This is a genomic window from Devosia sp. ZB163, assembly GCF_028613635.1.
In the GTDB taxonomy this organism is placed as follows: Bacteria; Pseudomonadota; Alphaproteobacteria; order Rhizobiales; family Devosiaceae; genus Devosia_A.
Window position 1 is genome coordinate 114,654 of sequence record NZ_JAQRMY010000003.1, and the last position, 57,071, is coordinate 171,724.

A 57,071-nucleotide genomic window follows, 5' to 3' on the forward strand; every position below is an offset into this window, starting at 1 on the left:
CTCCCACCGAAGCCGGCGCGATGGGCGTCGTCGGCGCCATCCTCCTCGCCTGGTTCAACGGCCGGCTGAGCTGGGAGCTGATGTGGGCGGGCATGAACTCGACCATGCGGCTCACCGCCATGGTGGTGTTCATCCTGCTCGGCGCCCGCGTCTTCAGCCTCGTCTTCCAGGGCGTCGGCGGCGGGCACTGGATCGAGCACATGCTCTCTCATCTGCCGGGCGGCGTCGTCGGCTTCCTGATCTTCGTCAACATCTTCATCTTCGTGTTGGCGTTCTTCCTCGATTTCTTCGAGATCGCCTTCATCGTCATCCCGCTGCTGGCGCCCGTCGCCGAAGCCATGGGCATCAACCTCGTGTGGTTCGGGGTGATGATCTGCGCCAACATGCAGACCAGCTTCATGCACCCGCCCTTCGGCTTCGCATTGTTCTACCTGCGCGGCATCGTGCCCCGCGACAAGGTGAAGACGCGCGACATCTACATGGGCGCGATCCCCTGGCTGGTGCTGCAGCTGATCCTCGTCGGCATCCTCATCGCCTTCCCGGAACTGGTGACGTTCTTCCTCGACAAGACCCCCGAGGTCGATCTCGACACCGTGCAGATCGTCCTGCCGCCCGCTGGCGGCGGTGCGACGCCTCTAGTGTTCGAGGCCCCGCCGCCGCCATCGTTCGGCACGCCGGCACCGACGTACGAAGCGCCGCCGCCGCCGAGCTTCAACTAGGGAGGTCCCGCCTCTTCCCCACCCTGGTCGCCAAAGGAAAAGGGCTCGGCGAACCGAGCCCCTCCACCGTCTGACGGCGGTCCCCCTCCCCCGCCAGCGGGAGAGGAGATCCGACTGCGAGCTTTACATCGTGGAAGGCTCGAGGCCCCCGGCGCGCTGCTGCGCCTGCAGGAACGCATCGAAGTTGAGCTCGGCGACCTGGTTCCACAGGTAGTGGTCCTTGCGGAACGCCTTGATCGAGTCCCAGATCTTCTTGAAGTTGGGGCTCGCCGTTTCGAACCCGGCATAGACCTCGTTGGCGGCCTTGAAGCTGGCTTCCATGATCTCCGGGCTGAACGGACGGAGCTGCGCGCCGGCCGCCACCAGCTTCTTGAGCGCGGTGGGGTTCACGTAGTCGTACTTGGCCAGCATGTCGTTGCTGGTCGCCTGGCATGCGGTCTTCAGCAGGGACTGATAGGCCGGCGGCAGTTCGTTGAACTTGTCGCGGTTCATCAGGGCATGGACGGTCGGGCCACCCTCCCACCAGCCGGGGTAGTAGTAGTAGGGCGCGACCTTCTGGAAGCCCAGCTTCTCGTCGTCATAGGGGCCGACCCACTCGGCAGCGTCGATCGTGCCCTTCTCGAGCGCGTTGAAGATCTCGCCACCGGGCAGCGTCTGCGGAATGACGCCCAGCTTGGTCATGATCGCCCCGGCGAAGCCGACGCGCATCTTGAGGCCCTGCAGGTCGGCGACCGAGTTGATCTCCTTGCGGAACCAGCCGCCCATCTGAGCCGCGGTGTTGCCGCAGGGGAAGCCGACGATGTTGTAGCTCGAGAAGAACTCGTTCGAGAGCTCGAGGCCGCCGCCATGATAGTACCAGGCGCTCATGCCGCGGGCGTTGAGCGAGAACGGAATGGCCGAGAGCGCCGCCCAGGCGACGTCCTTGCCGGAGAAGTAGTAGCCGACCGTATGGGCGAGCTCGACGGTGCCTGCCGCAACCGCGTCGACCACCTCGAACGGCGGCACGATCTCGCCGGCCGCGAACACGTCGATGGTGAAGTTCCCGTCGGTCGCCTCGCTCACATACTTCGCCAGCGTCTGGCCGCCGCCAAAGATGGTGTCGAGCCCCTTGGGGAAAGACGAAGCCAGGCGCCAGCTGATCTTGGGCTGGCTCTGCGCGAGCGCCGGTGCGGCTAGGGTTGTCGCTGCGGCGGCGCCGGCGGTGAGCGCGGTGGCCGACTTGAAGAATTCACGTCTCTTCATTCGCGTAGTCCTCCCAATGGCTTATTGCCCGGCCGTCCCATCCGGCCTTGCGGGCTAGATGAACAGGGGTCGCCGCGGCTGTCCATCTGCTGCGGCAATCAAATCCGCAAAATACTTCCGGCGCGGGGAATAAATCCGGCGGCCCGGTGTTGGTGTCGGTGAGGGCCGGCCAATGCCTGTGCCCGGAACCCTAACGGAGGGAAGTCATGAAACTCGCAGTCACGCTTGGCGCAGCCGCGCTCGCCCTGTTCGCCACCGCTGCCATCGCCGAGGACTATGCCGGCGGCGCCATCAAGTCGACCGAGATCGGCGGCAAGGAAGTGCTCGTGGGCGCCAACGACATGACGCTCTACACCTATGACAAGGACACGGCCGGCGTCTCCAACTGCTACGACAAGTGCGCCGAGAACTGGCCGCCTGCGTTCGCCGATGCCGGTGCCAAGGCCGAGGGCGCTTTCACCATCGTCGATCGCACCGACGGCACCAAGATGTGGGCCTACAAGGGCAAGCCGCTCTACTTCTGGGTCAAGGACACCAAGCCCGGCGACACTACCGGCGACATGGTCGGTGAGGTCTGGCACACTGCCTACGAAGAGTAAGCGGCCCAGCTGATCGCATGGACTTCCTGGACGAGATCGAGGCGACGGTTCCGGCGCTCAGGCGCTATGCGCGCGCCCTGACGCGCAATCCCGATCGCGCCGACGATCTCGTCCAGGACTGCATCGAGCGGGCCATCCGCAAGCGCGGCCTGTTCCTGCCCACCGGATCGCTTCAGGGCTGGCTGTTCCGCATCCTCATCAACCTCTGGCGCAACGACCTGCGGTTCGAGCGCCGGCGCGGAGACCACGTTCCCATCGACAATCTCGTTTCCGAACCTTCGGTGGCGCCGGCCCAGCCGGGGCGCATGGCGCTCGCCGAAATGTCGCGTGCCATCGACCGGCTGCCCGACGACCAGAGGGAGGCCCTGCTGCTTGTGGTGCTCGAGGGCGTGAGCTACGCCGACGCTGCCGGCATGCTCGGCATCCCGGCCGGCACGCTGATGTCTCGCCTGGCACGGGCGCGGGCGACGCTTCGCACGCTGACCGGCAGCGGCGAGGAGCCCAGACTGAGGTCGGTCAAATGACGCCATCCGTTCCGATCTCCGAGACCGACCTGCACGCCTATGCCGACGGCCAGCTGACGCCTGAGCGCGTCGCCGAGGTCGAGGCCTGGCTCGCGGCGCATCCCGACAAGGCGGCAGAGGTTGCCGGCTGGCAGCGCCAGAACGAGGCGCTCGAGGCCCTGTTCGGCGGCGCGGCGACCGAGACGGTGCCGGCGCGGCTCGACCCGCACCTCATCGCGCGCTCGGGCGGGCTGCGGCGAAGCTGGCCGCAGATGGCGGCCGCGGCCCTGGTGCTGCTGGCGCTGGGCGGCGCCATCGGCTGGGCGGCGAACGGGTACCTCCGGAGTTCCGCCAGCGACCAGCTCATCGCCTCGGCGGTGAATGCCCATGCGCTCTATGTCCGCGAGAACCGCCATGCCGTCGAAGTGGCGGCGACCGATCGCGACCACCTCGTCACGTGGCTGTCGAACCGCGTCGACCGGCCGATCAGCCCGCCCGATCTCGGGCCCGACGGGTTCGAGCTCGTCGGCGGTCGGCTGCTGCCTGGGGAGGAGAACGGGCCGGGGCCGGCGGCGCAGCTGATGTACGAGAATGCGGCCAAGGAACGGGTGACGGTCTACATCACCGCGGCGCTGGCCGACCGGCGCAGCGAGCGCGAGTTCACCAGCCGGCGCAACCTCGATGCCTTCTACTGGGCCAATGACCGCATCACCTGCACCGTGGTCGGCGACCTGCCCGAGGAGCAGATGCAGGCGGTGGCGAAGAAGGTCTACCAGCAGCTCAGCCGGCGCCCCGACGGCAGCACCGGCGAGGGCTGGCGCGGCTAAACCTCAGTAGCCCTGCCGCTTCAGCAGGTCGTTCGAGTGGATGTTGTGGGGGCCGATGTTCCGGATGTCGCGCTCGCCGAGCAGCGCCATCGTGGTGTCGGTTTCCTTGCGGATGATGTCGAAGGCCCGCGTCACTCCCGCCTCGCCCCCGGCGCCGAGGCCATAGAGCACCGGGCGGCCGATCAGCACGCCCCTGGCGCCCAGCGCCAGCGCCTTGAGCAGGTCCTGGCCCGAGCGGATGCCGCCATCCGTCAGAACTTCGGTCCTCTTGCCGACCACGTCGACGATCTCGGGCAGGACGCGGATCGAGGAGGGCGCGCCATCGAGCTGACGCCCGCCGTGGTTGGAGACGACGATGGCGTCGGCGCCGTGCGAGACCGCGAGCGCCGCATCCTCGGCATCGAGCACGCCCTTGACGATGACGGGGCCGCCGAAGCGGTCCTTGACCCAGCCAACCTCCTTCCAGTTGAGACGCGGGTCGAACTGCTGCGCGATCCAGCTCGAGAGCGAGCTCAGGTCGTCGACGTCCTTTGCGTGGCCGACGACATTGCTGAAGGTGCGTCGCTTCGCGCCCAGCATGCCGAAGGCCCAGCCGGGGCGGGTAACGATCTGGGAGATCGAGTTGAGGTTTAACCTGGGCGGCGCCGACAGGCCGTTGCGGATGTCGGCATGGCGCTGGCCGAGGATCTGGAGGTCCATCGTCATGATCAGCGCGGAGCACTTCGCCGCCTTGGCGCGATCGATCAGGCGCTCCATGAACGGCTTGTCGCGCATCATGTAGAGCTGGAACCAGAACGGCTTGCCGGTCGCCTCGGCCACGTCCTCGATGGAGCCGATGCTCATGGTGGAGAGCGAGAAGGGGATGCCGAACTTTTCGGCCGCACGGGCCGCCTTGACCTCGCCGTCGGCGACCTGGAGGCCGCATATGGCGGCAGGGCCGACGGCCATCGGCAGGCTCGCCGGCTGGCCGACGAGCGTGGTCGCCAGCGAGCGGTTTTCCATGTCGACCGCGACGCGCTGGCGGAACCGGATGTGCTCAAAGTCGCTCTCGTTGGCCCGGAAGGTGCTCCCGGTCCACGAGCCGCTCTCGGAGTAGTCGAAGAACATGCGGGGCACGCGGCCGCGCGCCCGCTGCTTCAGATCGTTGATCGTCAGTGCTGCACTCAATCCGCTCATTGCCATCCTCCTCCTCGGGGACTGAGCGGCAGAGGGTGCTCCTACCCTAGTACCCCTGCCGCTTCAGCAGTTCGTTCGAATAGATGTTGTGAAGTCCGACGTTCTTGATGTCGCGCTCGCCCAACAGGGCCATGGTGACATCCATCTCCTTGTTGATGATCTGGAGCGCACGGGTCACCCCGGCTTCACCGCCGGCGCCCAGCCCGAAGGCCATGGCGCGGCCGACGAAGGTTCCTTTCGCGCCCAGCGCGATGGCCTTGAGCACATCCTGACCCGAGCGGATGCCGGAGTCCATCATCACCTCGGTGCGGTTGCCCACCGCATCGACGATCTCAGGCAGCACCCGGATCGAGGAGGGGGCGCCATCGAGCTGGCGGCCGCCATGGTTGGAGACGATGATGCCGTCGGCGCCGTTCTCGACGGCGAGGCGCGCGTCCTCGGCATCAAGGATGCCCTTGACCACGACCGGGCCGCCGAAGCGCTTCTTGATCCAGGCGATGTCTTTCCAGTTCAGCGTCAGGTCGAACTGCGTCGCCGTCCACTGGCTGAGCGAGGCGAGGTCCACCGCCTCGGTGACGTGGCCCGCGATGTTGCGGAAAGTGCGCCGCTTGGTGCCCAGCATGCCGAAGGCCCAGGCCGGCTTGGTGGCGATCTCGAACAGGAACTTCGGCGTGATCGGCGGCGGCGCCTTCAGCCCGTTGCGGATGTCCTTGTGGCGCTGGCCGAGGATCTGGAGGTCCATGGTGAGGACCAGCACCGGGCACTTGGCGGCCTTGGCGCGATCGATCAGCCGCTCGATGAAGGGCTTGTCGCGCATGACGTAGAGCTGGAACCAGAACGGCTTGCTCGTATTCTCGGCAATGTCCTCGATCGAGCAGATGGCCATGGTCGAGAGCGTGAAGGGGATGCCGAACTTCTCGGCAGCGCGGGCTGCCTTGATCTCGCCGTCGGCCGACTGCATGCCGGTCGAGCCCACGGGCGCGATGGCGACAGGCATCGAGACGGGCTGGCCCATCATGGTGGTGGCGAGGTTCCGGTCCTCGAGGTTCACGGCCACGCGCTGGCGCAGCAGGATCTTCTCGAAATCGGTCGTGTTCTGCCGATAGGTCTGCTCGGTCCAGGAGCCGGAGTCCGCATAGTCGAAGAACATCTTGGGCACGCGCCGCCGCGCCGCCTTCATCAGGTCTTCGATGGTGAGGTACTTGTCGAGATTGGCCATGTGCGCCCCGAGGGAAATGCTGGCGCTTTCTAGTTCCGTGACATGTCAGTGGTCAATGAGACGTTGGGTGCGGCGGGGGTGCGAGGCACCCGTCGCCGGAGCGGAACCGCACCATCGCATGGGGTCCCCGGGTCAAGCCCGGGGATGACGGTGGGAGGAGTGGCGAGGGCGGTGCCACACCCTCGATGTCATCCCTGCGAAAGCAGGGACCCATTTCTCCACCGGCGCGGGCTGCGCGTTGGGTCCCTGCTTGCGCAGGGATGACAGCCAGTGGGTGGGCGCGATAGTGCCTCAGAATACCATGCGTGCTCATGCAGCCGACAGCCATGTGGCTTCGGGCACACCCCCTCCGAGCTACGCCAGGTCGCGTTGCTCCCAAGCTTTGCTTGCCTCCCCCGTCGAGGGGGAGGTGGGGCAGGTGGGTGTGGCGCGAGGGTGCCTGAGCCCCGGCCGGCACCCTCCCCTTGACGGGGAGGGTTGGGGAGGGGTGAGCGGCGGAGCGGGTGCCTGGGCGACCTACGCTTCCAGCCACTTCACCTGTTCGGGCGTCAGCTTGATGTCGAAGGCGTTCATGCTGTCGTCGAGTTCGTGGAGGGTCCGCGGGCCGATGAGCGGGATGGACGGGAAGTCCTGCGCCAGCACATAGGCGAGGGCGACGTGGATCGGGTTCTTGCCGAGCTTTCCGGCCAGCTCGATCGCGCGGTCGCGGCGGGCGAAGTTGCGGTCGTTGTACCAGACGCGGACCATCTCCTCGCTGTCGCGCTTGTCCCGGCCGGCGCGGTCGGTGAAGAAGCCGCGGGCCTGGCTCGACCAGGAGAAGTTGGGGATCTGGCGATCCTTCAGCCACTGCTTCCACTCGTCGGTCGAGGAGGTGACGCAGCCGGCCCAGATCGGGTCGAGCATCTCGGCGAGAGCGAAGTTGTTCGAGAGCGCCCCCGGCCGCTGCTTGCCGTGCTTGTCGGCATAGGCAATGGCCTCGTCGAAGCGCTCCCTGGTCCAGTTCGAGCCGCCGAACGGCCCGCGGATGCGGCCCTTCTTGACCTCGGCATCCATGGCGTCGACGAACTCGCCGACCGGGACATCGAGATTGTCGCGGTGCATGAAGTAGACGTCGACATAGTCGGTCTGCAGCCGGTCGAGCGACTGGGTGAGCTGCTTGGAAATGACGTCGGGGTAGACGAGGGGGCTATGGGCGCCCTTGCCGATCACCACGGCCTGCTCGCGCACGCCGCGCGACTTCTGCCACTCGCCGAAGAGCTTTTCGGTGTAGCCGCCGGCATAGATGAAGGCGGTGTCGAAGATGTTGCCGCCGCGCTCGAAGAAGGCATCGAGCAGGATCGCGCCCGAGGGGAAGGTGCGGAAGTCCTCGAAGCCCAGCGCCACCGAGGAGGCGGGCTTCTGCACGCCCGGGATGGTGCGCTTGGGGATCACCGTGCCGCCCGACTTCAGGGGCCGGCCGGAGAGGGTGTGGACGCGCTTGATCGACTTTTCGACCGCGTACTCGATGCCGGCGTCGGAGCGCCACTTGTCGAGCACGCGGGCATTGCCGAGGCTGTCGGCCCAGGTCATGCCCGGGGCGGTGAATTCCTGCCGGCCGGCGAGGATCGCCTCGGCCACGGCATCGGCCTCGAAGGCGTAGAGGTGGCGCTGCTTGCCGACGCTCACCGTTTCGCGGCTGCCGTCCTTCCTGATGATGTCGATCTTGCCGTCGCCGCCGGCGCGGTCGCCGTTGGCGAACCAGAAGTCCGGCACTTCGATCGTGCCTTCGGAGCCGAAGATGCGGGCGACGTTGTCGAGGTTGGCCATGATGGCGCAGCTCACCTGGGCGGTGATGCCGTTCTCGAACACCAGCACGGCGGCCGCCGTGTTGTCGGTGCCTTCGGGGTTGAGCGCAGCGGTGCCAACGACCTTGACCGGGTCGAGGAAGGGCTTGCCCGCCGCGGCGCCGGCGACGAAGCGGACGAAGGAAACGGGGTAGCCGCCGACATCGAGGATGCCGCCGCCCGCGTGCTCGGACGCGAACAGCCGGTGGTTTGCGTCAAAGCGCGACATCTGGAAGCCGAAGCTCGACGAGATGAAGCGGACCTCGCCGATGGCGCCGGAATTGATCAGTTCCCAGATCTTCTGGGTCTGGGGGTGGAGGCGGTACATGAAGGCTTCGGCGGCGAAGGTGCCGGCCTTGCAGTGCGCGTGGATGATGGCGTCGACCTCGAAGGCCGAGAGCGCCATGGGCTTTTCGATCAGCACATGCTTGCCGGCCTCGGCGGCCTTGATCGCCCATTCGGCGTGGCCCGGGTGCGGGGTCGCGATGTAGATCGCGTCGACGTCGGGGTCCCTCAGGATCGCCTCATAGCCATCGAGGATGCGGGCCTCGGGGAAATCGGTCTTGAGGCTTGCCTTGCCAGGATTGCGGGTGGCGATGGCCTCGAGCTTGCCCAGCTTGCTGTCGAGCACGCCGCGGCGGAAATCCCTGGCGATAGCGCCCGGGCCGATGATCCCCCAGCGGATTGGGGCCTTGATAGTCATGGTCGTCTCCTCGATGGTCGGAAGCCCGCGCCGAATGCGTTGCCGGTGCGGGCGAAAGGTAGGTCTACTTCACCGCGCCCAGCATGCCTTCGACGAAGCGGCGCTGGAGCAGGAAGAAGATGATGAGGGTGGGCAGGGTGGCGAGGATGGTCCCGAACAGGATCATCCCGAAGTCGGGCGTGTACGACGAGGTCAGCGACGAGATGACGAGCGTCGCCGTCTTCTGCTCGGGCTTGTTGAGGACGATCAGCGGCCAGAGATAGTTGTTCCAGTTGGCCATGAACACGATGATGATGGCCGCCGCGTAGGTCGAGCGCATCGTGGGCAGGTAGATGTAGAAGAAGATCTGCCACTCGTTGAGCCCATCGACCCGCGCCGCGTCGCGCAACTCGCCCGGGAATGCCTTCGTCGCCTGGCGGAAGTAGAAGATGATGAAGATCGAGGCAATGCCGGGCAGGACGACTGCCGCGACGGTGCCCACGAGCTTGAACTGCGAGATCATCACGAACAGCGGCACCATCAGCGCCGCGAACGGGATCGAGAGCAGCAGCAGCATGAGGCCAAAGATGCGCTCGCGGAACCGCGACCGGAACATCTCGAACCCGTAGCCGGCGAGGGACGAGATCGCGAGCGTCAGAACGGTGCCGACAAGGGCGATGAAGGCCGAGTTCCAGAAGATGCGCGGCGCGTCGACGGTGGTGAAGAAATTGGTGGCATTGACGAGCAGCTGGTCGCCGAACGTCGCCTTGCCGATACCGATGTCGACCGAGCGGTTCGTTGCGCCCACGACCATCCAGAAGAACGGGAAGATCGAGACGAACGCCGCCAGGCTCAGCAGCAGGTAGGTGATTGCGCGGCCGACGTAGTGCGGAACCTTGAACGAGCCCGTACGGGGCTCGGCACGGGATGTCGCAAGGGGAAGGGCCTGGTCGGTCATTTGCTGCGATCCCGTGCGATGACGAACTGCGCGAAGCTCAGGACGGCGACGAGCAGGACGATGACCCAGGACACCGTGGCCGAGTAGCCGAAGCTGGGCATGAACTTGAAGGTCAGGTTGTAGATGTACAGCGAGAGCGTGAGCGTCGAGTCCGACGGGCCGCCCTGGGTGATGTTGTTGACCTCGTCAAACAGCTGCAGGGTGCCGATGGTCGAAATAATGGTGGTGAACAGGATCACCGGCTTCAGCATCGGCACGGTGATGTACCAGAAGCGGTGCCAGCCGGAGGCGCCGTCGATGCGGGCGGCTTCGTAGATCGACCGGTCGACGTTCTGCAGCGCCGCCAGGTAGAAGACCATGTTGTAGCCGGTCCAGCGCCAGGTGATGGCGATGATGATGAGGATCTTGGCCCAGAACGGATCCTGCAGCCAATGGATCGGCTCCTGGATGATCCAGAGCCCCATCAGCATCTTGTTGACGATGCCATCGGTGGCGAACATCGACTTGAACAGGGTCGAATACGCGATCAGCGAGGTGACGCAGGGCAGGAAGATCGCGGTCCGAAAGAAGCCGCGGAAGCGCAGCTTGGGGTCGTTGAGCGCCACTGCCGCAAGGAGCGCGAGGCCGATCATGATCGGTACTTGCACCACGAGGAAGGTCAGCGTGTTGACCAGCGCCCGGATGAAGACCGGGTCCTTGGTCAGGCGGATAATGTTGGCGAAACCGCCGAAACTGAAGTTCATCCCCTTGCCGACCTGGAAGCTCATCCAGAGCGACCACAGGATCGGATAGAGCATGAAGATGCCGAGCAGCACGAGGGCGGGCGCGATGAACGTCCAGCCGGCTATGTGCTCGGTTCGGCCAAGTCTTGCGTTTGCCATGCCAACTCCCCCGACAGGCTACCATACAACAGCTGCCGGCCGCACTCCGGCAGGGGAGTGCGACCGCCGAACGGGAGGAGGCGGGGCGTATCGCCCAGCCTCCGGGCCCGTTACTGCATCTGCTGGCTGGCCTGGTCGTTGATGGCCTTGAGCGCTTCGTCGACGCTGCCGCCCTTGACGACGGTCGGGAGCTGGGCAACCACGGCCGAGTCAACTTCGGCGGTGTAGATGCCGTAGTCGATGGCCGGGATCTTGGCCTGCCATTCGGAGAAGTTCGCCCACACCGGCTGGCCGCCGAAGAAGTCGTCCGAAGCCTTGTAGGCCTCGCCGGCCGAAGCCGGGAGCCAGGTGCTGAACGCGCCCTGGCCGACGAGGATCTTCTGGTAGAAATCGACGTCGGTGGCCCAGACGGACTTCAGGAAGTCGACGGCGGCGTCCTTGCCGGCGCCCGACGAGAGGACGTACCAGCTCGAGCCCCCTTCGTTCGAGTAGCCGGTGGCGCCTTCGACGCCCTCGAGCTTCGGGATGGGAGCGACGCCCCACTTGCCGGCCTGGTCGGGCTGCGACTTGATGGTGCCGGTCATCCACACGCCATTGAGGGCGACAGCGGTCTCACCCGAGGTGAAGGCGCCGGTGAATTCGGTCCAGCCGGAGGCGGGCTTGACGATATCGGCCTGCCAGATCTTGGCGTAGGTCTCGAGTGCGGCCTTCAGCGGCTTGTTGTCGACGATGTTGAGGGTGCCGTCGGCGTTGAAGTACCAGGCGCCGGCCGACTGCATCATGACGCGGATCAGGCCGCTGCCGTTGAGGTCGAGGGCGATGAGGTTGTGGCCGGTCTTGGCCTTCACGTCCTTGCCGATCTGGATGAACTTGTCCCAGGTCAGGTCCTGCAGAGCGTCGGCTTCGTAACCCGCTTCCTTGAGGTAGTCGGCGCGGTAGAAGAGGCCGGTAACGCCCGAGTCGAAGGGCAGCGAGTACGACTTGCCGTCGTGCGTGGCAGCCGCGACCTTGTAGGGCGCGAACTGGGTCATATCGATCGAGTCCGACAGCGGAACGAAGGCGCCGGGGAAGGACTGCAGGTACTTCTGCGCCACGTCGTCCTGGATCAGCACGATGTCGGGCAGGCCGGTGGTGTCACCGGCGAGCAGCTGGGTCTGCAGCTTCTGGCGGATATCCTCCTGCTGCATGCTGTCGTCGATCTTGATGTTCACATCCGGATGCGACGGGGCATAGCGCGACGCGGCTTCCTTCATGGCAGCGCCGTTGAAATTGGTATCCCAGGCCCAGACGGTGACGTCGACGGCCATGGCCGCGGTCATGGTGAGCATGGAAACGCCGGCAGCGGCGGCAATGGCCAGCGCGTGGCGCCACCCCGAAGTATTGCTAGACATGAATTCCTCCCTTTTCGTTTGGCTCACCTTTGGTAAGCGTGGTTAGGATATGCGACAAAAGGGGCATGTCCGCGACAAAGGGAAACTGGACTTGGCGGAAAGTAAGGTGCCGCAGCGGCCGATCTATCACCCCGGCGCGAGCAGCGTGGAAGGTCTGCCCAATGCGCTGCAGATGTTCCACACGACCCCGCTGGTGATGATGAAGCCGCACTGGCACGCGCAGGTCGAAGTGAACTTCGTCATGTCGGGCTCGGTGCATTACCGCATGCACACCCACGAACTGACGCTGACCGCCGGGCAGATGGTGCTGTTCTGGGGCGGGCTGCCGCACCAGATGGACGACCTTTCGGACGGTGCGGTCTATGCCGGCGCGCACCTGCCGCTGATGCACTTCTTCCGGCTGCGCCTGCCCGAGGACGTACCGCACCGGCTGATGCAGGGCGCGACACTCAAGATCGACACCACCGACGATTCCGACGTTTCCAGCTTTCCGCGCTGGAACCTCTATGCCCGCTCCGGCGATCCGGTGAAGGCCCAGCACGCGGTCGACGAGCTGGTGCTGAGGCTGGAAAGGGTGCGGTTCGAGCCCTTCGAACTCATCGGCGACACGGCGACGACCGGTACCCAGCTCGAGACGGCGGAAGTGCAGTCGTCGCGCAATGTGGGGCGGATGTGCGATTTCATCGCCGCCAACTTCCTCCACGAGATCGATTCGATCGACATTGCGGCGGCGGCGGACCTTCATCCGAAATACGCCATGAGCATCTTCAAGCGCTCGACCGGCATGACGCTCAACGAGTACGTCAACCTGCTGCGGCTGAGCTATGCGCAGGCGCTGCTGCTGCGCGACGACGCCAATGTGCTGCGGGTGGCGATGGAATCGGGCTTCGGCTCGCTCAGCGCCTTCAACAAGGCTTTCCGCAAGATCGCCGGCATGTCGCCCTCCGACTTCCGGCGCGATGCCTTCATCCCCGGCGTGCTCGCGTCCTGAGCTTGAACAGGCGCGGGCGGGCATTGTAACGATGCCCGACTTTGGCGCGCGGGGGGATGCTCGATGTTCGTAGTGGGTGGCGAGAGCCTGATCGATCTGGTGCAGGAACCGGTCGGGGCCGACGGCGTCGTGCACATGACGGCGCATCAGGGCGGATCGCCCTATAACTGCGCCATCGCGCTTTCCAAACTCGGCAACGACACCGGCTATCTCTGCCCGATCAGCAAGGATGGCTTCGGCACCTACCTGCTCGGTCCGCTCGACGCGGCCGGGGTGAAGCCGCTGCTCAAGGAACGCGTGTTCGCCCCCACGACGCTGGCCGTGGTGACGCTCGATGCGCAGAAGAAGGCGCAGTACGAGTTCTATCGCGGCGCCGACCGGGCCTTCACGCAGGAAGGCATGGTCGCGACGCTCCCCGACGCGCTCGATGTCTACCAGATCGGCGGCTTCTGCCCGATCGAGCCGACGGACGCCGCGATCTGGACCGAAGTGGTGAAAGCGGCTGCCAGGAACGGCGCGACGATCTCGATCGACCCGAATGTGCGCCCGTCGCTGGTGTCCGACTTCGAGGGCTACAAGACCCGCCTCGGAGCCTTTCTCGACCTCTCGCACATCATCAAGATGTCGATCGAGGACCTCTTGGCGCTGCAGCCCGAGCTCTCGATCGAAGCGCATAGCGCGGCGCTGCTGGCGCGACCGAACTGCGAGCTGGTGGTGGTGACGCTGGGCGAAGAGGGCTCGCTGGCCTTCTCGAAGAGCGTGCGCGGCAAGGCCGGCATCTGGGCCCCGCCGGTGTTCGGCGACACGGTCGGCGCGGGCGACAGCCTGATGGCCGGCATCCTCACGTGGCTCAGAGACCACGACGCGCTGAAGCCGGGCCGGCTCGGCGCCCTGACCGGGGATCAGCTCAACGACATGCTGCGCTTCGGCGCCGTGGTGGCGGGTATCAACTGCGGCCGCAAGGGGTGCGTGCCGCCCACCCGCGCCGAGGTCGACGTGGTGCTGGGCCGGGGCTGAAGGAGCTCAACGGCTTCTGTTTGCTCCCTCATGGCCGGGACGAGCCCGGTGATGAGGGATCGCATTGGGAGCGGCGCACTTCAACCGCGAGACGCTAGGCCCCGGCGCGGATCACGAGAGCGTCGTCGAGCGTCATTTCGGTGTGGCGCAGCCATTCGGGCCGGCTCACAGGGAAATCGGTGCGATAGTGCCCGCCACGGCTTTCCTCGCGCTGTAGCGCTCCCGCCGCGACCAGTGTCGCCGAGACCGTCATGTTGAGGAACGAGCGGGTAACGCCCTGCGCCGTGGTTTCGAGCTCGGCGATGCGGCGGAGCGCCTTGCGCAAGTCGGTCGCGTTGCGCTCGACGCCGACGAGGTCGGTCATCACGCGGCGCAATTCCTGCACCGATGGGTGGTTCCTCAGCCGCTCCTCGACCGCTTCGCCCTCGGCCTCGTTCCAGCCGATGCCGGGGAAGGGGGCGAGCGGCGCGCGCAGGGGCTCGAGCCCCGAGATATCGGCGGCGATGCGGGCGCCGTAGACCACGGCTTCGAGCAGCGAGTTGGAGGCAAGCCGGTTGGCGCCGTGGAGGCCGGTCGACGAGCACTCCCCGGCGGCCCAGAGGCCGGGCAGGGAGGTGCGGCCGCGGTCGTCCACCTTCACTCCACCCATGTGGTAGTGGGCGGCCGGGGTCACCGGGATCAACTGGGTCACGGGGTCGATGCCCGCGTCGAGGCAGTACTTCGCAACCGTCGGGAAGTCGGTGAGGATGCGGGGGCCGATCGCCTGCCGCGTATCGAGGAAGACGCGGTGCCCGGCCCTGATCTGGCGGTAGTTGGCGCGGGCGACGATGTCGCGGGGGGCCAGCTCGGCATCCGGATGCACCGCGGGCATGAAGCGCTCGCCGAGTTCGTTGACGAGGATGGCGCCTTCGCCGCGCAGGGCTTCGGTGGCCAGCGGGGCCGGATCGGCGCCGGTGGCGATGGCGGTGGGGTGGAACTGCACGAACTCGGGGTCGGCGATCAGCGCTCCGGCCCGGGCCGCCATGCCCATGGCGTGGCCGCGGACACCCGGCGGGTTGGTGGTGACGGCGTAGAGGCCGCCGAGGCCGCCGGCCGCGAGCACCGTGGCGCGGGCGCGCACCAGCACCGGCTCGGCATAGCGGTCGCCGAGCTTGCGCGTGTAGACGCCGATGATGCGGCCATCGGCGCGGGCGAGGTCGACGACGGTCAGGCCCTCGACGACGCGGATCGAGGGGGTCTTGCGCACCTCGGCGATGATGGCCTGCATGATGGCGTAGCCGGCGCGATCGCCTTCGACGCGCACCACGCGGTTGCGGGAATGGGCGGCTTCCTTGCTGAGGATGTAGCGCCCCAGCTCGTCGCGGTCGAAAGGCGTGCCCCAGCGGGCGAGATCCTCGATGCGTTCGGCGGCTTCGGCGGCGACCGATATCGCTTCGGCGCTATCGACGATGCCGGCGCCGGCGATCTCGGTGTCGGTGGCGTGCGCCTGGGGCGTATCGCCTTCGCCCACGGCGGCGGCAACACCACCCTGGGCCCAGGCCGAGGATGCGCCGGAGCCGAGCGGCTTGGGGGAGATGACCGTGACGGGTCGGGGAGCGAGCTTGAGGGCGCAGAACAGCCCTGCCAGCCCGGCGCCGACGATGAGGGCACCGTCGGCGTTGAGCACGTTGTCGGTAATGGTCATCAGTCCTCCCGGGCAGGCGCCGGGGTCAGGCCTCGTCGACGACCGGTGCTGCCGCGGCACGCTTCTTAAGCGATTCGATGCAGTTCATGGCGCTCGACTTCGATTTGTAGGTCTCGGACCGCACCATCGGCTCGTTGTTGGCAGCAATGAAGCGGACGAAGGTCTGCCCGTCCTTGCTGGCGACGAGCTCGAAGCGGTAGCCCTTGCCCGTTTCCCCCTTGGTCATGTCGACGGTGCTGGCGCCGGGCGCGTTCTTCTTGAGCGAGTCGATGCAGTTCTGGGCGCTGGCCTTGCTCGTGTAGTTCTCGGACCACAGCATGATCTCGGAGTTGTAGACGAACTTGGCCGCGAACTGGCCGCCCTTGGCGGAAGTGATCTTGAAACTGTGAGGCACGACGCTTGACCCCTCGGTTGCGGGCCGGGTGAGCAGTCATGGCCCTGTTGCGCAAGGTTAGCGCGAGGAGGCGCGTGCGCAATACACAATGTCGCCTATGTGTCTGATTGGTCGATGCTTGTCCCGACGCTGCATCACGGAGGGCCGAGCGCCGTAGACGGAACTACGTACGTATCGCTAGATTGCCAGCCATCGCGGGGGCGGTGGTGGCAAAACTGGCGCTTGCAGTGGGGGAGGAGAGGCGGCTCGGCGCAGACCGGGTGAGCTTCCGCATCACCACGCGCGCCGCCCAGCTGGCTCATCGGTCATTCGGCCAGTCGGTCGTCGTCTATGGGCGCGCGGCTGATCTCGTGATGTTCCAGGGCATGGGCCGCGTGATCGGCCTCGACTTCGATGCCCCCGGGTTCGACCTCGTGCGGCTGGCCGACTACCGCGCCTTTGCCGCGCCGGTGCCGAGCGAGGCGGAGGCGGAGGTGCGCGACCCCGGCGTGCGGCGCAGCCTTTCACTGAGCGACGAGCGCTTCGAGGAAATCCTGCGGCTCGCGACGGCGACCGAGATCAACAGGCAGGCCCTGGCCGAGGCCGCGGCTGTGTTCGAGCACGACCGGCAGACGGACCTCGACAAGTACCTGACGGTGCACGACCGGGTGCTGCAGCGCTGGAGCCATCGCTGCGCCTTCACGGGCGCGCAGTTCGAGCCGAGCAAGACCCGGCCGCACCCGCTGCTGAGCGTCGTCGCTATCCGGCCGCGCGAGCTGGGCGGGCTGCTGCACGTCCGCAACTACCTGCCGATGAGCAAGGAGGTCGAGTTCGCCTGGCAGCGCGGGCACCTGACGCTGGGGCCGAGCCTGGGTTTCCAGGTCTCCGAGCGGCTCATCGATCCCGAACTGCGCGAGCGGCTGCTGCCGCTGGGGCGGCTGGAGCTGTCGGCCGAGCCGTCTCAATGGCCGGATCTCGAGGCGGTGGCGTACCACCGGCTCAACATCTTCGATCGCGATTAGTCGCGCTTCTTCGAGAAATCGATCATCCGCTGCACGGCGGCGCGAGCGGGCTCGAGCAGTTCCTCGGCGACCGTCACTTCCTCGGTCATGGTGTGGAGCGACCACAGCACGTTCTCGAGGTTGATGCGCTTCATGTGCGGGCAGATGTTGCAGCCGCGCAGGAAATCGACGCCGGTTGCTTCCGAGGCCACGTTGTCGGACATCGAGCACTCGGTGACCATCACCACGCGCGGCGGCTTCTGCGTCTTCACGTAATCGATCATCGCGGCGGTCGAGCCGGCGAAATCCACCGCGTCGATCACCTCGGGCGGGCATTCGGGGTGGGCGATGATCTTGGCCGTCGGGTAGGCATGGCGCAGTTCGGCGATGTCTGCTGCGGTGAAGGTCTCGTGCACTTCGCACGAGCCGGCCCAGGTGATGACCTTCTTTTTGGTCTTCTTGGCGGTGTTCCGCGCCAGGTACTGGTCGGGGATCATGATTACGGTGTCGCCGGGCACGCCGTTGACGATGTCGGCGGCGTTCGACGAGGTGCAGCAGACGTCCGTCACCGCCTTAACGGCGGCCGAGGTGTTGACGTAGGTCACCACCGGCACGCCCGGATACTGGGCGCGCATGGCGATGACGTCCTCGGGCGTGATCGAGGAGGCAAGCGAGCAGCCGGCGCGGCTGTCGGGGATCAGCACGGTCTTTTTGGGATTGAGGAGCTTGGACGTCTCGGCCATGAAGTGCACGCCGCACTGGACGATGATCGACTGCTTGACCTTGGTCGCCTCGATGGCGAGCTGCAGGCTGTCGCCGACGATATCGGCGACGCCGTGATAGATCTGGGGCGACTGGTAGTTGTGGGCGAGGATGACGGCATCCTTCTCCTTCTTCAGCCGGTTGATCTGCAGGATCAGCGGCGCATAGAAGGGCCATTCGATCTCGGGGATGCGGTCTTTCACCCGGTCGTAGACGCGCGCGGTGACGCGCTCGACCGCCTTGGTGAACTTGAGGTCGAAACTCTCCGCGAGGATGGCGCGAGCCTCCTCGAGCGGGGTGAGAGCGTTGATCAGCTGCACCGCGGCGTCCCTCCAAGAACGGGGGGACACTTAAGGTCGAATGCCCCATATTTCAATGCAGCGATTTGGCTTGATCGCGGCCCGGCTCTTGCCTAACCCTCACGCGCACCAAGGCCAAAGAGGATCATCATGCCGCAAGACGCCGCCGCCCTCCGTCAGACGCTCTCGCTCGCGCCGGTGATCCCGGTGATCGTGCTGGACGATGTTGCCGCGGCGCGCCCGCTGGCCGAAGCGCTGGTCGCCGGTGGCCTGCCGGTGCTGGAAGTGACGCTCAGGACCCCGCACGCGCTGCAGATCATCGAGGAAATGGCCAAGGTGCCGGGCGCGGTCGTCGGCTCCGGTACGGTGCGCTCGCCGCTGCAGATGGGCCACTCGGTCGATGCCGGCTGCCAGTTCATGGTCTCGCCCGGCGCTTCGCCGCGCCTGCTCGAGGCCGCCGAGGAGCACAATATCCCGCTGCTGCCCGGCATCGGCACGCCGACCGAGGCGATGACGGCGTCCGAGCATGGCTACTCGTTCCTCAAGTTCTTCCCGGCGGAGGCGCTGGGCGGGGTGAAGGTGCTGAAGGCCTATGCCTCGCCGCTCGCCGACATCACGTTCTGCCCGACCGGCGGCATCGACATGGCCAAAGCCAGGGAATACCTCGCGCTCCCCAACGTCATCTGCGTGGGCGGCTCGTGGATCATGCCGGCCGACGCCATCGCCAACCGCGAGTGGGGGCGGATCGAGACTCTGGCGCGCGAAGCGGCGGGGTTGAGGGGCTGATATCTGCCAGTCCGACCTTCTCCCCTTGTGGGAGAAGGCGATCACGGAGGGTGCCGTGAAGAAGAGCAGTCCGGTCGTAGGCCTCTCCCACCTGCGCATCACGCTGTCCGAGAGCTTCTATGTCGGACCCGGGCGGGCCGACCTGATGGAGCTCATCGCCGAGACCGGTTCGATCTCGCAGGCGGCCAAGCGCATGGGCATGTCCTACAAGCGCGCCTGGGAGCTGGTGCAGGCGCTCAACGAGGGCTTCGGCGCGCCGCTGGTCGAGACGGCGCGCGGCGGTAAGGAACAGGGCGCCTCGCTGACCGAGGCCGGGCGCGAGGTGCTGGAGCGCTATCGCGGCATGCAGGACGCGACGCGCCGGGCGATTGCGCGCGACGTCGACGCCCTGGCAGCGCTCCATAGCGATATTTCCAAGCGAAAATAACGCTTGAACGCAGCATCCGGCTTTGCCAGAACCATCGATATTCCCGAGTGGACATATCGAGAGCGGATCATGCTTCGGACTATCCTCCTGACAGGTGTCGCGCTTGCCACGATGAGCGTGCCGGCACTGGCGGCCGATGTCAGCGCCGCCGTGGCGGCCAACTTCACCAAGCCGGCCGAGGAACTGGGCGCGGCCTTCACCGCCAGGACCGGCGATACGGTGAGGTTCAGCTTCGGCGCCACCGGGCAGCTCTACACGCAGATCTCGCAGGGCGCTCCGTTCGAGGTGTTCCTCGCCGCCGACAACAAGCGTCCGGCCCGGGCCGTGACCGAGGGCCACGCGGTCGAGGGCACCGTGTTCACCTATGCGGTGGGCAAGGTCGTGCTCTACTCGCCGACCGTCGACGTCACCGACGGCGCCGCCGTGCTCGCGGCCAACGCCTTCCATCATCTTTCCGTCGCCGACCCGAAGACCGCGCCCTATGGCGCGGCGGGCATGGAGGTGCTGGAAAAGCTCGGGCTCACCGATGCGGTATCGTCCAAGATCGTCACCGGCGAGAACATCTCGCAGGCGCTGCAGTTCGTCGACAGCGGCAATGCCGAGCTCGGCTTCGTCGCCCTGAGCCAGGTGTCGGACAAGCCCGCGACCCAGGTCTGGCGGGTGCCGGCCGAGGACTACTCGCCGATCCTGCAGGATGCGGTCCTCACCAAGGCGGGCGAGGCCGATCCGGCGGCCAAGGCCTTCCTCGAGTTCTTGCGGAGCGACGAGGCCAAGGCCATCATCGAGAAGTACGGCTATGAGGTCGGTTCGGCCGGTTGAGGACCAAGCATGTTGAGCGCCACCGAGATTGTCCAGCCGGTCGGGCTGACGCTCACGCTGGCGCTCATCGTGACGCTGTTCCTCCTCGTCATCGGCACGCCCATTGCGTGGTGGCTGTGCCGGACGGACTCCCCGGTCAAGGCGCCGGTGGCGGCCATCGTATCGCTGCCGCTGGTGCTGCCGCCGACGGTGCTGGGTTTCTACCTGCTGCTGGCGTTCGGGCCGAACGGTCCGGGCGGCCTCATCGCTCCGCTCTGGGGCGCGCGCACCTTGGCCTTTTCCTTCGAGGGGCTGGTCATCGCCTCGGTGATCTACTCGCTGCCCTTCATGGTGCAGCCGCTCCGCACGGCGTTCGAGGCGATCGGCAGTGATACGCTGGAAGCGGCGGCGACGCTTGGATCGGGGCCGAAGAGGACGTTCTTCCGCATCGTCATCCCCGAGGCGCGTTCGGGCTATCTCACCGGCGCCATCCTCACCTTCGCCCACACGGTGGGTGAGTTCGGCGTCGTGCTGATGATCGGCGGCAACATCCCCGGCGAGACCAAGCTGGTCTCGATGGCGATCTACGACTTCGTCGAGCGGCTGGAATGGGACAAGGCGCATGTCCTTGCCGGCGGCATGGTGCTGTTCGCCTTCGTCGTCATCACCACGGTGATGCTGCTCGACCGGCGGGTTGGGCGGGTGGTGGGGTGACAGCTGGCATCGCGGCTGTGGCCACCCTCACCCTCGGTCCCTCCCCAAAAGGGGGAGGGAGGCGATAGCATTGACGCGGGTGTGAGGGTCTCCCTCCCCCTTGTGGGGAGGGATCAAGGGTGGGGGGCGGCACACACCAGATGCGCTTACGACAGGTGCAGCAGATCCACGAACCGCTTCAGGGCCTTGCTCAGGCTCTTGCGCTTCTTGTCGGTGAGGTCGGCGAAGAGCGCTTCCTCGAGCTGTTCCCAGTTCGCGGCCAGCACTTCGCGGATGCGCGCACCGCGCTCGGTGAGGGCGAGACCGGGCGCCAGTTCGGGGCCGATGGCCTGGCGGGCGATGATGTCGCGCTCGATCAGGCGCTCGAGGCGGGGCTGCAAAACGTCGGTCCCGATACCCAGTTCGGAAGCCAGCCGATCCTCGTTTGCACCCAGCTCGGCATGCAGCACGAAGATCACCGCATCGTCGCCCGGTTCCAGCCCGCGATCGAGCAACGGCACCAGCAGCGCCTTGTGCGCCAGCTGGCCGGCCTCGATCAGCCGGTAAAGCGTTGAGCGAGCTTCGGGTTTGGTCATGGGCGGATAAATAGACTGAAGGGCCGGTTCGAGCGACATGGCTCCCATCCTATCGTTAATCGCCATAGGACCAAGGGGCGGCATTGTTCACGAATCGCAGATGACTTATGCGTTGCCAACGCAGTCGCTCCCGCTGCCACCATACACAGCGCAAGGCCAGAACGCATGAGCCAGGATCTCGCCCGTATCCGCGCCTTCGTGCAGGTGTTCGACGCCGGCGGCTTTTCGTCGGCGGCCCGGCAGCACGGGCGTTCCAAGGCATTGCTGTCGAAATACGTCACCGACCTCGAGGATTATCTCGGGGTCCGGCTGATGAACCGCACGACGCGAAAGCTCAGCCTTACAGAGGCGGGAGAGGCCTACTACCGCGAGGCGAGCCAGCTCCTGCAGCAGCTCGACGACCTCGATGCGACCATCTCGGACCAGACGTCGGAGCCGCGCGGCATGGTCCGCGTCTCGGCGCCGCGCAATCTGGGCGAGACGACGCTCGCGCCCGCCATCTTCGACTTCATGGTCAAGAACCCGCTGGTCTCGGTCGATCTGAGGCTCGAGGATCGCTACGTCGATCTCGTCGAGGAGGGCGTCGACGTCGCGCTGCGCATCTCGACGCTGGCGGATTCGTCGCTGATCGCCCGCAAGATCTCCGACATGAAGCACGTGATCTGCGCTTCGCCCGGTCTCGTCGCGCGCGTGGGCGTGCCGGAATCGGGCGAGGCGCTGCGGAACCTCCCCTGCATTCTCGACACCAACATGCCGTCGCACAGCTCGTGGCGCTTCATCGAGGATGGCAAGCCGCTGAGCGTCCATGTCGCCGGCCCGGCGCGAGTGAACTCGCCGGTGGCGGCGATGCAGGCGGCCCTCGCTGGCCTCGGCTTTGCCGTATTGCCCACCTACCTCGCCGAGCCCAGGATTGCCGAAGGGCGACTGGTGAAGGTGCTGGAAGACCGGATGCCGGAAGGTCCGAGCCTCCAGGCCGTCTATCCGCACCGCCGGCATCTCGCCGGCAAGGTCCGCGCGCTGATCGACCACCTCGTCGTGTGGTTCGCGGACAATCCTGTAGGGTAACTCGGGGGCAGGGCGCCTATGGTTCGATGGATGCGCAGGGCAGCGATTGCGGCGGTGGCTCTTGTCGGGCTGGGCAGCGCCGCAGAGGCGCATCCGCATATCTTCATCGACGCCAGGGCAACCATCGTCTTCAACGACCAGGGTGAGCTCACCCAGATCCGCAATGCTTGGACGTTCGACGAGGCCTTCTCGGTCTGGCAGATCCAGGGGCTCGATACCAACGGCGACGGCATCACCTCGTCCGAGGAGATGCAGGAACTCGCCGACGAGAACGTCAAGGGGCTGGCCGAGTACAACTTCTATACCTCGGCGGGCGAGGGCACGGCGAGCCTGCCATTTGCGTCGATGGGCGACGGCAAGTTCGTGTTCGAGGACAGCCGCTCGACGCTGAGCTTCGGCATCGAGCCGCAGGAGCCGTACCGGATCAAGGGCAAGCTCGAGATCGCCGTCGCCGACCCCGAGTACTACGTCGCCATGACGATGGGCGAAGGCGACGTGACGCTCGAAAACGCACCGGCCGGCTGCAATGTCTACCTCGAGCCGGCGCGCGAGGTTTCCCCCGAGCTGCAGGCGCGGCTGTTCGACCTCGGCCCGGAGGTGACGCAGCTGCCGCGCGACCTCGAGCTCGCCTTGCGCGGCACCCAGGGCGCCATCATTCTCGACTGTTCCGGTGCGGCCCAGCCGGCGGCTCCGGCAACCGCGCTGGAGGCCGTCAACCAGGTGGCAGAGGCGAAGCCCGCGCTGCCCTTTGGCGGCCCGCCGCCCGAGCCGGGCTTCGTCCTGCCCAAGACGGGGTTCCTCGGCTGGATCAATCAGATGCAGTCCGATTTCTACCAGGTGCTCACGGGGACGCTCGGCGATCTCAAGACAGACTTCAACGCCTTGTGGGTGCTGGGCGGGCTGAGCTTCCTCTATGGCGTGTTCCACGCCGCCGGACCGGGGCACGGCAAGGTGGTGATCGGTTCGTACATGCTCGCCAACGAGCGTCAACTGAGGCGCGGCGTGGTGCTGAGCTTTGCCGCGGCGCTGATGCAGTCGGTCGTCGCAGTGGTCTTCGTGGGCGTTGCGGCAGCACTGCTCGGGCTTTCGAGTGTCGCAATGGGCGATGCCGTCGGCTGGATCGAGAAGGCGTCCTATGCGCTCGTGGCGCTGCTCGGGCTCTGGCTGATCGCCCGCAAGATCTTCGGGTGGGGGCACTCGCATGGGCATGGGCCGGTCCCCGCCAGCGGGGGGCACGACCATCTGCACAAGGGTGAGAAGCAGGCGCATGCGCTGCTTGCCGATAGGGCATCCGCCTTCACTTTCCGGCCGGCGCTGCAGACTGCCGATGGTCCGGCGGTCGACGCCCATGGCCGCGTGCCCGGCGATCCGCACTATGGCCATGACCATGATCACGAGGGGCATCACCACGACCACGACCACGATCACGCGCATGTCGTGACCGCCGACCAGACCGGCGGCGACTGGCGCGAGCAGCTGGGCGTGGTCCTCGGCGTCGGGCTCCGGCCCTGCTCGGGGGCGCTCGTCGTCCTCGTTTTCGCGCTGAGCCAGGGGATCCTGGCCGCCGGCATCGCGGCAGTGTTCCTCATGGGGCTGGGTACTGCGATCACCGTGTCGGTGCTGGCGGCGCTGGCGGTAGGAGCCAAGGGGCTCGCGACGCGCTACCTCAATCGCGACGGCAAGCTGGGCAACCGGATCGTGTGGTGGGCGGAGCTCGCGGGCGCCGTGATCGTGTTCCTCTTTGGCGCCACGCTGCTGCTCGCAACGCTCGCCTAGCGCCGCGACACCCTTTCACTTGAGTTCGAGGCGTCCCTGACTATGGTGCGCCAACAACATCGCCACCAGCAGACAGGCCACCCATGGCACCCGAACTCCCTCCCGGCCACCCCCCCATCAGGACGCCGAAAGTCGGGGTCCTGCTGCTCAACCTCGGCACGCCCGACGCGACCGATTACTGGTCGGTGCGCCGCTACCTCAGCGAGTTCCTGTCCGACCGGCGCGTCATCGAAATCAACCCGCTGTTCTGGCAGCCGCTGCTGCAGGGCATCATCCTGTCGTTCCGTCCGCAAAAGAGCGGCGCGAACTACAAGCGCATCTGGGACAACGAGGCGGGCGACAGCCCGCTGCGCGTGATCAGCCGACGGCAGGCGAGCAAGCTGCAGGAACGCCTGGGCGGCAATGTCGTGGTCGAGGTCGGGATGCGCTACGGCAATCCGTCGACCGAAGCGGGGATCAAGGCGCTGCAGGATGCCGGGTGCCAGAAGATCCTGCTCGCGCCGCTCTATCCGCAATACTCGGCGACGACGACGGGAACGGCCAACGACAAGGCGTTCGATGTGCTGAAGACGCTGCGCTGGCAGCCGGCGATCCGCACGCTGCCGGCCTATTTCGATACCCCGACCTATGTCGAGACGCTGGCGGAGAGCATCGCCGAGGGCGTCGCCAGGCTGGATTTCACGCCCGACGTCATCCTCGCCTCCTATCACGGCATGCCGGTCGAGTATCTCGAGAACGGCGACCCGTACCATTGCCAGTGCCTCAAGACGACGCGGCTGGTGCGCGAGTATCTCGGCTGGCCGGCGGACAAGCTGAAGGTCACGTTTCAGAGCCGGTTCGGGTCGGCGCAGTGGCTGCAGCCCTATACCGACGCGACGCTGGAAGCGTTGCCCGCCGAGGGCAAGAAGCGCGTGGCCGTGGTGGCTCCGGCGTTCTCGGTCGATTGCATCGAGACGCTCGAGGAACTGGCTATCACCGGGCGCGAGCAGTTCGAGCACGCCGGCGGCGAGCGCTACGCCTACATCCCCTGCCTCAACGACAGCGAACCGGGCATGGCGATGCTGGAGACGGTCGTCCGGCGCGAGCTGGCGGGCTGGATCTAGCCCGCTAGAGCTTGAGGTCCTTCAGCGGACCTGCCACGGACTCGACCATTGCCCTGGTGATCGACTGGGTCAGCTTGAAGTAGTCCGGCCAGGGGTCGGGTTCGTGCGCGCGGGCCGCGGCCGTTTCCAGCGTGAAGGCGTTGGCGGCCTTGAGCGTATCGAGCTCATCCCAGCTCACGGGCACGGCGCAGGGGATGCCCGGCCGGGCGCGCGTCGAGAACGGGGCGATGGCCGTCGCGCCGCGCTCGTTGCGGAGGTAATCGACGAACATGCGGCCCTTGCGCTCGACCTTGCGGATATTGGCGGTGAAGTGATCGGGCTCGTTGTCCTCGAGCTTCTGCGCGAAGGTGCGGCAGAACAGCTTGACCAGCGGCCACTCCGTTTCCGGCTTGAGCGGGGCGATGACGTGGATGCCCTTGCCGCCCGTGACCATCGGATAGCTCTCGAGCCCCCATTCGCGCAGCACCTCGCGGATGCGGCGGGCGGCCTCGCGCACCTCTTTGAACTCGAGCCCCTCGTCGGGGTCGATGTCGAAGATGATGCGGTCGGGGGTCTCGAGCGTGTCGATGTGGCTGCCCCAGATGTGGAACTCGAGCGTCGACATCTGCACGCCCGCCATGATGCCTTCGATGTCGGTGACGTAGAAGTGGTCTTGCTTGTCGCTTTCCTTGAGCACGATGGCGACGCGCTTCATGGCGTCGGGGAAGCCGCCGGTGTCGTGCTTCTGGAAGAAGGGCTTGCTGCCGTGCGGCACGCGCACGAGGCTCAGGGCCCGCTTCTCGATATGCGGCAGCATGCGCTCGGCCACCGCATCGTAATAGGCCATGATCTGCGCCTTGGTGACGGTCTCACCCGGCAGCACCGGGCGATCCGGGCTGGTCAGCCGCACGCGCCGGCGTTCGGCGATCTCAAGACCCATCTCGTCGGTCAGCTTCATGGCGGTGAGCTTAGCGCGGGCTTTGGGTTTTGCACCAGTGGCGGCAGGTGCGTCGGCCTGGGCTGATTTCCGCCTCGGCTTCAGGCCCTTGGCGATGCCCTCGAGATCGCGGCCGGTCTCGACGCTGGTGGTGAATTTCTCGGTCAACCCGTCCGTCTCGCGCGCATATCGGTCGCGGTGCTTGATGAGGAGCCAGTTCTCGCTTGCAGCGCCGTCACGGCGTCTGGTGTCGCGGCCCTTCATGTGGACCAGCACCCATTCGCCCTTCATGCGCTTGCCGCTGAGGCGGAACTTGAGCTCGCCTTCATCGAGGCCCTCGTGCGGATCGCCGATCGGCTCCCAGGTGCCTTCGTCCCACTGCATCACGGTGCCGCCGCCATACTCGCCTTCGGGGATGGTGCCCTCGAAGTCGGCATAGTCGAGCGGGTGGTCCTCGACGCGGACGGCGAGGCGCTTGTCGGCCGGGTTGCTCGATGGCCCCTTCGTCACGGCCCAGCTCTTCAGCACGCCGTCGAGCTCGAGGCGGAAATCGTAGTGGAGCCGCGTCGCGTCATGCTTCTGCACGATGAAGCGCAGCGGCTTTCCCTTGCCCGCCCGCCGCGACGTGGCGCCGGATGGCTCCGCGGTCCGCCTGAAATCGCGCTTGGTCCGGTAGTCCTTGAGCGGGTCGGCATGGGTCGGGGACATCGGCAGCCCTGGGCGCGCGTTGCTTCGCCCCCTCAACGGCCGCGCCGGAAGGACGTTCCCCCGCTGTCACACAACTGCGGATACCGGCCGCGCAATATTGCGCCGACCCCGGTCGGCACATACATCTTGTGCAAGGGCTTGGCGTGAAAACAAGGGGTTGGGCATGGACTTCATGGAACTCGACGGGTTGAGCATCACGCTCATCGCACTCGGCATACTTGCCGTGCTGGTGCTGTTCGCCGGCGCCAAGGTCGTGCCGCAGGGCTACAACTATACCGTGGAGCGCTTCGGGCGGTACATCCGCACCCTGAAGCCGGGGCTCAGCCTCATCATCCCGTTCATCGACGGCATCGGCCGCAAGATGAACATGATGGAGCAGGTGCTCGAAATCCCGCACCAGGAGGTCATCACCCGCGACAACGCCACGGTGACCGCAAATGGCGTGAACTTCTACCAGATCCTCGATGCCGCGGCGGCGGCCTACGAAGTGGCCCACCTGGAGCACGCCGTGCTCAATCTCACCATGACCAATATCCGTACGGTCATGGGCTCGATGGACCTCGACCAGCTGCTGAGCAACCGCGACGAGATCAACCAGCGGCTGCTGAAAGTGGTGGACACGGCGGTTAGCCCGTGGGGCCTCAAGATCACCCGCATCGAAATCAAGGACATCGATCCGCCCAAGGACCTCGTCGAGTCCATGGGCCGCCAGATGAAGGCGGAGCGCGAGAAGCGTGCTCTCATCCTCGAGGCGGAAGGCAAGCGGCAGGCAGCAATCCTGCAGGCCGAGGGCCAGAAGCAGAGCCAGGTGCTCGAAGCCGAGGGCCGTCGCGAAGCGGCATTCCGCGACGCCGAGGCGCGCGAGCGTTCGGCCGAGGCCGAAGCCAAGGCGACCGAAGTGGTGTCGAACGCCATCGCCTCGGGCAACGTCCAGGCGATCAACTATTTCGTCGCCAACAACTACATCAAGGCGCTCGAAGGGCTCGCCAAGTCGCCCAACCAGAAGGTGCTGATGCTGCCGGTCGAGGCGGCGAGCGTCATCGGCGCCATCGGCGGCATCGCCGAGATCGCCAAGGAGACGTTCGGCGGCGATGGCAAGCCGGCACCGCGGCCGACTTCCGGCCGCCCGCCTTCGACCACCTGATCGCAGCGAGGAGGGGCTCACATGCAGATCATCGATTTCATCGCCGGCAACGGGGCCTGGTCGTGGGTCGTGGGAGGACTGGTGCTGCTCGCGCTCGAACTGGTGCTCCCCGGCGGCGTGCTGATCTGGCTGGGCGCGGCAGCGCTCGTCACCGGCTTCCTGGCGATGTCCGTATCGATCTACTGGCCGCTGCAGTTCGTGATCTTCGGCGTCCTCGCGCTGATCGCCATCTGGCTCTGGCTGCGCTTCCGCGGGCCCGGCATCGTCTCCGACCGCCCGTTCCTCAACCAGCGGGCGCAGCGCTATGTCGGCCGCGAAGTGGTGCTCGACGAGCCCATCCAGGATGGCAACGGCCGGCTCTACCTCGATGACACCACCTGGCGTGTGCACGGCCCGGATCTCGCCGCCGGCGCCAGGGTGAAGATCGTCGATGCAGACGGCGCGGTGCTCCGGGTCGAGGCCGTCTGACTACGCGTTTCCACTGGTACGAAAGCGTTCTTTAACCATAACCTGCAAGGCTCCGCAGCGGTTCTATACGCCTGACGGGGCTCGCATGAGACTGACCAGACCCGGCTTTTCCGCCAGTGCGATGGTGCTCGTGCTCGCAACCAGCCCAGCCGTCGCCGGCGACCTCAGCCTGTGGGGCGACGGATCAGGCACCAACAACAACGACCTGCTGCGCGCGTCCGGCGATCCGTGCGAGCACTGCGTGCCCAACATCCCGTTCGAGGGTGATGATCCGCTCGCCGGCTTCGACTGGAGCCTTGGCCTCCGCGCCGGCATGCGCGACGCGGGGACAGGCGATGGTCCCGGCTACGTGGCGATCGCATTGCCGAGCATCACCTACACGCGCGAGACGCTGCGGGGCGGCTACGACTTCGGCCTCGCGGGCGAGATCAGCCACGCGTTCGACGGGAGCGATCCGCGCATCGGCGCGATCAGCGCGACGGCTGGCGGTGCCTATGCGGTGGACGAACTGACGGTCCTCGATGGCCGGCTCAACCTGTCGGTGTCGCAGGATGATCCAGGCGGCTCCGACTACGCGAGCAATGTCGCCTCGGCGCCGCTCGAGGTCACCGGCGACGTGCTGTTCGGCGCGAGCCGCGACTTCGGTGCGTTCGATGTGTCGGCGCGCGCGACAGCGGGGCGCTCGGTCCTCGGCGATACCGAATACGAGGACGGCACCAGTTCGAGCAATGAGTACCAGAACACCACCTGGTTCGGCGGCGGCGCGCGGCTCGGCTACAAGCTGACGCCGGGGATCACGGCCTTCTTCGACGCCGAGGCCGATGCCGAGCAGTACGACACGGTTTCACCGAGCCTCCTCGTCGATCTCGACAACGTCACCTATGCGGGACGCGCCGGCCTCACCGCCAGGGTGGATGAGATGCTCGAGCTCGAGGGCTCCATCGGGCTGGGCTACCGCGACTTCGAGGACGCCGGTGTCGAGGATTTCACCGCAACGCTCTACGACGCGCGGGCAACCTATCGTCCCGACGAGACGCTGACGATCACCGGCGCCTTCACGACAACCGTCTCGTCGCCGGGCCAGACCTCCGGTGCTGCCGCCAAACGCGAGTATGCGGCCGCCGTGGATGTCGCCTACCAGGCGACCCCATGGCTGCGCCTGCGCGCCGATGCCGGCTGGAGCGAGGCGCACTATCAGGGTATCGACAACGACAAGTACGTCTGGGGCGGCGGCCTGGGCGCCGACTACCTGCTCAACGAGAATACCGACCTGACGGCAGACTACAGCTTCGAGCGCACCGAAACGACGCCCAACCCGGCGACCGATGCGCACCAGGTGACGCTGGGCGTGCTGCTGCACCGCTAGGCAGGTGAACGGGAGAAAGACTTTGGCAGTTCTGGTCACCGGCGGCGCCGGCTATATCGGCAGCCACATGGTGCTGCGGCTTGCCGATGCGGGCGAGACCGTGGTCGTGCTCGACAACCTCACCACCGGGTTCGACTGGGCCATCGACCACCGGGCGAGTTTCGTCCAGGGCAATGCCGGCGACATGGAGCTGGTCGGCCGGATCGTTGCCGAGCACAAGGTCGATGCCATCATCCACTTCGCCGGCTCGATCGTCGTGCCGGAGTCGGTCAGCGATCCGCTCAAGTATTACGCCAACAACACCGCGACCTCGCGCAACCTCATCGAGGCTGCGGTCAAGGGCGGGGTGAAGCATTTCATCTTCTCCTCGACTGCTGCCGTCTACGGCAATGCCGGGCTCGAGCCGGTGGCCGAGACAAGCCAGCTGATGCCGGAATCGCCTTATGGGCGGAGCAAGCTGATGACCGAGCTGATGCTTGCCGACGTCGCCGCGGCCCATCCGCTGACCTATGGCGTGCTGCGCTATTTCAACGTCGCGGGCGCCGACCCCAAGCGCCGCAGCGGGCAGTCCTCGCCCACCGCGACGCACCTGATCAAGGTCGCTTCGCAGGCCGCGCTCGGCCAGCGTCCGCAAATGGGCATATTCGGTACCGATTTCCCGACGCCGGACGGTACCGGCGTGCGCGACTACATCCACGTCACCGACCTCGTCGAAGCGCATGCGCTGCTGCTCAACTACCTCCGCGGCGGCGGCGCCTCGGCCACGATGAACTGCGGCTATGGCCGCGGCTTTTCGGTGCGCGACGTGGTGCGGACGGTCAAGGACGTCTCCGGCGTCGACTTCAAGGTGGTGGAAGAGCCGCGCCGGGCCGGCGATCCGGCCTCGATCGTCGCGCGCGCCGAGAAGGTGCGGCAGGTGCTGGGCTGGACGCCGGCCCATGACGACCTCAGGGAAATCGTCGACGCCGCGCTCACCTGGGAACGCTATTTGGCCACGAGGAATCGGTAGCGAGTCCGGGATTGCCGGTGGTCGCCTTCTCCCTTGTGGGAGAAGGTGCCCGAAGGGCGGATGAGGGGTTGTCTCCGCATGCCGCGCCGATCGTCGCTTCGCTCCGATCGCGCAGACTTCGTCTGCGGACCCCTCATCCGGCGCTGCGCGCCACCTTCTCCCACAAGGGGAGAAGGGAAACGGTGCCCAAGGAGAGTGTCGAACCATGCTTCGCTTGATTGCCGCCGTTGCGCTCAGCCTCCTCGCCACGCCCGCGCTGGCCGCGCCGGTCGAATCGTTCTCGGCGTTCCTCCGCAACTTCGAGGCCAAGGCGGTGGCCGCCGGAGTCAGCGCCGCCACCTATCGCAGCGCGACCGAGGGGCTGACGCCCGACCCCAATGTGCCCAACCTGGTCGAAAGCCAGCCCGAGTTCACCACTTCGATCTGGGACTATCTCGACAAGCGGGTGACCAGCTCGCGTATCGACAAGGGCCAGGCGGCCATCGAGCGCAACCGCGCGCTGTTCGCGGATGTCGGGCGACGCACGGGCGTTGATCCCTATCTGCTCGGCGCCATCTGGGGCATCGAGACGGACTATGGTGCGGTACTCGGCAACAAGAAGCTGATCCGGCCGATCATCCGCTCGCTCGCGACGCTCGTTCACCAGCGGCGCGGGCGGCTCAAGGAGGATGAGGCTGATTTCATCGGGGCGCTGAAGCTCCTCGAGCTGAACCGCATGACGCCCGCCGAACTCGTCGGGTCGTGGGCCGGGGCCATCGGGCACCTCCAGGTCAATCCGTCGAACGTCGTCGCGCACGGTTCGGACGGCGATGGCGACGGACGGATCGACCTCCACAACTCACTTTCCGATGCGCTGGCGACGAGCGCCAAGTTCCTGCTCGACCTCGGCTACCGCCCCGGGCTCGACTGGGGCTTCGAGGTCGAGGTGCCCGCCGGTTTCGACTACCTGCTGGCGACGCGCGACGAACTGCGGCCGGTCTCGTTCTTTGCCGATCGGGGGGTACGGCGTGTCAAGGGCCGCGACTTCGCCGACCTGACGACGCCCGTCTTTCTCTATGCGCCGGCGGGGCAGGGCGGGCCGAAGTTCCTGATGACGGCCAACTACCTCGTGCTCAAGGGCTACAATTTCTCGGACAGCTACGCGCTCTCGGTGGCGCACATGACCGACCGGCTGAAGGGCGCAGGCGGCCTCGTTGCGGATTGGCCACGCCAGACGAAGTTCCCCAATCTCGCGCAGCGCAAGGCCATCCAGCAGGCGCTGATCGACCTCGGTCTCTACCAAGGGGCGGTGGATGGGCGCATCGGCCCGATCAGCCAGGCCGCCTATGCCCGCTTCCAGGCAAGCCGCGGCGAGATCGCCGACGGCTTCATCACGCTCAGGACCTATGAGGAACTGACGGCGGCGGCACGCTAGGCCTCCCTCCTCCTTGAGGGGAGCCAACGAGTCCGCTGGAAAACCGTCAAAGTCTCGCGAGCCACCTTCATTTCACCGCGCGATATCCGCTAGATACGGGCATGGAGAAAAAGCCGAACCGGTTCGTGCTGTGGGTCATCGGCCTTGTCGTGGTGGCGCTGCTGCTCACCGACATGCTGCCGGCGTTCGCGCAGTCGCGCGAGGCCGAGGTGGCGGCGCCCATCGTCCAGCAGCATGAAGACGGCCGCATTCTCGTTGCCCAGCAGGAGGTGCAGCAGCAGCCGCGGCGGCGCCGCACACTGATGGACCTGCTGTTCGGCGAGCCCGAGCCGGTCGAGCAGCGGGCGCCCGTCGTCGAAAAGCCGGTGGTCAAGAAGCAGACCAAGGCGGCGCTGCCGCCGGCCAAGCCCAAGGTAGCCAAGGCGACAGGCGCGACACGGCTCGCCGTGTTCGGCGACTCGATGGCCACCGATGTCGGCCGGGCGCTGGAGCGCTTCTACGCCGAGGATCCCAATCTCGAGGTGATCGTCCAGGGCGTCGGTTCATCGAGCTTCGTGCGCCCGGACTTCTTCGATTGGCCGGCCGAGATCAACAAGCAGATCGCGGCCAACAGCTTCGATATCGCCGTCGTCATGATCGGCATCAACGACCGCCAGAAGATGCGGCTCAACGACGTTCCCTATGGCTCGCTGACGCCGGAATGGACGACCGAATACTCGGCGCGCGTCACCGGCGTGATCAAGGCGCTGCGCGCCGCGAGCAAGCCCACCATCTGGGTCGGCCTGCCGCCCATGGAGGCGCCCAAGTTCGGCAACGCCATGATCCAGGTCAACGAGATCCAGCGCCTCGCCGTGTTCTCGGGTGGGGCGGAGTTCCTCGATATCTACGAGAAGTTCGCGACCGAGGAGGGCGGCTATACGGCCCGGGGCCCGGACCTCAACGGCAACCAGGTGCGCATGCGCAAGGATGACGGCATCCACTTCTCGGCGGCTGGCGCCGACAAGCTCGCCTTCTACCTGAGCCAGAGCCTCAAGAACTACTATCGCGGCGGCGGCACGGTCGGCATCGAGGTCGCCGATCCGCTCAAGGGCACCGACGCCCAGCTGATGCTGCGTCCGCCCTACCAGGGGCTGGGCCAGATGAAGCTGCTCGAGGTGGCCGGCGCGGTGATCCCGCTCACCACAGCCACCCGCCGCGCCGCCGATCTCGTCACCGCCGGCATGGTGGAAGCGGTGCCAGTGGGCTTCGACATCACGCAGATGATCCAGGCGCCGGCCGGACGCGCCGATGCGTTCGGCGTGGGCAAGGTCGAGAACCCGACGGGGCGATGAACCGCCGCGCCATCCCCGGATGTCATCCCTGCGAAAGCAGGGACCCAACTCACCAATTGCACAGGCTGACAGATAGGTCCCAGCTTTCGCTGGGATGACACCTGGTGTGTGGGGTAGGGGCCACAAACGAAAGGGGCGCCGAAGCGCCCCTTGAACTCTCAGCCTTGTCGCAAGGCTCAGCGCGGCAGATCGGTCCTGCCCATCAGCCACTCGTCCATCGCGCGGGCGCACTGGCGGCCTTCGCGGATGGCCCAGACGACCAGCGACTGGCCGCGACGCATGTCGCCGCACGAGAAGAACTTCTCGCGGCTGGTCTGGTACTTCACCGTGTCGGCCATGACGTTCGAGCGCTTGTCGGTCGCCACGCCCGCGTCCTGCACGAGGCCTTCCTGCACCGGGCCAAGGAAGCCCATGGCGAGCAGCACCAGATCGGCCTTGAGCACGAACTCGGTGCCCGGGATCGGCTGGAACTTCTCGTCGGCGCGGGCGCATTGCAGGCCCGTCACCCTGCCGTTCTCGCCGTCGAACCGGATGGTCGCCACGGCGAAGTCGCGGGTGACGCCCTCTTCCTGCGAGGAGGAGACGCGGAACTTGATCGGGTAGTTCGGCCAGACCAGCGCCTTGTTCTCCTTTTCGGGAGGCATGGGCATGATCTCGATCTGGGTCACCGAGGCGGCGCCCTGGCGGTTCGAGGTACCGATGCAGTCCGAGCCGGTATCGCCGCCGCCGATGACGACGACGTGCTTGCCGCCGGCGAGGATCGGGGTGACGTTGTTCAGCGGCTCGCCGGTGACCCGGCGGTTCTGCTGGCCGAGGAAATCCATGGCGAAATGGATGCCGTCGAGCTCGCGGCCCGGGATCGGCAGGTCGCGCGGCTTCTCGGCGCCGCCCGACATGGCGATGGCGTCGTACTGGCTGGCCAGCTCGTCGACCGTGATGTCCTTGCCGACATTGACGCCGGTATGGAGCACCACGCCCTCGGCAACCATCTGCTCGACGCGGCGATCGATCTGCGTCTTGTCGAGCTTGAAGTTCGGGATGCCGTAGCGCATCAGGCCGCCGATCTGCTGGGCCTTCTCGTAGAGATGCACATCGTGGCCGGCACGGGCCAGCTGCTGGGCGGCGGCCATGCCGGCCGGGCCCGAACCGATCACGGCAACCTTCTTGCCGGTCTTGTTCGGGTTGATCTGCGGCGTGATCCAGCCTTCTTCCCAGCCCTTGTCGACAATGGCGCACTCGATCGACTTGATGTTGACCGGGGTGTCCGGGATGTTCAGCGTGCAGCTCGCCTCGCACGGAGCGGGGCAGATGCGGCCGGTGAACTCGGGGAAGTTGTTGGTGGAGTGAAGGTTCTTGAGCGCCTTCAGCCACTCGCCCTTGTAGACGAGATCGTTCCAGTCCGGGATCTGGTTATTCACCGGGCAGCCGTTGTGACAGTACGGGATGCCGCAATCCATGCAGCGCGCCGCCTGGTCGCGGGTGCCCTTGTCGCCCAAGGGGATGGTGAACTCGTTGTAGTTCTTCAGCCGCTCGGCAACCGGGAGGTAGTCCCGGTCGACGCGATCGATTTCGAGGAAGCCTGTGATCTTGCCCATTGTTCTTACTCCGCGGCGACCTGTTGAGCGGCCTCACGGGCCTTTTCCATCTTCTGCAGGGCCTTGCGATACTCGATCGGCATGACCTTGCGGAACTTGGGCAGGTACTCGTCCCAGTTCGTGAGGATGTGGTTGGCACGCGAAGAACCGGTGAAGGTCTTGTGCCTGAGGATCAACTGGTAGAGCCGGTCGGCGTCGCGACGCTGCAGGTCGTGCAGGATCTCGACCACGCCCATGGTCTCGAGGTCGCCGTGGTGACCGAAGTCGCGGCCATTGAGGCGTTCCTCTTCGACGACGGGCTCGAGCTCGACCATCGACATGTTGCAGCGGCTCTCGAAGCTCTCGTCCTCGTCGAGGACGTAGGCCACGCCGCCGGACATGCCCGCCGCGAAGTTGCGGCCGGTCCGGCCCAGCACGACGACCACGCCGCCGGTCATGTACTCGCAACCGTGGTCACCGGTGCCTTCGACGACCGCGATGGCGCCGGAGTTGCGGACCGCGAAGCGTTCGCCGGCCACGCCACGGAAGTAGCACTCACCGGTGATGGCGCCGTAGAGCGCGGTGTTGCCGATGATGATCGAGTCCTCGGGCACGTAGCCGCGTTCCTCGGGCGGCCGGACGACGAGGCGCGCGCCGGAAAGGCCCTTGCCCACGTAGTCGTTGGCTTCACCGACGAGGTCGATCGAGATGCCGCGTGCAGCCCAGGCGCCGAAGGCCTGGCCGGCCGTACCCGTCAGCGACACCGCGATGGTGTCCTCGGCGAGGCCGGCATGGCCGTAGCGCTTTGCCACCGCACCACCGAGCATGGCGCCCGCCGAGCGGTCGACGCTGGTGATCGTCTCGACGATCTTGACCGGGGTGCCGTGGTCGAGCGCGGGCTGGGCCGCGGCGATCAGGCGACGGTCGAGGACCTTGTCGATCGGGTGGTTCTGGCCTTCGGTGTGGGTGATGCCCACGCCTTCGGGTGCGAACGGCTTGTGGAAGAGCTTGCTGAAATCGAGCCCCTTGGCCTTCCAGTGGTCGATGGCCTCGGTCTTGTCGAGCATCTGCATCTGCCCGACCATTTCCTCGAACCGGGTGTAGCCCATCTCGGCCATCAGCTCGCGCACTTCCTCGGCGACGAAGAAGAGGTAGTTGATGACGTGCTCGGGCTTGCCGGTGAAGCGGGCCCGCAGCACCGGGTCCTGGGTGGCGACGCCAACCGGGCAGGTGTTGAGGTGGCACTTGCGCATCATCACGCAGCCGGCCGCGATCAGCGGCGCAGTGGCGAGGCCGAACTCGTCGGCGCCGAGCAGGGCGCCGATCACCACGTCACGGCCGGTACGGACGCCGCCGTCGACCTGCACCGCGATGCGGCTCCTGAGGCGATTGCGGACCAGCGTCTGCTGGGTCTCGGCAAGGCCGATTTCCCAAGGCGAGCCGGCATGCTTCAGCGAGGTCAGCGGGGAAGCACCGGTGCCGCCCTCGTAGCCCGAGATGGTGACATGGTCGGCACGCGCCTTGGCGACGCCGGCGGCAACGGTGCCGACGCCGACTTCCGAGACGAGCTTCACCGAGACCGCACCATCAGGGTTGACGTTCTTCAGGTCGAAGATCAGCTGGGCCAGATCCTCGATCGAGTAGATGTCATGGTGCGGCGGCGGCGAGATCAGGCCGACGCCCGGGGTTGAGTGACGGACCTTGGCGATGGTCTCGTTCACCTTGTCGCCGGGCAGCTGGCCACCTTCGCCGGGCTTGGCGCCCTGGGCCATCTTGATCTGCATCATGTCGGAGTTGACGAGGTATTCCGTCGTCACGCCGAACCGGCCCGAGGCCACCTGCTTGATGGCCGAGCGCTTGCTGTCGCCATTGGCGAGCGGCTTGAAGCGATCGGGCTCCTCGCCACCCTCACCGGTGTTCGACTTGCCGCCGATTCGGTTCATCGCCACGGCGAGCGTGGTGTGCGCTTCGAGCGAGATCGAGCCATAGGACATGGCGCCGGTCGAGAAGCGCTTGACGATCTCGACCGCCGGCTCGACCTGGTCGAGCGCCACGGGCTGGCGGCCTTCCTCGTCCGCCTTCTTGATGCGGAAGAGCGAGCGGATGGTGACGTACTTGTCCTCGACCTCGTTCACGAGGCGGGAGAACTCGCGGTACTTGTCGCGGGCGTTGCCGCGCGCGGCATGCTGCAGGTTCGCGACAGTCTCCGAGCGCCAGACATGCGCCTCGCCGCGCTGGCGGAAGGCGTAGTCGCCGCCGACGTCGAGCACGTCCTCGAGCACCGGCGAGTTGCCGAAGGCTTCCTGGTGCCGCAGCACGGTTTCCTCGGCGATCTCCTTCAGGCCCGCACCCTCGATGGTGGTGGCAGTGCCGGTGAAGTAGGTCGAGACGAAGTCGGTGGAGAGGCCCACCGCGTCGAAGATCTGCGCGCCGCAATAGGACTGATAGGTCGAGATGCCCATCTTGGCGGTGACCTTCAGGATGCCCTTACCGATCGCCTTGATGTAGCGGTAGATGATCTCTTCCGCATCCAGCTCGCCCGGCAGGTCGTCCTTCATGGCGGCCAGCGTCTCGAATGCCAGGTAGGGGTTGATCGCCTCGGCGCCATAGCCGGCGAGAGCGCAGAAATGGTGGATTTCGCGCGCTTCACCGGTCTCGACCACGAGGCCCACCGAGGTCCTCAGACCCTTGCGGATCAGGTGATGATGAATGCCCGCCGTCGCAAGAAGCGCAGGGATCGCCACCCGGTCGCGGCTCATGGCGCGGTCAGACAGGATGATGATGTTGTCGCCCGAGTGGACGGCCATCTCGGCATCCGAGAACAGCTGGTCGAGTGCCTTCTTCATCCCGTCGGCGCCTTCCGACACCGGATAGGTGATGTCCAGCGTCTTCGAACGGAACGGGTTGTCCTCCATGCCGCCGATGGCGCGGATCTTCTCGAGGTCTTCGTTGGTCAGGATCGGCTGGCGCACTTCGAGCCGCTGGCGGCTGTTGCCACCCGTCAGGTCGAGCACGTTCGGCCGCGGCCCGATGAACGAGACGAGGCTCATCACCAGCTCTTCGCGGATCGAGTCGATCGGCGGGTTCGTCACCTGCGCGAAGTTCTGCTTGAAGTAGGAGTAGAGGAGCTTGGACTTGTTCGAGAGCGCCGAAATCGGGGTGTCGGTGCCCATCGAGCCGACCGCTTCCTGGCCGGTGGCGGCCATCGGCGGCAGGATCAGCTTCAGGTCTTCCTGGGTGTAGCCGAAGGCCTGCTGGCGATCGAGCAGCGGCACGTCCGAGGTCTTGGGCTCGAAGTGAACGGCCGGCAGGTCCTCGAGCACGATCTGGGTGCGGCCCAGCCACTGCTGGTAGGGATGCGCGGTGGCGAGCTCGTGCTTGATCTCCTCGTCGGAGACGATGCGACCCTGCTTCAGGTCGATCAGCAGCATCTTGCCCGGCTGGAGGCGCCACTTCTTCTTGATCTTGGCAGCGGGGATCGGCAGGACGCCGGCTTCCGAGCTCATCACCACTTCGTCGTCTTCGGTGACGAGGTAGCGGGCCGGACGCAGCCCGTTCCGGTCGAGCGTCGCGCCGATATGGATGCCGTCCGAGAAGCACATGGCGGCGGGGCCGTCCCACGGCTCCATCAGCGCAGCGTGATACTCGTAGAAGGCGCGGCGATCCTCATCCATCAGCGGGTTGCCGGCCCAGGCTTCGGGGATCAACATCATCGCTGCATGCGGCAGCGAGTAGCCGCCGCGGATCAGGAATTCGAGCGCGTTGTCGAAGCAGGCCGTGTCCGACTGGCCGGGATAGGAGATCGGCCACAGCTTGTTGATGTCGCCGCCGAACAGCGGGGACGATACCGAAGCCTGCCGGGCCGCCATCCAGTTGACGTTGCCGCGCACGGTGTTGATTTCGCCGTTGTGGCAGACGAACCGGTAGGGGTGCGCCAGCCGCCAGGACGGGAAGGTGTTGGTCGAGAAGCGCTGGTGGACGAGCGCGAGCGCCGACTCGAAGTCGGGATCGTGCAGGTCCTTGTAATAGGCGCCGAGCTGGGCGGCGAGGAACATGCCCTTGTAGACCAGGGTCCGGCAGCTCATCGACACGATGTAGAAGTCGTTCGGCTTGCCCTCGAAGGCCGAGTAGATCTTGGCCGACATCACCTTGCGGATGATGTAGAGCTTGCGCTCGAACGCCTCTTCGTCGGCGATGCCGTCGCCGCGGCCGATGATCACCTGCCGGTGGCAGGGCTCGGTGGCGACGATCTCGGGGTCCTTGCTGAGCGAGGAGTTGTCGGACGGCACGTCGCGCCAGCCGATGACCGTCTGGCCCTCGTCCTCGATCACCTTGTTGACGACGCGTTCCATCTTGGCGCGCAGGTCAGCGTCCTGCGGCATGAAGATGAAGCCGACGGCGTACTTGCCCTGTTCGGGCAGGTGGAAGCCGAGCCGCGCGCTCTCCTTGGCGAAGAACCTGTGCGGGATCTGCACCATGATGCCGGCGCCGTCGCCCATCAGCGGGTCGGCGCCCACGGCGCCGCGATGCTCGAGGTTCTCGAGGATCGCAAGACCGTTCTGGACGATCTTCTGGCTGGGCTGGTTCTTGAGATTGACTATGAAGCCGACGCCGCAGGCATCGTGCTCGCGCGTCGGATCATACAGACCGCCGGCCTCGGGGCGCATCACGCCTATTGGCAGATCGTCCCGATACGAGTTTTTGCGCGTGCCGGCTTCCGAGACGGTGATGGACATCTTTCCGTGCCGTGATTCAGCCATTTGCAGTTCCTCGCGTTGGCAGTCGTGTGTCTGGTCCCGGAGCTTGATGTCCGGGGTAGTTTCCTTTCGACGCGTCTTCGGCCCCCAGCCGTACCTCAGTGTACGGCTCGAATACGTAGGCGCAATCCTTTAGTGGGGAGCGGCTCTGCATCCAAATGGCCGCTCATTCAGGCTCGATAAAGCCCCACCCTTCCGTTTCCGCATTCGTGCGCGGTCCAGCCAGAACAGGCGTGTGAACACATCCGGGGAGACCGGAGGCTCACGAATTGGACAGGCGTACTGTCCTATCGAGACTACATTTGCATAATTCCAAACTGCGAGCAAGCGGCCGAAGTCACTTTTTTGCCGTCTTGTGACGGCGAGGCATAGGAAATGGGGCAGCTGAAATAGGAAAGTAGTAGGACTTGAGGGGCGCAGGCCGCTTGAGGAACGAGGAAAACCGGGCCGTAGTGGGCAGGCCGGCGGATAGGACATCGGGCGAATGCGAACCCATCGGTACGCCCCGTCGCCGCCACCCATCGACATCCGATCCCGTCGATGCTCATGTTCCGCAACATGAAATTGTCGGAGCCGTCATGTCCAGCCAGCCGCGTCCGCCGTACATCTCGCACTATTCAGACCTGCTGAAGCCGTACGAGCGATCGCCGGAGGGCATGGACGGCGCGGGCGCCCGCTTCGGCCAGGCCTTTGGCCTCAACCGGATCGGCATCAACCTCGAGATCATTCCGCCGGGCAACCGGTCCTCGCATCCGCATGCCGAGAAGCTCGAGGAGGAGTTCGTCTACGTGCTGCAGGGAACGCCGGACGTCTGGATCGACGGGGTGCTCCACCCACTCACGGCCGGCGACGGCGTGGGCTTCCCGGCCGGCACCGGCATCGCCCACAGCTTCCTCAACAACTCCGATTCCGACGTCCACCTGCTGATCGTCGGCGAGCACATGCGGGAGGGCAACCAGCTCTACTATCCGCTCAACCCCGAACGCATGGACACCTTCCGCCGCCGCAACCGCGCCTGGGACGACGCGCCAGCACACGAACTCGGCCCGCATGACGGCAAGGCCCGGGCAGGGACGCGAAAGCCGTGATCTATCGCCGGTCAGCTGCCCTTGAGATCATCGAGCACCTCGGCGATCGCTTCGGGCGACAGGCGCACGTCGCCGCTGAAGGGGTGTTCGATGGCGACGATGACGAGGAGGCCTGAGAAGATCAGCACGCTGAGGATGCCGGTCATGAGCGCCTGGGCCCGCGGGTTGGGAGCGCCGAAGAAGAAGGTGAAGCCGACGGTCACCACGGCACCACCAAGCAGCACGACCCACAGGAGAGCGGGGACGCTGCCCTCGGCTGCGACGAGCCGGGAGCGGCGGGCTTCCGTCAGGACGTTGAGCTGGGTCAGCAGTTCGGTCAGGAGAACACGATCGTGATCGTTGGCGGGCTGCAGTGCCAGGGTCGCCGCATAGAGGCCATCGAGCGCGCGGGTCGTGCCGGCGTTCGTCCTTCCATGCTCCATGGCGGGCCATTCGTCGCCGACGACGCTCTCGAGATAGGTGGTAACGGCCGCGCGGATCGTGGGGCCGGTCGGGGCCGCAGCGCCGTCGGCGAGCCGGTAGAGCGTGGCGGCGGCGCCGGCCTCGGTCGCCACGTTGCCCTCGGCTTCGCTGAAGAGTTCCCATACGACGATGACCGCGAAGGCGAGCAGCACGGCGTACAGCACGCCGACAACGGCGAACTGGAAGCCGGCAACCTCGTTGTTCTGGCGCAGCAGTTCGAGCGGCGCGACGCGGCGGATCAGGAAGATCATGGCCATCGCGAGTGCCGTGGGAATCAGCACCAGCACCAGGCCAGCAAGCCAGAGCGGCATCTGACTAATGGCGATCATGGGCAGACCCCAGGCTCGATCATGCCTTGGTAGCGCCGGCTACAGGGGCTGTCCATGGCTCTGGGGGCAGTGCGTAGTGTGTGCTGCCTACTGCAGGTGGCTCTTCAAAAACCACAGGTCCTTGTCGAGGTCGCGCGAGAAGGCGGTGAAAATGTCGGCGGTGTCGGCATCACCGGCCTCGTCCGCGGCATCGATACCCTCGCGCGCCGAGCGACTCACCTTGGCGTAGCGCTCGACGAGGGCGTTGAGGTGGTCGTCGCTCTTGCTGATATCGGTGGGGTAGGGCGCGAGCTGGCTCGCTTCGCTCACCGTCTGCAATGTGCCGAGCGCGATGCCGTCGAGCTGGGCCACCCGCTCGGCGATGACGTCGACATGCCCATCGAGGTCGCCACGCAACTGGTCGAGCATTTCGTGCACGGCGATGAAGTTGGGACCCTTGAGGTTCCAGTGCGCCTGCTTGGTGACGAGCGCCAGGTCGATGGCGTCGGCCAGCCGGGCGTTGAGCAGGCCGATCATTTCGGCCTTGGTGTTGGACTTGAGCCCGATTTCAACGGATTTCATCTGGAGCCTCGAGATGGGGTTGAACCGGGCAGTCAACGCCGGCTGTCGCCCCGAGTTCCGGTGCAATTCGAGTGCAATCCTACCCACAAGCGACAGGCCACGTCCGCCAACTGGAAAGGGCGCGGCCCTCGCGGACCACGCCCTCATTCCGTTCTCCCGGCGGATCAGACCGCTCTGCTTGCCGGTGCGCGCACGACTGGTGCGCACCGGCTCGCCGGGACGTTCGTGACCGGAATTAGTTGACCGACTTGTCCTCGATCGTCTTGGCACTGGCCGAAATCGGGATCTGGCGAGCCTTCTTGCTCTCCGGGATCTCGCGCTTCAGCTCGATGTGGAGCAGGCCGTTCTCGAGGTTGGCGCCGGCGACTTCGACATAGTCGGCCAGCTGGAAGCGCAGCTCGAAAGCACGCTCGGCGATGCCGCGGTGCAGGAACTCGCGGGTCTTGTCGTCGGCCTCCTGGGCCTTGGCGCCCTTCACGACGAGATTGTTTTCCTTGCTCTCGATGGCGATGTCGCCATCGGCAAAGCCGGCGACGGCAATCGAGATGCGGTAGGCGTCAGTGCCGACCTTCTCGATGTTGTACGGAGGATAGGATTTCGCCTCCTGGCCGACGAGGGAGTCGAGGCGGTTGAACACGCGATCGAAACCGACGGTCGAACGGTAGAAGGGCGAAAAATCGTAGGCAGCCATGATCACATTCTCCTTTGAGCAACGTGGCTTTGGCGGGTGTCCCATGCGCGCTCCCCGATTGGGCAAGCAGGCATTCCCGGGTTCCCGGTCCCCGGGATTTCCCGGCGGACAGCATTGATTTAGGGAGCCTCCGCGGCGGTTCAAGACCCCCGTTCAGGTCGATGAACCGAACATGAATGCGGCAATCAAAGCCGGTTCAGACAAGCGCCCCTATAAGCGGGACTGTGCTTACTGTCTGCTGCAGAGCACACCGAATGCGCCGCCTTCACCCGCCCCCCGCAAGGCGGCCATCACAGGAAAGCCAGTGCCTTGAACGAGGCGCTGGCTTTTCTGTGTTCGGGGTTCGCGCGGGAAGGCCTCCTCACCCGCCGCTGCCGGCGACCTCTCCCCCAGGGGAGAGGTGAAGACGGGGCGAAAATCGTGCCAGCAACCACCTCTTCCTTCGGGGGAGAGGTCGGCCCGGAGGGCCGGGTGAGGGGGCTTCGGTGCGCATGCCCCAACCGTATTCTCCGCGTGGGGAATCCGATATGAGGAGCATATGAACGCCATCGTCGATCCCAGTGGACCCACGCTCGCCGTGGTGCCGTCCAACCCGGTGCCTGAAGGCGCGCGGGTCGGCTACTTCTCGACCGCCGACAAGGTGCAACTGCGCTATGCGAGCTTTCCCAAGACGCAGGGCGCGGCGCGCGGCACGATCTGCCTCGTCCACGGGCGCACCGAGTTCATCGAGAAGTATTTCGAGACAATCGCCGATTTCCAGGCGCGCGGTTTCGCCGTCGCCACCTTCGACTGGCGCGGGCAGGGCGGCAGCCAGCGGCTCATCGGCAACCACAAGCTCGGCTATGTCCGGCGCTTCGACGACTACTGGGAGGACCTGAGGGCCTTCCACTCTTCGATCCTGTTGCCCGATTGTCCGGCGCCCTACTACCTCGTCGGCCATTCGATGGGCGGGCTGGTGTCGCTCTATGCCGGCATCCGCGACCGCATGATGTTCGAGCGCATCTTCCTGTCCGCCCCCATGATCGGGCTTCCCGGCCAGCCGCTGGGCCCGGCCGGCATGGCGCGCCTCGCCGGCACGCTCTCCAACCTTGGCCTCGCCCGCATGCCGGTCGGGCGGCCGGGCGACAAGCCGCAGACCGAACTGGCCTTTCCCGGCAACCCGCTGACTTCGGACCTGGCCCGCTTCACGCGCACCAGCGACGCGCTGAAGGCGCGCCCCGACCTCGAACTCGGGGCGCCCACGTTCCGCTGGGTCGCGGCGGCCTTCGAGGCGATGGCCGGAGCCTCGACCGACCGGTTCCCGGGCGCGGTACGGATACCCGTGCTGATGCTGGCCGCAGCCCGCGACGAGATCGTCGACAGCGCCGCCACCGAGACGCTGGGCCTCAGGATGCGCACCGGCCGCCACGTGATGATCCCGGGCGCGCGGCACGAGCTGTTCATGGAAAACGATTCGATCCGCGGCCAGGTGCTGGCCGCGTTCGATGCGTTCATCACCGAGCAGAGCGGCTGAGGCTTCCTAGCCCCGCAGCAATGCCATCGCTGCCGCGTGCAGCTCGGGCGTCGCGGCGGCGACGCAGTTGCCGCCCTGCTCGGCGCGGCCACCATCCCAGGTGGTGATGACGCCACCGGCATTCTCGATCAGCGGGATGAGCGGGCAGATGTCGACATCCTTGAGGCCGGCTTCGACGACGAGGTCGATGTGCCCGGCCGCCATCAGCGCATAGCCATAGCAATCGAGGCCGTAGCGCGTGGTGAGCACGCTCTTGCGCATCCGCGACCACGATTCGAGCAGCCCGTCGCGCTCGAACAGGTCGGGCGAGGTCGTGGTCAGCTTGGCGCCCTTGAGCTCGGTCACCTTCGAGGTCTTCAGCGGCTCCTTGTCGAAGCCCCGGTAGTAGGAGGCCTCGCCGGGGAGGCTCAGATAGATCTCGCCGGTGAAGGGCTGCGCCATCAGGCCGGCTGCCGCCTTGCCGTCGACCGTCAGGCCGATGAGCGTGCCCCAGACGGGGACACCGGTGATGAAGGCGCGCGTGCCGTCGATGGGGTCGATGATCCAGGCGAAGCGACCGGCGCCGGCCTTGTCGTCCCACTCCTCGCCGATGATGGCGTGATCGGGGAAGCGCTCCTCGAGCAAGGCGCGGATGGCCAGCTCGGCTTCGCGGTCGGCTTCCGTCACCGGGTCGAAGCCGTCGGCGAGCTTGTTGTCCACGGCGAGGCCCGAACGAAAGCGGGGCAGGGTGTGGCTTGCCGCGATCTCGGCGGCATCGAGCAGTGTACGGCTCACCAGTTCGGCGGTGAGCCCGCCAAGAGCATCTGTTGTCATTTGAAGGCCCCGCGATGATTTTTATAGAGTCTTGAGTGCATTAGCGGCTGCTGCAGCGCTATGTGCTGGAATAGTCCATGACAGTCGTGATTCATTTTTGCAACAACGGTCAGGTTTCCCTGTTGATGACTTCTGATTTCCTTGTTTGAAGGGGCAAATCAGTTCATTCCGGAAGGTGCATGATGGATGGGCGGCTCGAGACCTACGCCGCGACTTTGGCACCGGTATCTGGCCGTCATCGTTTCCTCCCTTGACTGGGCCGCTTCGGCGGCCCGTTTTTCTTTGGGCAGTTCTATTCCATCAGCCTCCGGCCGATTGCGCTGCGTTGCGGACGCCCGGGTGCAACTGCACTAGCGACAATGCCGATCGAGCCTCACATGAAGAGCGCCGTCCAGGCGGAGCTACTCCGCGGCGAATCTCTCGCTCACCGGCAGGGACGGGGCCAGCATGGCGAGGTCGAGCCCGACCAGGGTTGCCAGCAGCCGGTCGATCAGCTGCCGGATGGCGCCGAAACCCTCGTTCTTTTCCAGCGTGACCTCGTTCATGTAGAGGTGGCGGCTGATCTCGATCTGCAGCGCGTGTACCCCATGCTGGGGCCGGCCATAGGTGCGGGTGCAGAAACCGCCGGCATAGGGGCGGTTGCGCGCCACGCGCAGGCCGGAGCCGGCAAAGACCATTTCGGCGATGTCGGCGAGGATCGGCGCGCAGGTCGTGCCGTAGCGATCGCCCAGCACGATATCGGGTCCCAGCCGGTCGCCGGAGCGCGAGAGGCGCGGCATCGAGTGGCAGTCGATGAGGACAGCCATCCCGAATGCGGAGTGAGCCTCGGTCAGGAGCCGCTGCAGCGTCGCGTGATAGGGCTGGTAGATGCCCTCGATGCGCATGCGCGCATCGTCGAGGGTCAGCCGCTCGCGGTAGATCGGCTTGTTCTCGGCGACGACGCGGGCGAGGGTGCCAAGCCCGGCGGCGACGCGCGGGCTCGTCGTGTTGAACCGCTCCGACAACGGCTCGACGAACATGGCGGGATCGAGTTCCCAGGGCTCGCGGTTCACGTCGAGATAGGCGCGCGGGAAGTGTGCGCGGATCAGCGGCGCGCCCAGGTGCGGGGCGCGTGCGAACAACTCGTCGACGAAGGCATCCTCGGACTGGCGAATCGACAGGTGGTCGAGACGCGTCATGCTGAGGAAGCGCTCGGGATAGTCGCGGCCGGAATGGGCGGAGTTGAACACCAGCGGTGCCATCATCCGGCGCGGCCGGATGGTTTCGAATGCTGGCCTGTCCCAATAGTCGGACTGCACCGGGGCTCCTTCAGCGCCGAAGCACTGGTCACATGGCGGCACTGTGCCGCGCCGATCGGCGATTGTCCATAAGCCCTGTGGGCACGCTATCACTCTTGCGCACGGGCCCGTTCCCGATCATGAAAACTTGCATTAAACATCCCGGGCTACACTGACGGCAGAAGGCCGGGGACGGGACGGAAAGAGACCATGATGAAGCGCATTCTCCTCGCTGAAGACGACAACGATATGCGCCAGTTCCTCACCCGGGCGCTGAAGACCGCGGGTTATGAGGTGGTCTCGTTCGACAACGGCAGGTCCGCCTATGAGCGCCTGCGCGAGGAGCCGTTCTCCCTGCTGCTCTCCGATATCGTGATGCCCGAGATGGACGGCATCGAGCTCGCGCGCCGGGCCACCGAGCTCGACCCCGACCTCAAGGTGATGTTCATCACCGGCTTCGCCGCGGTTGCGCTCAATCCGGACAGCGAAGCGCCCAGGGATGCATCGGTGCTGAGCAAGCCGTTCCACCTCAAGGACCTCGTGCACGAGGTTGAGCGGCTGCTGGCCGCCTGAGGGTTAGTCCACAGGGAGACCGCCCGCAAAGGCCGGTCAGGCGGGCGACTTTCTCAGGGCTGGAATTGACGCTTGACCCACCAAGCGGTTTTGTGGTGTATCCCGCTCGCAACGACGGGGCCCGCCCGGAGTTGAAGCGAAGTGATGGGTGTATAGCTCAGCGGGAGAGCACTACCTTGACATGGTAGGGGTCACAGGTTCAATCCCTGTTACACCCACCATCCTTCGCCTCCAGGGATCGCAAGTCCCTGAAAAGTCCGGACAATCCGGCGCAACGAAATCGGTTCCGGCCTGGCCGCGAGCCCTCGGGATGGGTGTGTAGCTCAGCGGGAGAGCATCGCCTTCACACGGCGGGGGTCACAGGTTCAATCCCTGTCACACCCACCATTCCAACCAAGCCCCTGGCGCCCAACGGCTGCCGGGGGCTTTGTCTTTTCCGGCGCCATTTCACTGCCGCCCGGTTCTGTTCCAGAGTCCTCGGTGCGGATTCGTACAGTTGTAGACGTATGCTACGCTGCGAATACTCCGTGAGCAACGATTGTCCTCAAACGGCCAAAGTTGTGCCCCGGTTCACGCGGGCGTGATCGACTGCGCATCTGCTGTCGCGACAGCGGTCAACGTCCTGATTCTCCGCGCTGAATCTGACTTCGCCCCCTGTGTTTCTGCCGATGCGCCTATGCAACACCGCGGTGAATAGTGGCAACTACTTGGCACCTACCACTCGATTCCGTACACAGCCCATGTAGATTGGGGCATCCCTGTAGGAGGGCAGACATGAAGCGCATCACAACTCTATTGCTGGCCACGGTGGCCGGCGCAGGCCTGATGTCCACGGCTTATGCCGCGGACCTCATTATAGAAGAGCCGGGTATTGTTGAGCCGGTCGTCGTCGGCGGCAACTGGGACGGCGCCTTCATCGGCGGTTTCATCGGTGGCGGCTGGGGCGAGGCGGACCACGAGTACTCGGGTCTTGGCGACGGCAACGACATCGACCTGTCGGGCTGGTTCGTCGGCGTCGACGCCGGTTTCAATTTCACCGTTGGCTCGGGCCTCGTGCTCGGCGTTGTCGGTGATATCGCTTGGACCGACATCGGTGGTTCAATCGTGGATCCTCCGGTCGGGGCCTATGACGAGATTACACACGACATCAACTGGCAGGGCTCTCTGCGCGGCCGCGTCGGCTTCGACGGGGGCGCCTTCCTGCCGTACCTGACGGGCGGTCTCGCCTTCGCCAACGCCACACGCGAAACCTTCAACTTTGATGATGGGCCGTTCGACAATACCCATGTGGGTTGGACTGTCGGTGCTGGCGTCGAGTTTGCGGTTTCCGAAGAACTCTCCGTTGATCTTCTGTACCGCTATAGCGACTATGGCACTGAGATCTACAACGACGGTGGCCAGCAAGTGCCGAAGGTTTCGCTCACAACGCATACCGTCCAGGCAGGTCTGCACTGGAGCTTCTGATCTAGTTTACTGGACGAAACCATGAGCCCCGCCCGGCGAAAGCTGTGGCGGGGCTTTTCACATCTTCGCGAAATGACCCCATTCGTGCCTTGAAATGGCCACGACCGGCACAGGTGTGGCGCGAATGTTACGACTCGTTCCCGGAGGGCCCTTATCTGGGCGATTTCGTACCCAAGGCTGTCGCTTTTGGCGCGCTGAGGGGTTAACCCAGCCCCCGTCTCTCTAGGAGTATTGACTATGAATCGCTTCGCAATCGCTCTGCTGGCCGGTGTGGCTGGCGTCTCGCTGGCTTCGGCTGCTTCGGCCGCTGACCTCATCATCAGCGAGCCCGCTCCGGAAGTCGGCGTCATCCAGACGACCGGCAACTGGGATGGCGTGTACATCGGCGGCTTCGCCGGTTGGACCGGCGGTGACGTTGATGACGTCGACGGTACGGACGACATCTTCGACATCAATGGCTGGCAGATCGGTGCCGCTCTCGGCGCCAACTTCTCGGTCGGCAACGGCCTCGTGCTCGGCGTCGTCGGTGACCTCGCCTGGGCCGACATCGGCGATGCCGATGACGTGGAAGACTTCAACGTCGACTGGACCGGGTCGCTCCGCGGCAAGCTCGGCTTCGATGGCGGCGCCTTCCTGCCGTACCTGACGGGCGGTCTCGCCGTTGCCCACGCCGACTGGAACGGCGCCGACAACACGCACCTCGGCTGGACCGTTGGTGCTGGCGTTGAGTTCGCCGTTACCGAAGACGTCTCGCTCGACCTGCTGTACCGCTACTCGGCCTACGACGCCCAGGAGTACGCTGCGGTCAACACCGAGTTCCAGACCCACGCCGTCACCGTCGGCGTGAACTGGAAGTTCTAATCCAGTCCGCGATCCTCTGATCGCTGTGACGTTTGGCCTCGCCCCGGCATCTGCCGCGGCGGGGCTTCTTTTTTGCCAGCTCCGTCTGCAGCGGGCCGAAGCACCAGCCGATGCCAGCAGCTCCCCGGAAACCGCCACCCGGTTTCGTGGTATTGGCGGTGCTGCTTTTTGAGCACCTTGTGGCGGAATTGCCCTTGTCAGCTGCGTGAAACAGTCCCACCTTTGGGTTCATGTTCAACCAGCAAAAAGGAGGTGATCCAATGTCTCATACGAAATCGATGGTTTCGAAGGGTCTTGGAGTCTCCGTCAGCTCGGAGCAGCCTCTGGCCTGATCGAAGTCTCATGGCCCCCTGAGGGCAGGAGATCACCTTCGAAGACCAGCGAAATCGGGAAGGGTCGCCTCACGGGCGGCCCTTCTTTTTTTTGCGTCTCGCTCTCGGGCAGGGCAACTGCCCAACCACCAGTTGTCATCCCTGCGAAGGCAGGGACCCATGTCTCCTCACGAACCCTTCTGCGAGAGGATCCCTGCCTTCGCAGAGATCGTGGCTGTGGATGGCGATGCACCCAGCCAGGCGCCGCGATTTACGCGGGCAGGGGCGTCGGTTTCAGCCTTTACGCCTCGTTAACCACCCCCTGACGGTTACCGCCGCGTAAACCAGTTGTTTGCAATTTGGATTCGATTCATGCGCCGACAAGGCAAATGTTTTCCGTGTTCCTTGGAGGCACATCATGAACCGTATCTCTCTCATTCTTCTCGCGGGCGCCGCTGTGCTTACCGTGGCTCCGGCTGCCCAGGCGGCTGACCTGCTCATCCAGCAGCCCTCGATGCCGGGCTTCGTCGACGTCGGCGGTGCCGGCGGCTGGGATGGCGCCTATATCGGCGGCTTCGTCGGCTTTGGCTGGGGCACTGCCACCGATGACCTGCTCGGCCTCTTCGACAGCGAAGAACTGGAGCTGTCCGGCTGGACCGCCGGCGCCACCCTCGGCGCCAACTTTACCGTCGCGCCTGGCTTCATTCTCGGTGCAGCCGGCGACCTCGCCTGGTCCGGTGTTGGTGGTTTCGACGACGTGGCCCTCGCCGATTTCGACGTGAACTGGACCGGCGCGCTGCGCGGCCGCGCCGGCTTCGACGGCGGCGCCTTCATGCCCTACGTGACGGCTGGTCTCGCCTTCGCCGGCGCCACCGCCAGCAATGGTCCGAGCGACAGCACCCAGATGCACTTCGGCTGGACGGCCGGTGCCGGTGTCGAAGTTGCAGCGACCGACAACATCTCGATCGACCTGCAGTACCGCTATTCGGACTACGGCACGGCCGAGTACGACCTGCCGGGCAATCCGGAGATCGACCTCAACACCCATGCCCTCACGGCAGGCGTGAACTTCAAGTTCTGATCGGCAGATCAGCGCGAATTGAGCAAGGGCCGCCCCTCGGGTGGCCCTTTTCGCATTCTCCGCCAGTCACTTACCTTGCCGAGACTGTTGCGGGACGGTGACACTCTGGCGGTGTCGGACGTGGAGGGCCTAAATCTCTATCGCGCTAGGCGAGATTAGACGGTAGAGCGCTCGCATCTTTAGGAGATTCCCATGAATCGTTTTGTTATTGCTCTGCTTTCCGGCGTTGCCGGTCTTGCTCTCGTCTCGGGCGCCCAGGCGGCTGACCTGATCATCGATGAGCCCGCCGCTGGTGTTGTCGAAGTTGCCGGCGGCAACTGGGACGGCCTCTATGTCGGCGCCTTCGTCGGCGGCCTCGGCGGTACGTTCGAGGACGAGGCCTCGGATGAGTACGACGTCAGCGGCTGGCTCGCCGGTGTGAACCTCGGCGCCAACTTCACCGTTGCCGACGGCATCGTGCTGGGCGTGGTCGGCGACATCGCCTGGTCCAACGCCAACGAGCAGAACGGCGATGTGCTCGCCATCGACTGGAACGCTTCGCTCCGTGGCCGCCTCGGCTTCGACGGCGGCGCCTTCCTGCCGTACCTGACCGCTGGTCTGGCGGTTGCCGGTACCGAGATCGACACCGTGAGCGAGACCCATGTCGGCTGGACCGTCGGCGCTGGCGTCGAGTTCGCCGTTGCCGACAACATCTCGGTCGACCTGCTGTACCGCTACTCGGACTATGGCACTGTCGACTATGGCTTCGAAGAGTTCGGCCTCACCTCGCATGCCGTCACCGTTGGCCTGAACTTCAAGTTCTAAGCCTCGCCAATCGGCAGAATCACGAACGGCCGTCCCTCGGGGCGGCCGTTCTCTTTTTGCATTCGGCGCGCAACACGACTATGTAGCGGCCTTCCAAACTCTCGAGCATGCCGATGAACGCCCTGACCGCCGCGGCGCCCGCCACCAAACTGCTGCCCTATCAGACGCGCCGGACCTTCGCGATCATCTCGCACCCGGACGCCGGCAAGACCACGCTGACCGAAAAGCTGCTGGCGTCGTCGGGCGCCATCCAGCAGGCGGGGCAGGTGCGCCACCGCGCCAACCAGCGCGCCACGCGGTCGGACTGGATGGAGATCGAGCGCCAGCGCGGCATCTCGATCACCTCGTCGGTGATGACCTTCGAGCACCTGGGGCTGACCTTCAACCTGCTCGACACGCCCGGCCACTCGGACTTCTCCGAGGACACCTATCGCACGCTGACCGCGGTCGATGCCGCCATCATGGTGATCGACGTCGCCAAGGGCATCGAGGCGCAGACGCTGAAGCTGTTCGAGGTCTGCCGCCTGCGCGACATCCCGATCATCACCTTCGCCAACAAGGTGGACCGCGAGGGCAAGGACCCGGTGGAGATTCTCGACGAGATCGCCTCCACTCTGGCGCTCGACGTCTCGCCGGTGGTCTGGCCGCTCGGCGGCGGCGTCGACTTCAAGGGGATCGTCGATCTCACCGCCGGCGTGGTGAAGCGGCCGAACGGCGAAGTGTGGAAGACCTTCACCAATGTCGATGACCTGTCGCGGGACAACGAATTCGCGACCGATCCGGTGATCATGGCCAGCCTCGAGAATCTCGAACTGGCGCGCGCCGGCTTCCCCGAATTCGACCACGAGATCTATCTCGCCGGTCACCTGACGCCGGTGATCTTCGGCTCGGCGCTGAAGTCCGTCTCGGTGCCGGAAATGCTGGCAGCGCTGGGCGCCTGGGCGCCCCAGCCGCGTCCGCAGCCGGCCGAACCCAAGCCGATCGAGCCCAACGATCCCAAGGTTACCGGCTTCGTGTTCAAGGTGCAGGCGAACATGGACGCCAACCACCGCGACCGCATCGCCTTCGTGCGGCTGAGTTCAGGCATCTTCAAGCGCGGCATGCGGCTGAAGAACGTCCGCACCGGCAAGGACATGGCGGTTTCGAATCCGATGTTCTTCTTCGGGCACGACCGCGAACTGGCCGAAGAAGCGGTGGCCGGCGACATCGTCGGCATCCCGAACCATGGCGCGCTCAGCGTTGGCGACACGCTGACCGAAGGCGCCAACATCAAGGTCACGGGCATCCCGAACTTCGCGCCGGAAATCATCCGCCGCGTCCGCCTCACCGATCCGATGAAGGCCAAGCAGCTCGCCAAGGCGCTCAGCGACCTCGCCGAAGAGGGCGTGGCGCAGATCTTCCGCCGCATGGTGGGCGCTGACTATATCGTCGGCGTGGTCGGCCAGCTGCAGCTCGAAGTGCTGCAGAGCCGGATCAACACCGAGTACAACGTGCCGATCAGCTTCGAGGTGATCAACTTCGAGCTCGCCCGCTGGATCACGTCCACCGACAAGGCCGAGCTCGAGCGCTTCATTTCCACCAACAAGCTCGAGATGGCCGAGGACAAGTACGGCGATCCGGTCTACCTGGCGCAGTCACCCTGGTGGCTGGCGCGCGCCGAACGGGACTATCCCAAGATTACGTTCCACACGACGAAGGAACGGCACTAGGGTTCGCGCATGAGCGCGCACCCCATCGTCATAGCCCACCTGAGCGACCCGCACCTCGATGCGCGTCCGGTTCGTCTCTCTCGCCTCCGGCAGGTCCTGGCCGCCGTCCGCGAGCTGCCGCGGCTTGATGCCGTGGTGGTCACCGGCGACATCGCCGATCGCGGGCTCGCGTCCGAGTATCAGGCTTTCATGCCCGAGATCGCCGGCCTGCCGCCGACCATCGTCACCACCGGCAACCACTGCCTCAAGGCGGCGTTCGAGGCGAATGTCGGTCCGCGCAACAGCCAGATCGATGTCGGTGGGCTCCGCATCGTCGGCCTCGACACGGCGGTCGACGGCCGCGACGAGGGGTTGCTGGACGACGCGACCCTGAGCTTCGCCCGCAATGCCATTGCCACTGCACGGGGCGCTGTGCTGCTCGCCTGCCATCATCCAGCGGTCGATATCGGGCACCTGGCCATCGATGCGACAAAGCTTTCCAACCCCGATGCGCTGGCCGGCCTGATCGCGTCATCGCCATCCGTGGCCGGTGTCCTCACCGGCCACGTCCACACCCCGCATGTGACGCAGTTCGCCGGCGTGCCGCTCATCGGCGCGCCCGGCATCGTCTCGACGCTGCGGATCAACGAGGTTGACCGGATCGCCGTCGACGGTGCAGCCCCGCCAGGCTTTGCGGTCCACACCATCGATCGGGGCCGGCTGGCGACGCGTTTCGTGGCTCTCACCACCTCCTGACGGCAACGGACGGCACCAGCCAACTCCTTCCACCGCCTTGCGATACGGTCGTGCGCCTAAAGGCGAGGAAGCCGAGGGGCGAAAGCGCTTTGCAGGGCGAGGTCGACCCGGCTATCTGAGGTACGTGAACAGGGAGTGGGTTTCATGAATACGCGCAAGCTTGGCAAGACTGGCTACGAGGTCTCGGAGATCGGGCTCGGCACCTGGCAACTGGGCGAGAGCTTCGGCGCGCTCAACGATGAGACGGCCGCCGAAATCCTGAAGACCGCCCGCAGCGCCGATGTGAATTTCTGGGACACCGCCGACGTCTATGGCGGCGGGCAGTCCGAGCGGCGGATCGGCTCGTTCCGTGACAAGAAGGGGGTGTTCGTCGCCACCAAGCTTGGTCGCAACGGCGAGATCTTCCCCAACAAGACCGGCTACAACAAGAAGAACATCAAGGAGAGCCTCGCGGGCTCGATCAAGCGGCTGGGCGTCGAGACGCTCGATCTTGCCCAGCTCCACACCATCCCCACCGACGTGCTGCGCGATGGCGAGGTCTTCACCATCATGGACGACCTGCGCGACGCAGGGATGATGCGCAACTGGGGCGCGAGCGTCGAGAATGTCGAGGAAGCGCTGCTGGCGCTCCGCGCCGACGGCTGCACGACGCTGCAGATCATCTTCAACCTGCTCCGGCAGGACTACATCACCGAGGTGTTCCCGACGGCGCAGAAGCGCAATGTCGGCATCATCGTGCGCCTGCCGCTGGCCTCGGGCCTGCTCTCGGGCAAGTGGACCAAGGACACGAAGTTCGCCGCCACCGACCACCGCAACTTCAACGCCAATGGCGAGCGCTTCAATATCGGCGAGACCTTTGCCGGCCTCAAGTTCGAGACCGGCGTCGCGCTGGTCGACCAGCTCAAGCAGATGATCCCGGCGGGCATCCCGCTCAGCCAGTTCGCCCTGCGCTGGATCCTCGACCAGCCGGCAGTGTCCACCATCATCGCCGGCGTGAGCCGCCCGGACCAGCTGCGCGCCAATGTCGATGCCACCAAGCGCGAACCGGTGGAGCCGGCCTTGGTCGAGAAGCTGACGGACTGGTACCAGGACAAGGTGCGGCCGGAGATCCGGGGACGGATCTAGTTTCGGCTCGGCTGGGGCGGGAAACGCACCCCCACCCCTGTCCCTCCCCGCAAGGGGGAGGGAGACGCCGACGTAAGGACCGGTGCGTTGCGAAGACTTGGGAGCGCAGGTCACCTCCCCTATGCGGGGGAGGGACAGGGTGGGGGGTATTTTCCCGCACTGTAGCTGGTGCCCAACCTCCCCATCCGCCCAGCCCCCCTTCCATCCGCCATCGCGGCTGCCTAGATTACGTCTCATCCTCCCACCACCTCGAGTATCCACATGTCCGAGCACCCCGCCTTCGAACTCGTCCGCGAGCAGCAGATCGGGGAGATCAGTTCACTGGCGAAGCTCTACCGGCACAAGAAGACCGGGGCGGAGGTGCTGAGCCTCATCAACGAGGACGAGAACAAGGTCTTCGGCGTGACGCTGAAGACCCCGCCCGAGGATTCGACCGGGGTTGCACATATTCTCGAGCACTCGGTGCTGTGCGGTTCCCGCAAGTACCCGGTGAAGAAGCCGTTCGTGGAACTGCTCAAGGGCAGCCTCCACACCTTCCTCAACGCCATGACCTTCTCGGACAAGACCGCCTATCCGGTCGCCAGCCAGAACCTCAAGGACTTCTACAACCTCGTCGACGTCTATCTCGACGCCGTCTATTTCCCGCTGATCAGCGAGGACACGTTCCGGCAGGAAGGCTGGCACTACGAGCTCGATTCCACCCAGGGGCCGATGGTCTACAAGGGCGTGGTGTTCAACGAGATGAAGGGCGCCTATTCCTCGGCCGCCGCGGTGCTGGGCAAGGTCAGCCAGCTGTCGCTCTATCCCGACACCACCTATGGCGTGAACTCGGGCGGCGACCCCAAGGCGATCCCCGACCTCACCTACGAGTATTTCAAGAACTTCCACGCCAAGTTCTACCATCCGTCCAATTCGCGCGTCGTGTTCTACGGCGACGACGATCCGGCCAAGCGCCTCGAAATCCTCGAGGAGTATTTCAGCCAGTTCGAGCCGATCGAACCCAAGGCCGACATTCCGCTGCAGCCGCGCTGGTCCGAGCCGCGCCAGTTCCACGAGACCTATGCGGCCAGCCCCGACGAAGCGGGCCGGAAGTCGGCCATGGTCACCGTCAACTGGATGCTCGACGAGGTCACCGATCCCGAAACCCTGTTGGCGCTCAACATCCTCGAGTCCGTCCTCGTCGGCACGCCGGCAGCGCCGCTGCGCAAGGCGCTGATCGATTCCGGCCTCGGCGAGGGGCTCACCGGCTCCGGCCTCGCCGATGGTATCCAGCAGCCCTATTTCACCTTCGGCCTCAAGGGCATTGCCGATGAAGACGGCGAGAAGGTGCAGGAGCTGATCATCGCGACGCTCGAGTACCTGAGCGTCGAGGGCATCGATCCCAAGACGATCGAGGCGGCGGTGAACACGGCCGAGTTCGGCCTCCGCGAGAACAATACCGGCTCGTTCCCGCGCGGCATCGCGCTCATGTTCCGCTCGCTCGGCACCTGGCTCTATGGCGGCGATCCGCTCGCCCCGCTCAGCTTCGAGGTTCCGCTCAAGGCGATCAAGGACAAGCTCGCGGCCGGCGAGAAAGTGTTCGAGGGGCTGATCAAG

50 protein-coding genes, 2 tRNA genes and 1 pseudogene (2 of these 53 cut by a window edge) are annotated in these 57,071 nt (G+C 65.8%); 33 read left to right on the top strand and 20 right to left on the bottom strand.

Annotated elements, in window-relative coordinates; genetic code table 11:
* Positions 1 to 719, top strand: the final stretch of a protein-coding gene (locus PRN20_RS14535; protein ID WP_273958225.1) for a TRAP transporter large permease. It extends 766 nt beyond the left edge of the window; the window shows 719 of its 1,485 coding nt (coding positions 767-1,485); the start codon falls outside the window, past its left edge; the stop codon is at positions 717 to 719.
* A 123-nt stretch (positions 720 to 842) separates the two neighbouring features.
* Here PRN20_RS14535 and PRN20_RS14540 read toward each other — a convergent pair whose 3' ends face one another.
* On the bottom strand, positions 843 to 1,961 hold the full coding sequence (locus tag PRN20_RS14540; RefSeq protein WP_273958226.1) for a TRAP transporter substrate-binding protein: 1,119 nt from the start codon (positions 1,959 to 1,961) through the stop codon (positions 843 to 845).
* Positions 1,962 to 2,167: 206 nt separating this feature from the next.
* Between PRN20_RS14540 and PRN20_RS14545 the strand changes: the two genes are divergently transcribed.
* Genes PRN20_RS14545 through PRN20_RS14555 form a run of 3 tightly spaced genes read left to right on the top strand, consistent with a single transcriptional unit; the run spans position 2,168 to position 3,890 of the window.
* On the top strand, positions 2,168 to 2,560 hold the full coding sequence (locus PRN20_RS14545) for a COG4315 family predicted lipoprotein (protein WP_273958227.1): 393 nt from the start codon (positions 2,168 to 2,170) through the stop codon (positions 2,558 to 2,560).
* 17 nt (positions 2,561 to 2,577) lie between these two features.
* On the top strand, positions 2,578 to 3,084 hold the full coding sequence (locus tag PRN20_RS14550; protein ID WP_273958228.1) for a sigma-70 family RNA polymerase sigma factor: 507 nt from the start codon (positions 2,578 to 2,580) through the stop codon (positions 3,082 to 3,084).
* Entirely contained in the window at positions 3,081 to 3,890 is an 810-nt protein-coding gene (locus PRN20_RS14555) for an anti-sigma factor family protein (RefSeq protein WP_273958229.1), read from the top strand. The genes PRN20_RS14550 and PRN20_RS14555 overlap by 4 nt, the downstream gene beginning before the upstream one ends.
* Positions 3,891 to 3,893: 3 nt before the next feature.
* Here PRN20_RS14555 and PRN20_RS14560 read toward each other — a convergent pair whose 3' ends face one another.
* The 6 genes from PRN20_RS14560 to PRN20_RS14585 form a co-directional block, all read right to left on the bottom strand.
* Positions 3,894 to 5,057 carry an alpha-hydroxy acid oxidase gene (locus PRN20_RS14560; protein ID WP_273959024.1) on the bottom strand — a complete coding sequence of 388 codons (1,164 nt, stop codon included), beginning with the start codon at positions 5,055 to 5,057 and terminating at the stop codon, positions 3,894 to 3,896.
* A 55-nt stretch (positions 5,058 to 5,112) separates the two neighbouring features.
* Positions 5,113 to 6,285, bottom strand: a complete 1,173-nt coding sequence (locus tag PRN20_RS14565; RefSeq protein WP_273958231.1) for an alpha-hydroxy acid oxidase — start codon at positions 6,283 to 6,285, stop codon at positions 5,113 to 5,115.
* A gap of 516 nt (positions 6,286 to 6,801) precedes the next feature.
* Positions 6,802 to 8,811: an aldo/keto reductase gene (locus tag PRN20_RS14570; RefSeq protein ID WP_273958232.1), complete on the bottom strand. Its 2,010-nt coding sequence runs from the start codon at positions 8,809 to 8,811 to the stop codon at positions 6,802 to 6,804.
* A gap of 64 nt (positions 8,812 to 8,875) precedes the next feature.
* Positions 8,876 to 9,748 (bottom strand): carbohydrate ABC transporter permease, encoded by an 873-nt coding sequence (locus tag PRN20_RS14575; protein ID WP_273958233.1) that lies wholly within the window; start codon positions 9,746 to 9,748, stop codon positions 8,876 to 8,878.
* Positions 9,745 to 10,629: a carbohydrate ABC transporter permease gene (locus PRN20_RS14580; protein WP_273958234.1), complete on the bottom strand. Its 885-nt coding sequence runs from the start codon at positions 10,627 to 10,629 to the stop codon at positions 9,745 to 9,747. Before PRN20_RS14580 ends, PRN20_RS14575 begins: the two co-directional genes overlap by 4 nt.
* Before the next feature lie 110 nt (positions 10,630 to 10,739).
* Positions 10,740 to 12,020: an ABC transporter substrate-binding protein gene (locus tag PRN20_RS14585; RefSeq protein WP_273958235.1), complete on the bottom strand. Its 1,281-nt coding sequence runs from the start codon at positions 12,018 to 12,020 to the stop codon at positions 10,740 to 10,742.
* Positions 12,021 to 12,126: 106 nt separating this feature from the next.
* Between PRN20_RS14585 and PRN20_RS14590 the strand changes: the two genes are divergently transcribed.
* Positions 12,127 to 13,011 (top strand): helix-turn-helix domain-containing protein, encoded by an 885-nt coding sequence (locus tag PRN20_RS14590; protein WP_273959025.1) that lies wholly within the window; start codon positions 12,127 to 12,129, stop codon positions 13,009 to 13,011.
* 63 nt (positions 13,012 to 13,074) lie between these two features.
* A complete protein-coding gene (locus PRN20_RS14595) occupies positions 13,075 to 14,028 on the top strand; it encodes a carbohydrate kinase family protein (RefSeq protein ID WP_273958236.1) in 954 nt (317 codons plus the stop codon).
* A 94-nt stretch (positions 14,029 to 14,122) separates the two neighbouring features.
* Here the strand turns inward: PRN20_RS14595 and PRN20_RS14600 are convergent, their stop codons facing one another.
* On the bottom strand, positions 14,123 to 15,712 hold the full coding sequence (locus tag PRN20_RS14600; protein WP_273958237.1) for an L-aspartate oxidase: 1,590 nt from the start codon (positions 15,710 to 15,712) through the stop codon (positions 14,123 to 14,125).
* 25 nt (positions 15,713 to 15,737) lie between these two features.
* Positions 15,738 to 16,106, bottom strand: coding sequence for a YegP family protein (locus PRN20_RS22880; protein ID WP_443112571.1), 369 nt, complete (start codon positions 16,104 to 16,106; stop codon positions 15,738 to 15,740).
* 206 nt (positions 16,107 to 16,312) lie between these two features.
* Between PRN20_RS22880 and PRN20_RS14615 the strand changes: the two genes are divergently transcribed.
* Positions 16,313 to 17,107: a hypothetical protein gene (locus tag PRN20_RS14615; protein ID WP_273958238.1), complete on the top strand. Its 795-nt coding sequence runs from the start codon at positions 16,313 to 16,315 to the stop codon at positions 17,105 to 17,107.
* Here PRN20_RS14615 and nadA read toward each other — a convergent pair.
* Positions 17,104 to 18,162 carry a quinolinate synthase NadA gene (nadA, locus tag PRN20_RS14620; protein ID WP_273959027.1) on the bottom strand — a complete coding sequence of 353 codons (1,059 nt, stop codon included), beginning with the start codon at positions 18,160 to 18,162 and terminating at the stop codon, positions 17,104 to 17,106. The genes PRN20_RS14615 and nadA overlap by 4 nt on opposite strands.
* A 135-nt stretch (positions 18,163 to 18,297) precedes the next feature.
* Between nadA and eda the strand changes: the two genes are divergently transcribed.
* From eda to modB, 4 genes are all read left to right on the top strand, one after another.
* A complete protein-coding gene (eda, locus tag PRN20_RS14625) occupies positions 18,298 to 18,933 on the top strand; it encodes a bifunctional 4-hydroxy-2-oxoglutarate aldolase/2-dehydro-3-deoxy-phosphogluconate aldolase (RefSeq protein ID WP_273958239.1) in 636 nt (211 codons plus the stop codon).
* A 55-nt stretch (positions 18,934 to 18,988) separates the two neighbouring features.
* Entirely contained in the window at positions 18,989 to 19,360 is a 372-nt protein-coding gene (locus PRN20_RS14630) for a winged helix-turn-helix domain-containing protein (protein WP_273958240.1), read from the top strand.
* 69 nt (positions 19,361 to 19,429) lie between these two features.
* Complete coding sequence (gene modA / locus PRN20_RS14635) at positions 19,430 to 20,179, top strand: molybdate ABC transporter substrate-binding protein (protein WP_273958242.1); 750 nt, start codon at positions 19,430 to 19,432, stop codon at positions 20,177 to 20,179.
* 9 nt (positions 20,180 to 20,188) lie between these two features.
* Positions 20,189 to 20,872 (top strand): molybdate ABC transporter permease subunit, encoded by a 684-nt coding sequence (gene modB, locus PRN20_RS14640; protein WP_273958244.1) that lies wholly within the window; start codon positions 20,189 to 20,191, stop codon positions 20,870 to 20,872.
* A 146-nt stretch (positions 20,873 to 21,018) separates the two neighbouring features.
* Here modB and PRN20_RS14645 read toward each other — a convergent pair whose 3' ends face one another.
* Positions 21,019 to 21,486, bottom strand: coding sequence for a MarR family winged helix-turn-helix transcriptional regulator (locus PRN20_RS14645; protein WP_273958245.1), 468 nt, complete (start codon positions 21,484 to 21,486; stop codon positions 21,019 to 21,021).
* A 126-nt stretch (positions 21,487 to 21,612) separates the two neighbouring features.
* Between PRN20_RS14645 and PRN20_RS14650 the strand changes: the two genes are divergently transcribed.
* The 3 genes from PRN20_RS14650 (at position 21,613) to hemH (ending at position 25,391) form a co-directional block, all read left to right on the top strand.
* Entirely contained in the window at positions 21,613 to 22,512 is a 900-nt protein-coding gene (locus PRN20_RS14650) for a LysR family transcriptional regulator (protein WP_273958246.1), read from the top strand.
* 30 nt (positions 22,513 to 22,542) lie between these two features.
* Positions 22,543 to 24,288 carry a HoxN/HupN/NixA family nickel/cobalt transporter gene (locus tag PRN20_RS14655; RefSeq protein ID WP_273958248.1) on the top strand — a complete coding sequence of 582 codons (1,746 nt, stop codon included), beginning with the start codon at positions 22,543 to 22,545 and terminating at the stop codon, positions 24,286 to 24,288.
* 83 nt (positions 24,289 to 24,371) lie between these two features.
* Positions 24,372 to 25,391, top strand: a complete 1,020-nt coding sequence (hemH, locus tag PRN20_RS14660) for a ferrochelatase (RefSeq protein WP_273958250.1) — start codon at positions 24,372 to 24,374, stop codon at positions 25,389 to 25,391.
* A gap of 4 nt (positions 25,392 to 25,395) precedes the next feature.
* On the opposite strand, the gene ligD is transcribed toward hemH, so the two are convergent.
* Positions 25,396 to 26,328, bottom strand: coding sequence for a non-homologous end-joining DNA ligase (ligD, locus tag PRN20_RS22885; RefSeq protein WP_443112582.1), 933 nt, complete (start codon positions 26,326 to 26,328; stop codon positions 25,396 to 25,398).
* 69 nt (positions 26,329 to 26,397) lie between these two features.
* Positions 26,398 to 27,015: pseudogene (locus PRN20_RS22890) on the bottom strand (DNA polymerase ligase N-terminal domain-containing protein); the annotation flags it as partial.
* Positions 27,016 to 27,187: 172 nt separating this feature from the next.
* Here PRN20_RS22890 and PRN20_RS14670 point away from each other — a divergent pair.
* From PRN20_RS14670 to PRN20_RS14695, 6 genes are all read left to right on the top strand, one after another.
* Positions 27,188 to 28,159, top strand: a complete 972-nt coding sequence (locus tag PRN20_RS14670; protein ID WP_273959028.1) for an SPFH domain-containing protein — start codon at positions 27,188 to 27,190, stop codon at positions 28,157 to 28,159.
* A 21-nt stretch (positions 28,160 to 28,180) separates the two neighbouring features.
* A complete protein-coding gene (locus PRN20_RS14675) occupies positions 28,181 to 28,627 on the top strand; it encodes an NfeD family protein (RefSeq protein WP_273958254.1) in 447 nt (148 codons plus the stop codon).
* An 85-nt stretch (positions 28,628 to 28,712) separates the two neighbouring features.
* Positions 28,713 to 29,993, top strand: a complete 1,281-nt coding sequence (locus PRN20_RS14680; RefSeq protein ID WP_273958257.1) for an outer membrane beta-barrel protein — start codon at positions 28,713 to 28,715, stop codon at positions 29,991 to 29,993.
* Positions 29,994 to 30,015: 22 nt separating this feature from the next.
* The gene (gene galE / locus PRN20_RS14685; protein ID WP_273958259.1) at positions 30,016 to 31,002 is read left to right on the top strand and encodes a UDP-glucose 4-epimerase GalE; all 987 of its coding nucleotides are present in this window, start codon (positions 30,016 to 30,018) and stop codon (positions 31,000 to 31,002) included.
* A 205-nt stretch (positions 31,003 to 31,207) separates the two neighbouring features.
* The gene (locus tag PRN20_RS14690) at positions 31,208 to 32,416 is read left to right on the top strand and encodes a lytic murein transglycosylase (protein ID WP_273958262.1); all 1,209 of its coding nucleotides are present in this window, start codon (positions 31,208 to 31,210) and stop codon (positions 32,414 to 32,416) included.
* Between the two features lie 101 nt (positions 32,417 to 32,517).
* Complete coding sequence (locus PRN20_RS14695; protein ID WP_273958263.1) at positions 32,518 to 33,747, top strand: SGNH/GDSL hydrolase family protein; 1,230 nt, start codon at positions 32,518 to 32,520, stop codon at positions 33,745 to 33,747.
* A gap of 176 nt (positions 33,748 to 33,923) precedes the next feature.
* Here PRN20_RS14695 and PRN20_RS14700 read toward each other — a convergent pair whose 3' ends face one another.
* Together PRN20_RS14700 and gltB are read right to left on the bottom strand one after the other, a co-directional pair.
* Positions 33,924 to 35,342: a glutamate synthase subunit beta gene (locus PRN20_RS14700; protein WP_273958265.1), complete on the bottom strand. Its 1,419-nt coding sequence runs from the start codon at positions 35,340 to 35,342 to the stop codon at positions 33,924 to 33,926.
* Between the two features lie 5 nt (positions 35,343 to 35,347).
* Positions 35,348 to 40,081, bottom strand: coding sequence for a glutamate synthase large subunit (gene gltB / locus PRN20_RS14705; protein ID WP_443112572.1), 4,734 nt, complete (start codon positions 40,079 to 40,081; stop codon positions 35,348 to 35,350).
* A gap of 575 nt (positions 40,082 to 40,656) precedes the next feature.
* On the opposite strand from gltB, the gene PRN20_RS14710 reads away from it, so the two are divergent.
* Positions 40,657 to 41,166 (top strand): cupin domain-containing protein, encoded by a 510-nt coding sequence (locus PRN20_RS14710; protein ID WP_273958267.1) that lies wholly within the window; start codon positions 40,657 to 40,659, stop codon positions 41,164 to 41,166.
* 11 nt (positions 41,167 to 41,177) lie between these two features.
* Here the strand turns inward: PRN20_RS14710 and PRN20_RS14715 are convergent, their stop codons facing one another.
* The 3 genes from PRN20_RS14715 to PRN20_RS14725 all read right to left on the bottom strand — a co-directional run bounded on the left by PRN20_RS14715 (position 41,178) and on the right by PRN20_RS14725 (position 43,209).
* Entirely contained in the window at positions 41,178 to 41,957 is a 780-nt protein-coding gene (locus PRN20_RS14715; RefSeq protein WP_273958269.1) for a bestrophin-like domain, read from the bottom strand.
* Positions 41,958 to 42,044: 87 nt separating this feature from the next.
* Entirely contained in the window at positions 42,045 to 42,518 is a 474-nt protein-coding gene (gene dps, locus PRN20_RS14720; protein WP_273958271.1) for a DNA starvation/stationary phase protection protein Dps, read from the bottom strand.
* A 235-nt stretch (positions 42,519 to 42,753) separates the two neighbouring features.
* A complete protein-coding gene (locus PRN20_RS14725) occupies positions 42,754 to 43,209 on the bottom strand; it encodes an Hsp20 family protein (protein ID WP_273958272.1) in 456 nt (151 codons plus the stop codon).
* Between the two features lie 538 nt (positions 43,210 to 43,747).
* On the opposite strand from PRN20_RS14725, the gene PRN20_RS14730 reads away from it, so the two are divergent.
* The gene (locus tag PRN20_RS14730; protein WP_273958274.1) at positions 43,748 to 44,722 is read left to right on the top strand and encodes an alpha/beta fold hydrolase; all 975 of its coding nucleotides are present in this window, start codon (positions 43,748 to 43,750) and stop codon (positions 44,720 to 44,722) included.
* 6 nt (positions 44,723 to 44,728) lie between these two features.
* Here PRN20_RS14730 and hisN read toward each other — a convergent pair whose 3' ends face one another.
* Positions 44,729 to 45,535 (bottom strand): histidinol-phosphatase, encoded by an 807-nt coding sequence (gene hisN, locus PRN20_RS14735; protein WP_273958276.1) that lies wholly within the window; start codon positions 45,533 to 45,535, stop codon positions 44,729 to 44,731.
* A 401-nt stretch (positions 45,536 to 45,936) separates the two neighbouring features.
* Positions 45,937 to 46,833, bottom strand: coding sequence for an N-formylglutamate amidohydrolase (locus PRN20_RS14740; protein ID WP_273958277.1), 897 nt, complete (start codon positions 46,831 to 46,833; stop codon positions 45,937 to 45,939).
* Positions 46,834 to 47,025: 192 nt separating this feature from the next.
* Between PRN20_RS14740 and cpdR the strand changes: the two genes are divergently transcribed.
* The 11 genes from cpdR to PRN20_RS14795 form a co-directional block, all read left to right on the top strand.
* The gene (gene cpdR, locus PRN20_RS14745) at positions 47,026 to 47,385 is read left to right on the top strand and encodes a cell cycle two-component system response regulator CpdR (RefSeq protein ID WP_273958278.1); all 360 of its coding nucleotides are present in this window, start codon (positions 47,026 to 47,028) and stop codon (positions 47,383 to 47,385) included.
* Between the two features lie 146 nt (positions 47,386 to 47,531).
* Positions 47,532 to 47,606: transfer RNA gene (locus tag PRN20_RS14750), tRNA-Val, on the top strand.
* 91 nt (positions 47,607 to 47,697) lie between these two features.
* Positions 47,698 to 47,772, top strand: a tRNA-Val gene (locus PRN20_RS14755).
* A 387-nt stretch (positions 47,773 to 48,159) separates the two neighbouring features.
* A complete protein-coding gene (locus tag PRN20_RS14760) occupies positions 48,160 to 48,849 on the top strand; it encodes an outer membrane protein (RefSeq protein WP_273958279.1) in 690 nt (229 codons plus the stop codon).
* A gap of 237 nt (positions 48,850 to 49,086) precedes the next feature.
* Positions 49,087 to 49,710: an outer membrane protein gene (locus PRN20_RS14765; RefSeq protein ID WP_273958280.1), complete on the top strand. Its 624-nt coding sequence runs from the start codon at positions 49,087 to 49,089 to the stop codon at positions 49,708 to 49,710.
* A gap of 729 nt (positions 49,711 to 50,439) precedes the next feature.
* Entirely contained in the window at positions 50,440 to 51,102 is a 663-nt protein-coding gene (locus tag PRN20_RS14770) for an outer membrane protein (RefSeq protein ID WP_273958281.1), read from the top strand.
* Between the two features lie 192 nt (positions 51,103 to 51,294).
* A complete protein-coding gene (locus PRN20_RS14775; protein ID WP_273958282.1) occupies positions 51,295 to 51,906 on the top strand; it encodes an outer membrane protein in 612 nt (203 codons plus the stop codon).
* Positions 51,907 to 52,019: 113 nt separating this feature from the next.
* A complete protein-coding gene (locus tag PRN20_RS14780; protein WP_273958284.1) occupies positions 52,020 to 53,615 on the top strand; it encodes a peptide chain release factor 3 in 1,596 nt (531 codons plus the stop codon).
* A 9-nt stretch (positions 53,616 to 53,624) separates the two neighbouring features.
* Positions 53,625 to 54,350 (top strand): metallophosphoesterase family protein, encoded by a 726-nt coding sequence (locus tag PRN20_RS14785; protein WP_273958286.1) that lies wholly within the window; start codon positions 53,625 to 53,627, stop codon positions 54,348 to 54,350.
* Positions 54,351 to 54,494: 144 nt separating this feature from the next.
* Positions 54,495 to 55,475, top strand: a complete 981-nt coding sequence (locus PRN20_RS14790; protein ID WP_273958288.1) for an aldo/keto reductase — start codon at positions 54,495 to 54,497, stop codon at positions 55,473 to 55,475.
* A gap of 261 nt (positions 55,476 to 55,736) precedes the next feature.
* Positions 55,737 to 57,071, top strand: partial view of an insulinase family protein gene (locus PRN20_RS14795; RefSeq protein ID WP_273958290.1) — the 5' end (the start) only. 1,584 nt of this gene lie beyond the right edge of the window; the window shows 1,335 of its 2,919 coding nt (coding positions 1-1,335); its start codon is at positions 55,737 to 55,739; its stop codon lies beyond the right edge, outside the window.

Excerpts from the sequence above, each read along its gene's own strand:
- PRN20_RS14540 (WP_273958226.1), bottom strand. The coding sequence starts at position 1,961 with ATGAAGAGACGTGAATTCTTCAAGTCGGCCACCGCGCTCACCGCCGGC.
- PRN20_RS14545 (WP_273958227.1), top strand. The coding sequence starts at position 2,168 with ATGAAACTCGCAGTCACGCTTGGCGCAGCCGCGCTCGCCCTGTTCGCC.
- PRN20_RS14550 (WP_273958228.1), top strand. The coding sequence starts at position 2,578 with ATGGACTTCCTGGACGAGATCGAGGCGACGGTTCCGGCGCTCAGGCGC.
- PRN20_RS14555 (WP_273958229.1), top strand. The coding sequence starts at position 3,081 with ATGACGCCATCCGTTCCGATCTCCGAGACCGACCTGCACGCCTATGCC.
- PRN20_RS14565 (WP_273958231.1), bottom strand. The coding sequence starts at position 6,285 with ATGGCCAATCTCGACAAGTACCTCACCATCGAAGACCTGATGAAGGCG.
- PRN20_RS14570 (WP_273958232.1), bottom strand. The coding sequence starts at position 8,811 with ATGACTATCAAGGCCCCAATCCGCTGGGGGATCATCGGCCCGGGCGCT.
- PRN20_RS14575 (WP_273958233.1), bottom strand. The coding sequence starts at position 9,748 with ATGACCGACCAGGCCCTTCCCCTTGCGACATCCCGTGCCGAGCCCCGT.
- PRN20_RS14580 (WP_273958234.1), bottom strand. The coding sequence starts at position 10,629 with ATGGCAAACGCAAGACTTGGCCGAACCGAGCACATAGCCGGCTGGACG.
- PRN20_RS14585 (WP_273958235.1), bottom strand. The coding sequence starts at position 12,020 with ATGTCTAGCAATACTTCGGGGTGGCGCCACGCGCTGGCCATTGCCGCC.
- PRN20_RS14595 (WP_273958236.1), top strand. The coding sequence starts at position 13,075 with ATGTTCGTAGTGGGTGGCGAGAGCCTGATCGATCTGGTGCAGGAACCG.
- PRN20_RS14600 (WP_273958237.1), bottom strand. The coding sequence starts at position 15,712 with ATGACCATTACCGACAACGTGCTCAACGCCGACGGTGCCCTCATCGTC.
- eda (WP_273958239.1), top strand. The coding sequence starts at position 18,298 with ATGCCGCAAGACGCCGCCGCCCTCCGTCAGACGCTCTCGCTCGCGCCG.
- modA (WP_273958242.1), top strand. The coding sequence starts at position 19,430 with ATGCTTCGGACTATCCTCCTGACAGGTGTCGCGCTTGCCACGATGAGC.
- modB (WP_273958244.1), top strand. The coding sequence starts at position 20,189 with ATGTTGAGCGCCACCGAGATTGTCCAGCCGGTCGGGCTGACGCTCACG.
- PRN20_RS14645 (WP_273958245.1), bottom strand. The coding sequence starts at position 21,486 with ATGTCGCTCGAACCGGCCCTTCAGTCTATTTATCCGCCCATGACCAAA.
- PRN20_RS14650 (WP_273958246.1), top strand. The coding sequence starts at position 21,613 with ATGAGCCAGGATCTCGCCCGTATCCGCGCCTTCGTGCAGGTGTTCGAC.
- PRN20_RS14655 (WP_273958248.1), top strand. The coding sequence starts at position 22,543 with ATGCGCAGGGCAGCGATTGCGGCGGTGGCTCTTGTCGGGCTGGGCAGC.
- hemH (WP_273958250.1), top strand. The coding sequence starts at position 24,372 with ATGGCACCCGAACTCCCTCCCGGCCACCCCCCCATCAGGACGCCGAAA.
- ligD (WP_443112582.1), bottom strand. The coding sequence starts at position 26,328 with ATGAAGCTGACCGACGAGATGGGTCTTGAGATCGCCGAACGCCGGCGC.
- PRN20_RS14670 (WP_273959028.1), top strand. The coding sequence starts at position 27,188 with ATGGAACTCGACGGGTTGAGCATCACGCTCATCGCACTCGGCATACTT.
- PRN20_RS14675 (WP_273958254.1), top strand. The coding sequence starts at position 28,181 with ATGCAGATCATCGATTTCATCGCCGGCAACGGGGCCTGGTCGTGGGTC.
- PRN20_RS14680 (WP_273958257.1), top strand. The coding sequence starts at position 28,713 with ATGAGACTGACCAGACCCGGCTTTTCCGCCAGTGCGATGGTGCTCGTG.
- PRN20_RS14690 (WP_273958262.1), top strand. The coding sequence starts at position 31,208 with ATGCTTCGCTTGATTGCCGCCGTTGCGCTCAGCCTCCTCGCCACGCCC.
- PRN20_RS14695 (WP_273958263.1), top strand. The coding sequence starts at position 32,518 with ATGGAGAAAAAGCCGAACCGGTTCGTGCTGTGGGTCATCGGCCTTGTC.
- PRN20_RS14700 (WP_273958265.1), bottom strand. The coding sequence starts at position 35,342 with ATGGGCAAGATCACAGGCTTCCTCGAAATCGATCGCGTCGACCGGGAC.
- gltB (WP_443112572.1), bottom strand. The coding sequence starts at position 40,081 with ATGGCTGAATCACGGCACGGAAAGATGTCCATCACCGTCTCGGAAGCC.
- PRN20_RS14710 (WP_273958267.1), top strand. The coding sequence starts at position 40,657 with ATGTCCAGCCAGCCGCGTCCGCCGTACATCTCGCACTATTCAGACCTG.
- PRN20_RS14715 (WP_273958269.1), bottom strand. The coding sequence starts at position 41,957 with ATGATCGCCATTAGTCAGATGCCGCTCTGGCTTGCTGGCCTGGTGCTG.
- dps (WP_273958271.1), bottom strand. The coding sequence starts at position 42,518 with ATGAAATCCGTTGAAATCGGGCTCAAGTCCAACACCAAGGCCGAAATG.
- PRN20_RS14725 (WP_273958272.1), bottom strand. The coding sequence starts at position 43,209 with ATGGCTGCCTACGATTTTTCGCCCTTCTACCGTTCGACCGTCGGTTTC.
- PRN20_RS14730 (WP_273958274.1), top strand. The coding sequence starts at position 43,748 with ATGAACGCCATCGTCGATCCCAGTGGACCCACGCTCGCCGTGGTGCCG.
- hisN (WP_273958276.1), bottom strand. The coding sequence starts at position 45,535 with ATGACAACAGATGCTCTTGGCGGGCTCACCGCCGAACTGGTGAGCCGT.
- cpdR (WP_273958278.1), top strand. The coding sequence starts at position 47,026 with ATGAAGCGCATTCTCCTCGCTGAAGACGACAACGATATGCGCCAGTTC.
- PRN20_RS14760 (WP_273958279.1), top strand. The coding sequence starts at position 48,160 with ATGAAGCGCATCACAACTCTATTGCTGGCCACGGTGGCCGGCGCAGGC.
- PRN20_RS14765 (WP_273958280.1), top strand. The coding sequence starts at position 49,087 with ATGAATCGCTTCGCAATCGCTCTGCTGGCCGGTGTGGCTGGCGTCTCG.
- PRN20_RS14770 (WP_273958281.1), top strand. The coding sequence starts at position 50,440 with ATGAACCGTATCTCTCTCATTCTTCTCGCGGGCGCCGCTGTGCTTACC.
- PRN20_RS14775 (WP_273958282.1), top strand. The coding sequence starts at position 51,295 with ATGAATCGTTTTGTTATTGCTCTGCTTTCCGGCGTTGCCGGTCTTGCT.
- PRN20_RS14780 (WP_273958284.1), top strand. The coding sequence starts at position 52,020 with ATGAACGCCCTGACCGCCGCGGCGCCCGCCACCAAACTGCTGCCCTAT.
- PRN20_RS14785 (WP_273958286.1), top strand. The coding sequence starts at position 53,625 with ATGAGCGCGCACCCCATCGTCATAGCCCACCTGAGCGACCCGCACCTC.
- PRN20_RS14790 (WP_273958288.1), top strand. The coding sequence starts at position 54,495 with ATGAATACGCGCAAGCTTGGCAAGACTGGCTACGAGGTCTCGGAGATC.